A 53836-nucleotide genomic window follows, 5' to 3' on the forward strand; every position below is an offset into this window, starting at 1 on the left:
TAGGGAAAAGCGCGCTTCGCGAGCGGCCTCTGCCGCGCCCAGACTGGCCTGCTTTTACTCCGCCTCCGTGGCTTGGTTTTGCTCCGCCGTTGACAGCGCGAGCAAGCCGGTCTATGCGCCGTACCTCGAGCACATGCCGCCCGATCCTCGCGCCGGAGAGTTTTGGCTGACGAACCGCGCGCCGGATCGCTGGAAGCACAAGCAGAAGATCGAGCACAACGAGGCTACCGACAGTCCGCTTCGATTGCTCGCCGAGCAAATTTCCGGGCACGCCATTCGCCCGCGCCTTCCAGAGCCCAAGGTTATTGATCAGACCGAGTCGAGCACGATCTGTCCGCAGCAGCCGCAGAGCGTAACCAGCGTAATCACTGCCGAGCCGGTTACGCGCGCCGCGGTGGTTACGCACCCCGTCCAGGACGATGACGATCGCCCGCGCGCACCGCGCATCCACACGATTTCGCGTGAGTCTTTCGAAGACTATGATGTTGAAGAGTAAAGCTCAACGTCACTAGGCCAACCACAAGAACCAGTTGCGTTGCTTGGGCAGCCGCGCCGTTCCAGCCTGGAAGCCATGCCCGTCAGATATGCTTCTGATCGCTTCTACATTTCGGAAGTAAATTTAAAAGGTCCAATAATCGTAACGCGCTGTGATCGCAAAAAACCGTCGAGCAAGAGAAACAAGGTGCCCTGAAAAAAGAATACGCGCGTTGTCAATTTTGGGCACACAAAAGTTTCTCGTTTATGACGAAAACGCCTGAAGTGCGCTTCCCTACGCCTGTCGTCACGTGTCTTCGGACCGGAAACATCGCGGCGTTTATCTCAAATTTTTCGGACCTATAGACACCGAGTATTCAACCGGGGATCCGTTAGGGCTGCTGTCCGACAGAACCAGAAATTTCAGGTTCGACTTATCGTGACTGATATAAAGTATCGCTTCGGGCTTTCCCAAAGAGCCGTCGATCGCGGCAACCGGATTCGGAATTTCTTCGGGCTTTTCCGGATCAAATAGAAAAACTTGCGACCCGATTGCCTGGTCAAGTGTCGGTCCGCTCAGAATAAGAAGCCGTCCATCCGGAAGAGCCGCCAGATCCCTTATCCCTGCATGTGATCCGAGTGACACCAGCATCGGTTCCGTAAAGGGTCCTGCGAGCCGCTCCTTTCCGTCCTTGAAAAGGTTGTCCACGTTCGCGACGACGATCACAGCTTTGCCACCGATGAGCGGAGCCCGCAAGCCGACATACATGCGCGAACCATGCACTGCGATGCCTTCGATGTTCAGGCCCGAAGCGTCGCTGTCGCCGTTCTGCTCCTTCAGAGCGTGAGCGAAGAAGGGCGCGAGATCACCGCGATTCAACGCATCGGACGTCGATGCCATCGGCCTCGGTGCCAGCGAGCCGAACAGAACGAATTAGCCCGGGGACGGCGCTGTATTTGTTGGTCGGAAACTGACCCGGCAGGGTCGTCGAGGAGACAGCTAGCGGAGCTTCCAGCTTAAAAAGCTCGTGCAACTCGGCCAACGGCGTGCCGTCCGTGGCAGGTAAACCTAGCCACTCTCGAAGCATCGCCGCTGTGAGGGGTGGTTCACCGGGATCAGGATAGCGCACTGCCGGATGATCGAGAAGATCCGCAAACGTAAATCCTGTTTCATTGCCGGGCTTCTTGAGCCCTGCATGAAGTTGTCTACGGAGTGCGACGTGAAGCGGCCCATAGATGAAGTCGTTGGTTTCCTTTACGCCAATCTGCCGGCTGGCTTTGGCGAAATAGCCCCCAGCCGGATTAGCCGGAGGTGCAGGGCGTAGCGCTTCGCGGACCGACTGTGGCCAGGTGGTCCACTCCGCGTCGAGCAATTCCGGCGACCAACCGCCCCACGTCAATGATCGCCCGCCAATTGCATATACCAATCCGCCGTACGTGAGCGATGAGTGATTCACCCACGGCACACGGAAGTTCGGCGCGCCCCCCTGAAATGGCATGTTCTGGACGTGCTCGGGCAGCACGAAAGGTCCCGCCTCGAGCACGAGGATTCGGCGGCTGCGCGTTGTATCGTTGACGAAAAGATGCTCTGCTACGACGGAGCCGAACGTGCCGCCGCCGATGATGATTACGTCGAAGTCGCGCTTTCGTCCGGCGATGACCTGGCCCGTGCTGGCAAAAGCCTCTTGCAAGGTATTGCAGAGGAAACGGCTTTGATGATCCAGGCTGAAGCTCGTTGTCTGGGCGAGCGTGTCTTTCACACCTTCGAACAGCTCTTTGATCATGATGGACTCCCTCCGTGTATGTCAGCCTTGTTGCGCGTCAAGAGGAAATAGCAGGTCTACGACGGCTCTAAAGCGAAGCCGGCATCTATGAGAGCCAAGGCCACGCTCTAAACGCTGATCGCGATACTAGTTTGCCCTCCTCGCAGTTTTATCGATAGCGGATCGAAGACCTTGCGCGAGCTTGATCGCGTCGTCGTGCGCCCAGAAATGCAGAAAGTAGAGTCGCGGTTGTTCTTCCAGCATGTGGCTGTGGATGGCCGTCACCTCGATGCCACCCGAGCGCAATGCCTTGACCACCGGATTCACCTCGTCGCCTGTCAGCACGAAATCGCCGGTGGTTGCTGCCTTGCCGCCGCCGGTTGGCTGGAAGTTGACCCCAGTGGCCAAGCCCATTGGCCCCGCGGGGGCGATCGCCATCCCGTCCATCGTAATTTCGTCACGGCGGGCGACGCCGATCTGATAGACGCCAGCATTGGCATGTCCCTTCGCACCGATGATCTGGTCGATCTGAGCAGTGTCGAGGTCGAGGGGAGGCGTTGCAGCCGCAGCGGTCGGTGCTGCAAGTGGGGTTTTGCTCTCGGCGAGAGCGTCGTGGAGGACGGAGGCCATCTTCACCGCGTCTCCATGTCCCCCGACATGCAGATAGAAGGTCGCGGGGGTTGCCCGAAGCAGGTGATTATGAATCGCTGTGACTTCGAGGCCACCCTCGATGAGCTTCGACATCACTGGATTAATCTCGGTGTCGAGAAGGACGAGATCGCCCATGACCATGGTGCCACCGTGATCGGGTTTGAACGCAAGCCAGCCACCGAGTGCAAGGGCGGGTGCGATCGAAACCCCATCAAGGGTCACTTTGAGATCGCTTCTCGGAAAACCGTAACGATGAACGTCGCCGGATATGGCTGCCTTGCGGCCGAGCGTCGAATCCACCGTTTGCCAGTCAATGTCTTGGGCATTGGCTAATGTGGTTGAGGCAAGGATAAGGCCACCAAGAAAAGCCGAAAATAGTGCTCGCATGTTCATCTCCATTTGAAAGGGAAATCCTGTTTTCAGACCCTGATCCGTATTGCGCCTCTTTGATTTGGTCATCACCTCAACACCCCAGCGAGATGGAGACCGATGCCGACGGCACAACAGGCGCCAAGCGTCGGTATCATGCCGATCTTGAATCGGAAGATCGCAATCGCGGCCGCGGCTGATAGTCCGAGCGCCCATGGATCGACGCTCGCCAGTTTCGGCGCGTCGAAATTCACCAGCAATCCGTGAACCGGAATGGTCTCCCGAAAGATGGTGTGGATCGCGAACCAGACGGCAAGATTGAGAACCACCCCCACAACTGCAGCTATGATGGCGGAGAGTGCGGACGCCAGGGTCTTGTTTCCCCGAATGACTTCGATGAATGGCGCGCCGAGGAAGATCCAAAGGAAGCATGGGGTGAACGTGACCCACGTGGCAAGCAATCCGCCTAGTGTCCCCGCCAGCATCGGCGATAGCGTGCCGGGATCACGATAGGCCGCCATGAATCCTACGAATTGCAGGACCATGATGAGGGGACCAGGAGTGGTTTCCGCCATGCCGAGGCCGTCCAGCATTTCGCCTGGCTTCAACCAGCCATAGCGATCGACGGCCTGCTGGGCGACATAAGCAAGCACGGCATAGGCGCCGCCGAACGTAACCATTGCCATCTTGCTGAAGAACACGGCGATCTGGCTGAAGACATTCTCGGATCCAAGCCATGCGAGCAGCACAATCACGGGAATGAGCCAAAGCACCAAACAGATTGCGGCTACGCGCAGAAAGCGGGGGAGGGCTGGTCGGGTATGTTCCGGCTGACTCTCGCCGAGCAGGCTGTCAACGAGGGCGGTGTTGCCTGTGTCGTTGTTTGATCCGTGGTCAGCCGTAACCTCGAATGCTTTGATTTCCAAGTCAGCGCCGAGAAACCCAATCAATGCTGCGCCAAAAACGATAATAGGAAATGGCACGTTGAAGAAGAAGATGCTGACGAACGCCACTGCCGCGAGCGCCTTCATGACGCGGTTCTTCAGGGACCGCTTGCCGATCCGCATCATGGCTTCGAGGACGATCGCCAGAACGGCGGCTTTCAATCCTAAGAACAGTGCTACGATGATTGGAACGTTGCCGAACGCAGCGTAGACGTAACTCAGTGCCATGATCGAGATGATGCCGGGGACGACGAAAAGGCCGCCTGCCAGCAAGCCTCCCACAGTTTGGTGCATCAGCCAGCCGACATAGGTCGCAAGTTGTTGTGCTTCCGGGCCCGGCAGCAACATGCAGTAGCTCAACGCATGGAGAAATCGATCCTCGGAAATCCATCGCTTATCTTCGACGAGGACGCGATGCATGACGGCGATTTGCCCGGCGGGCCCACCGAAACTAAGTAGAGCTATGCGGACCCAGACAGGAATCGCCTCAGTAAGAGACACGCCATGCTTCGGCAGAGGACGAGGTTTTTCAATGGTCGTTAACGCCGTCATGGACATTCTCCACCGTGATGTCCAAACCCAGGGTGCTGTTTCTGGCCCTCGAGACGACACCATTTGTACAGCGCGCGGTAGATGACGAGGTCGCGTCTCGACACGTCGTGCTCGCCGGGGGTGTTGGCTCCAAGGCACGGGAACGCGAGAAGCCCATCACATTGGGGTGCGTTAACGCCCATGACACGCAGGGTTGCAACTCCCTGCCTATCGCCATGAAGCAACGGGTGAATATTTGGCGGCCGTCCGGAAATTCGTCTCGCCATTGCTCGACGCTTTCCGAAGATCGGCGAAGAGCAAAACTTCGTAGCCCGCGCGAACTTGCAAAATCGAAACCGCCCAAAGCCAACAACAATTGGCTCGGCATCCGAACAGAGCAATACGTAAAGGGAAATGAAGAGCTTGATTCCGTCCACGCGCAACCCCCTCGATAAATCGAGCGCCGCGCAGAGCTTGGACGGAAACCGTCTGATCGGGGAGTCTGCCTATCCCCTGTAACGAGACTAGATCATAGACGCGCTTGGATTCAAGACCGCGTCATACGATCGGAAGAATATTTCAGTGCTTTCCGTCTGAGTATTTTGGCCTAGCTAGCGGCGGACCTTATTGAAGATGTACCCGTAGGCAAGACAAAAAACTGCTCCGTATGTGAAGCTTGAATAGCCCGTGAGGAGAACTTGCCCTGCCCGCCCCGTAGGGCGTGATTTGTGAGGGTATCGAAAGCCAATAGGCTGAGTGCCACGGTCATCATACCCATGACGATCAAGGCGATGACTTGCGTCGCAAAAAGATGCCGATAGATGCGATCGGCCAGTATCGACAGAATTTTGTCGGCTCCCAGTGAGGTTATTCCGAGATGTCGTTTCTCTCGTCGGGGGTTAAACGATCCATTTGAGCGTGGAACAAGCGACAGCCCCGTTGGCCTTGACGGCTGTCCATCGGCTCAATTGGCAATCGTTCGCACGAGTTTATCTGGCCGTCGAGACTGAGCCCCAACAGATCGCCGACATTGCGCCGAGGTATCGAACTTTTGCATAGAAGACTCTCGTGACGCACAAATCCCAAAACTGCCTCAAACTGCCCATGAATCTGCCCCGGCTATCGGTGTATTCGCCGTTGCGACCAAATGAGGCGAATTCGCCTGATGCGACGAACGACGGCAAGCTGTCTCGCCCTTCTATTACTGTGCCTTGAACCTTTTTTAGGTTCCGAGCGGGTCGTGAGGACTTCAAACATTCAGAGGCTGGATCTTCTGACATACCCCTGGTCACCGCAGCCGTTGCCGACGGTTTTCCTTGGAAAGCTCGTATTGGAATCGTCCGCGTCGAACGGTGGCGAGCTTGATGCTGGTCTCGCTGACATCACCCCAGCGGCGCCTCGGCCAGGAATCATAATACCAGAAATCACAAGAGATGAATCATCCGGACCCCAACTGTCGATTGAGGAGTTCTGTCTGACGTTGGCGGCTGCTGCCGAAGCCAGCGATATTCCAATCGCGTTCTTTGCCCGGTTGATCTGGCAAGAGAGCGAATTCAGGCTTAACGAAACCAGCCCTGCGGGGGCCCAGGGGGTCGCGCAATTTATGCCGCGTACAGCGAGCGAGGTTGGTCTCGATAATCCCTTCGATCCGCTAAAGGCGCTGCCGGCATCGGCGCGCTTTTTGCGTCGGCTCCGCGACGAGTTTGGCAATCTCGGGCTGGCCGCTGCAGCCTATAATGCGGGTAGCGGCCGCGTTCGAGGTTGGCTTGCGCGCAAAGAAGCGTTGCCGGCTGAGACCCAAACCTATGTCCGGAAAATCACCGGCAGCTCCGCAGCGAATTGGGCAGTGGAATCGAAAACCTTAAAGATGGCACAACAGCTTCCTGCTCGGGCATCGTGCGAAGGCACCGAGGGATTGTCTCGGAATCAGTCGGACGTTGCCGTTTCCGTATCGCTTGCGCCGGCGATCAGCGGTATCGTCAAAAAGGCCAAGCGGGAAGCGGACGCAGCACGCGCCTCAGCAAAAGCAGCTGCTGCCGCGAACAAGAAATCGCGCTCGACGTCGATAAAACTAAAAATGCGCAATATTGCCCCCATAAAATCTTCTGGCTCGGCCGCGAGAATGGCAAATGCAAAAAGGCGCCGCGCTACCAAGATGGCATCGGCTTCGTCGCGATAAGTAGCATAATGAGTGGTGATGCTTACCAACCTCTACCGCCGACGCCCGCCAACCGCGGGTGCAAGTTCCTACCGCCAAGAAACTATGGTTAAGTGATCGGACTGTGGGCGCTACGGGTGAGGACGCACGTCTGTCGCCTGCTGGTGCTTAGCAGCAGGCCCGCCTTGTTCTGGATGACCCGAGACCAATCCCTAAGAACCGCTGCCTAGGCAACGATCAAAGCCGATAGGCTCGGTATCTTTCGGATCGAGAGCCGCGTCCCACATGAGGATGTTGCCGCGACGAACCCGCGCACGTTACAATCTCGTCATAGAGGGAGGTCCATCGTGCGCCCCGACCTCCATCTTTTGGACGGTTACCAAACCGCGCGGAGAGCGGCGACATACTCGGTCTCAAGATCGGTGGTCGGACGGTGGTGTGCTTCACCATAATCTGCGGTCAGATCAAGGTCGGCCCTGTCTATAAAGGCCAACGTGTTTTTCTTCTTCTCGAACCGACTGGGCTGTCTCGGATCGGCGCTAATTTCGACGGCAGTCACGGTGGCGCTGCTTTTCATGTTCGGAATATTACGGTTCTGACCGAGTCAGAATGCATCTGGTAGGATTGCTTCTACTCTTCGCGATATCGCCACATCCGCTCGAGGACAAAAATTCTGTCAAACGACGCAAAGCTCCTTCGATTGACACTAAGCATCAAGATGATTCGAATTTTGTGATCTTGCCCGGAAGGCACTGATGGACGCTACAAAAAAGTGGGCGGATAAACTTCGAGCAAAGGGAAAGATAGTTGATTTCAAGCAGTTGCTGGGTCTGGAGCCGGACAGCGGGACCCCGAACATCAGATACGTTTCAGCGTCCATTGGACGCGGTGGCTCGGCAATACAATCTCGGTGCCGACGCCGAGGTCGCAAAGCAGTATCTGCTTTAGGCGCTCGAATTGATCGAAAGAGCCTAAGAACCCAAGCGACTGACCTCGGCACCACTAGCGCCGAACAGCACGCCAGATCGTGCAGCCTCTCCTCTAATCCGGCGGACCGTTGTTAATGCTTGGAACGCCCGCGAGTGAATAATCCCAGCCTTCGACCCAATAGGAGGAGTTTGATGCGAAAAATCACCCTGATGTCAGCCTGTATCGCACTGTCGCTTTTTACAGGCGAAGCGTCAGCGACAAAAATAACTGCAAGACAGGTCATTGCGATCTGTGGTGTCCAGCTTCAAAGCGGAGGCGTCGGAGATACCCACGCATCTGGATGCGAACAAAAGTGCGGCGGAAAGGTTTGCACCTTCAATTGCTGCAGCGGACCAAAGTGCGGCGAGGAGGGCTGCCACGGATATATTGTTGAAAAGCGGCCGCTCCCCTCGTCGCTTGTTAACCAGTTAAAGGGCACGTCGCATGCTCGGAAACATCATTAGTCTTCCTGCTGTGGCGTGGCTCACCCATCGCAGAGGCTGCCAGTCGTCTCCAGGCGGCATCGCTACTGAGCGATCATGGTGCTGGCCCTGCGCGTGAGCTGAGCTGACGGGCGTCTTGGAAGCGAAGCACGGTGGTAGATTGACATGCTCGTTCTGTGAGGCAGATAGAACAAACGTAAGTCGCGTACAAAGTATCTGTCCTCAGGCGCGGGGTATGTCCCCGGGCGTTGGTTTTGTGGCGATTTGCTCGAACGATGCGGCGAGCCATCCCGAAGATTCATTTGGGAATATGAAGAACTTCGCCAAAACTCATAATTTCCCGTTTCCTTATCTGCACGACGAGACCCAAGCAGCCGCGCGAGCATATGGGGCGGTGTGACCGGACTTCTTCGGCTACAGCGCCGACCGCAAGCTCCAGTATCGCGGGCGGCTCGACGAGGGTCGTAAAACTCCACCCCGCGCGGAGGCGCCCCGAGAGCTCCTCAAAGGCCATGTGCGCGATTGCGGGGGCAGGTGTGGCACCGGCTGATCAAACCCGTCTCTTGGTTGCTCGATCAAATGGAAGGATGCATAAAACCGAGGAGCTGCACCACCTTACCGATAGCGCGCCCCTATGCGTCGTAAAGCGCAACGATGAAGTTCGACCGCAGCCTGCTAAAAGCGCCGCAGGCGGCTATTTCAGCGCCTGGCTGCAAATCAGAAGTCAGGATCTGCAGCTCCCAAGGGTTTTGAGCTAATCAGTCGGCCAATCGCCGGACAACGGCGGACGCGCGGTCGGACTTAGATGATGATCCGCGTTAGTGACGGATGTTTTCGAATCCCCTATCGATAAAGCTCGCAAGTCCGCTCTCGCCGCCGAGGCGGCAGATAATGAAAGCTGGCTGCATTGGGTGCAGCTCAACATCCGTCAAGAGGACGAACTCGCGATAATCGAGCCGCATCCGCTCTCCTGGACCGGTTATGGATCTCGTGCAGCGGTTGGGGGTGAAGGAGATACAAGCTTGACTCTCATACACGACAATCTGCCTTCCATCTTGGTCTAACCGACGAGACACTGCTGACTGAGACCATCATGACCACCGCGACCGCCGCCGAACCGACCCGGCCTCGGGCATGGGCGAATGAAGCGGTCAACAAAAGGCCGGCCGCTGCCCAGCGCACGGACCGCCGAAGCTCACCCCGCGAGATCACGAAAAAGAGGGAGCCTCACAACAGCGCCCGTCACTAGGAAGACAAGCACGCCATCAGCGAGAAACCCTCACGGAAGCCGGATGCGATTGAGGCACTAAAATTTATCTCGGGGTCCGCTTGAAATCTGCACCCATTTTTCTAAGTCGATTTTTGCCGCTGAAGAAGCGGTCTCGAGCGCTAGAAGGGCTCGAGGATTGAGACGGGCGCCGGCCGGTGTCCGACGTCCGCTCGTATCCATCTTGCTCCAAGGAGGATTTGGCTATGAGAGCTTATAATTTTACACCCCTGTGGCGATCCACTATCGGATACGACCACCTTCTCGACCTCGTTGATGCAGCGCAACGCAACAAAGGCGAGGATCACTATCCACCATACGACATCGAGCGGCAGTCTGAAGACCGCTATCAGCTCTCACTGGCGCTGGCCGGTTTCTCGCCGGATGAAATTGCGGTGACGGCCGAACACAACGTGCTCTCCATTGAAGGACGCAAGGCGACAGCGGCCAACAAGAATTACCTGTATCAGGGTATTTCGGCGCGCCAGTTCAAGCGGACCTTCAATCTCGCAGACTACGTCAAGGTCGAAGGCGCGACATTCGAGAATGGTCTCCTACAGATCAAGCTTGTAAGGGAAATTCCAGAGGCCATGAAGCCTCGGCGCATTCCCATCGGCGGTGGTCCGCAGATCCAAGAGATGCGCGCCGCCTAGCTGATTTTCAACTTAAGGCGGCAATCAGTTGCCGACAATACCTGCAAGTTAATCCCCAATGAAAGGAGAAGGAGGGGAAGATGAAGTGTGTCGTTCATGATCAAGTTGCATCGATGCAGTTCGCCCCGATGCGCATCACCGCTCCGTTCCAGCGGTTCTCAAAGATCCGAAGCTCTGTTCCGACGAAAAGCGGGCCATTCTATCGGCTTGGGCATCCGATATGTATGCAGTCGAATCCTCGCCCATGCTGAGAATGATTCCAGGGCACACGACGCCACTCCAATTGAGCGAAATTCTCAGCGCGCTGCGCGGCCTGGATGATGACGATCCGCCACCCCGAGGCGGAGCGGCGAAACGAATGACGGCCGGAAATGGAGAGGCCGATAGCCATGCCGCCATCGCTCCGGCGGTAACCCACCTGGCGCGTCTGCGGCGAGAGGCGGACCTGCGAGCTGCGTCCATAAAGACGCATCGAGACAGTATCCGCCGCTACAAGCGGATTCTGCAGACCAATCTCACGGATCTGGAACGTCAGTTCGTTGTCCGGCGATTAGCTGAAGAACAGTCTGCTATCCGTAACTTGTCGCAAGCACGTACTTGGGAAGGTACAGATGACGACCTCTCACATGCGGTGCTGGCAAGGCCCCCGAATCGTGCTTCGCCAAAAGCGCAAGAAGGACTTGAAGTGGCCGCTCACGGTCCTGCTTGACCTCTAGCCGGACAGCGGTTTGGCGAAGCGTAAGCTCAGAAAGGGAACAAAGCCGCCCACCTTTGCGGAGTATAGGAAAGGAAAATGACATGAGAAAGCTTGCTCTTGGAATCGTCGCGGCAGCAACGCTCCTCATCGGGACGATTGCGCCGGCATCGGCTCATTGGCGTCATCACTACTGGGGCGGTCCCGGGATAGGCCCGGGGGTTGCTCTCGGGCTTGTTGCGGGAACACTTGCCGCTGCGGCGGGGCCTCCGATCTACTATGGACCGGTCTATCGCCCGCCTCCTTATTACTTTGGTCCGCGCAGCGAACTTCGCATCGTCGGGATTCCGTATGGCTTCTCGATGAGCGGCAAACCATTATCGGGATGAGCTGTCGGACCGCGTCCGAATACCCGGCGGTCAGAAGGACGGGAGTCGCGGGCCTTAGCGCCTTTCATCTTCATGACCTCCGCAACCGGCCATCACTATTAAGGCAACAACGCCGACCGACCGAACCCGTTAAATTGCCCAACCGCTCCGTGAGCTTTGCACATGAGCGGGCAGCTCATAAGACGGGACGCATTTTGAATGCGCACTGGACCGATCCAGCGTTTAGACGCTCGACCTGTTCAAAATTGAAAGCGGAAGTGTCAGCCTATTGCTGACGGTCCAAGCGTCCGAAAACGCACAGTGTTGCCCGTCAGCCATCACATTGTTCGACTAAACACCTAAGTACGATTTTTTAAATGTGCTGCTGTGGATCTTGGAACATTGACAGTAACCAACTGGACGTGCGCTCATTGGCAGAATTACCCGAGCAAGAGCGCACGCGCTCTGGAACTCTTCTGCTGATCCGCATTGTTGCAGCGCGGAATGGGAAGCGCTGGTGCCACCATGATGCAACAAGACAATACGACGACATCCGATCGCCTGCTCTGGTCAGAAGCCGACCGTTTAGCGGCGTTGGAAAGTTTCGCCATCCTAGATACGCCACGCGAGGAGGACTTCGACGATATTGTCCGCCTTGCGACCGAAATATTCGGTGCCCCCGTCGCTCTTGTGAATTTGATCGCCCCAGACCGTCAATGGTTCAAGGCCGAGTGTGGGATAGGCACGCGCGAACTTCCTTTGGATGTCTCGAGCGCCTATGCCATTTTGCAGAATGACCTTCTAGTAGTGCCCGATACGCGCTGCGATCCCCGGTTCGCCCGTAATCCCCTCATGGCCGTCCAGGATGGATTGCGTTTTTACGCCGGGGCCCTGCTCCGCACCACCCAGGCACTTCCCATCGGGACGGTCTGCGTTCTCGACCGAAACCCTAGACCGGATGGGATTACGCGCCGTCAACGGCTCGTGCTCGAATTGCTCGCGCGGCAGGTGATGACCCAGCTCGAACTACGCAAGACGTCGGCAGAGCAGAAAGCGCGCGCCCAAGATTTGAGGATCGAGGCCCAGCAGCGGTTGGATGCTGAGATCGCGTTGCGCGATGTCGAGGAACGCCTGCGTCTCTCCAACCGCGCGACGAACGATGCGATCTGGGATTGGGATATTTCCACCGACCACGTGGTTTGGAATGAGGCTCTCGAAACAGCTTACGGGCACGCCCCGGACAACGTGACGCCCACCGGGGAGTGGTGGATCACACATATCCATCCCGCTGACCGCGAACGCATCGTTCAGAGCATCCATACCGCGATGGACGGCTCGGCAAACAGCTGGGAGGATGAATATCGTTTTCTCCGCGCCGATGCCGGTTATGCTAGCGTCCTGGATCGCGGGCATATCATCCGTAATGAACATGGCATTGCCATACGCATGATCGGGGCAATGTTGGATCTCACTGAGCGCCAGCGCACCCGGGCAGAGCTTACCCTCCATGAGGAACGCCTTCGATTAGCGACTCAGGCAGCCGAGGTTGGCTTCTGGGAAGTTGACCTTATCCATGACATCCTCATCTGGCCGCCCATTGTTAAACAGATGTTCGGCATCTCGCCTGAGACGCCGGCCTCCATGGCCGATTTCTACGCCGTGCTTCACCCCGACGACCGCGCCCGGATATCCGAAGCCTTTGCCGGCGCCTGCGATCCCGTGAGGCGCGCGTTATATGATGTCGAGTATCGGACTATAGGCAAAGAGGACGGTCTAATTCGGTGGGTTGCAGCCAAGGGCCGTGGCATTTTCGATTCAAATGGCGCGTGTTGCCGCGTCGTTGGCACGGCAATAGATGTAACCGAGAGAAGGCGTGCCGAAGCCGAATTGCGTGCACTCAACGAAAATCTCGAACAACGCGTGGCGAAAGTAATCGCGGAGCGCGAGCAAACCGAAGATGCCTTGCGGCAAGCTCAGAAGATGGAGGCGGTTGGACAACTCACTGGGGGCATAGCGCACGACTTTAATAATATGCTCGCCGTCGTCATGGGCTCTCTGGAAATACTACGCAGGCAAGTGGGGACGTCCGATACGCGCGCAGCCCGTTATATTGAATTGGCGAAAGAGGGCGCGCAGCGTGCAACGACGCTTACGCAACGGTTATTGGCCTTTTCGCGCCAGCAGCCCCTCAATCCTGAAGTTCTGGACTTAAACAAGCTTGTGCCAGGTATGTCCGAACTTCTAAGCCATTCTTTGGGAGCAGACATTCAATACGAAACCGTACTCGCCGACGGGCTCTGGCGCGCGCATGTCGATCGCAATCAGCTTGAAAGCGCAATTCTCAACCTGGCCGTCAACGCGCGCGATGCTATGGTTGAAGCGGGAAGGCTCACCATCGAGACTCAAAATACGCATATCGATGAGCTTCTCCCCGCCGCGGACTATGGAGTTCCCGCCGGGCAATATGTGACCATCGCTATGTCCGACACGGGAGGCGGCATGCCTCCCGAGGTCATTGCCAAAGCCTTCGATCCGTTCTTCACAACTAAGGCTGTCGGTAAAGGGACTGGGCTGGGGCTGAGCCAGGTTTATGGGTTCGTGAAGCAGTCCGGCGGACACGTAAAAATTTATTCCGAACTTGGCAAGGGCACGACGATCAAGCTCTACCTGCCTCGTTTCTTCGGCGCGGCAGACAACCATAGCGATAAACTGTCGGCCGTTCTACCTCTTGGAAAAACCCATGAGGTCATTCTCGTTGTTGAGGACGAGGCCGCCGTGCGCCAACTTAGCGTCGATGCATTGATGGAAATAGGGTATGACGTGCTGGAGGCCGACGGCGGTGTAGCGGCGTTGCGCGTCCTTGACGCCCACCCCGAAATTGCGCTGCTTTTCACTGATATCGTGATGCCGGACATGAATGGTCGAAGGCTGGCCGATGAAGTGCGTAAGCGTCGCCCTGACATCAAGGTTCTTTATACGACCGGCTACACCCGCAACTCCGTTATGCATAATGGTGTAGTCGATCCTGATGTTGAGCTGATCGGCAAGCCGTTCACCTTCGACCAGTTGGCGGCAAAGGTTCGGGAGGTTTTGCAGTGCGAGACGAAGTGAAGCTTAGCGCCAATAGGCTAGGGCACAGCATTGTGTTCCACCGCCCATGCGCTGCCGCTCATCTTCTGATCTCCTGGTTCTTCTGCTAGCAGCTCACACCCACAGCATTTGTCACGCCGGCAGCGGTTGACGTGTACCGTATTTCGGCGTGGTTCTTCTGCTAGCAGCCTTACGCTTCCGTCGCCATGGACTTGTGGGCTCCTCCCGTTGGTGCATGGCGGCGGACGGTTAGCGGGTGTTGGTGACCGATGGTCAGGGTAGTACGCTGTGAGAAAGCTTTTGCGTCATTTGCCGGTGAAATTGCGATGGTTACTATAGACGGATGCCGTCGTGATGCTGATTCCAGTTGGCTGGTTACGAGTAATCACTCGCGTATCAAGGACTCTTCGGACAGCTGGCACATCGGACGGCTCGCGCCACCCGCGCTAAGGAGCACGCGAAACGGGCGAAAGCGGTAGCCAAGGCCGAGGTAACAACCGGCCAATATCCGGCGATATCATGTGACGCTACTACTTCAATTCCGCTGCAACCTGCTCGGCGTGCTGCTCGTGACCTTTAAAGATCATGAGCCCCCTCTGTAGCAAATTCTTCAATTCCGCGTTGCTAGCTGACGGAATAAGCGTGGTTTGAAGCGAGTTGTTGACAGTCCTGTGGTACGCGACTTCGTCATTGGTGTAGGCTTGGTCGAAATCGGCTCCCTTGAGCTTCGAGCGCGCCTTGCTCTTCGCTGCTGCGTCCCTAGCCAAAGCCCGGCTTGTTTCATTGTCCTTGGGTGTGACTTTGAGTTTCTTAAGTAGCGCGAGAGCCTGCTTGTTCACGGCTTCATGATCCCGCACCATATCGGTGGCGAATGCTTTCACGTCCTTGTTCTTCGACCTTTCCAGCGCCTGCTTTGCCGCGGCGATATCGATCTTTCCTGCGGTGTAAACAATATGAGCGATCTGCGGGTCTGTAGGTTGCTGTCCTTGCGCAAAGGCACTACTGCTGTTCATCAGCGCCGCAATCGCGATTGCCGTGTTCAATCGAACGAACATTCAGATACTCCTATGAAGCAATTGCAATTACTGCAGGCTCAGCTCTAGCGACTAAGATGTGGTTGCCCAGGCTCATTTTTGTCCTCCGGCTCAGAGTTGAACCCTGATGGCGAATCGCGTCTTCAGCCGGGATGCCACGGGATTTCACACGCTTCGCCACTAGCGCCGCTCAAAAAACACCCGCCGCTCCCAAGTAAGCGGCGGGGCAAGTCAGGTCATGCTCATCGCAGGATGCAACGCTCAGGGTGCGGAGCGGTTCCGGCTATTTGATGCGCCTCTAGGAAGGTCAATTAATCTTTGCTTCCATGCACGAAGAATTGCATCTCCTCCAGCGTCAGGCCCCCATCTTTGTTGGAGTCCATCGCTTTGAACATTCGCTCGTGCGCCGCTTGGAATTCCTGCAGTGAAAGCTTCCCGTCACCATTGGTGTCCGCAAGAATAAATACCATTTGCATCATCGGTGAGTGACCCATGTGACCATGGGGCGAGCCGTAGCCCATGGAGCGGTGCCACGCCGCCATGTCTGTCGAGTCCCCGTGGCCCGTCATCCCACTTTGAGTCGTGCTTTCCGGCGTCGTCAGGGTGCCGCTACCTTTACCTTGCTGAGCGGATGCAGCGCCGCTAGCGAGGACGAAAGCAGATGCAGTAAGGACAAGAAGATGGTTGCGCATTGTGGTCTCCATTGAAGCTTACACGTCAATATCGGAGAAGTGAAAACGTTCCACTACGCACACAGCGGTTGAGTATGACGTTATAGCCACTGCTCTCGATCCGTGCTCTACGAATTTGGTCTTCCGCTTCCACCCAGAAGTAATCTGCAAGGCGATGTCGGAAAGAATCACCCCAATTCGTCTTGAATCGAGTCGCTGCAGTGTCGGGAGTATCGCATGGCCGCCCGCGCCAACTGGAAAGGCTTCCTGCGCCTTTCGCTCGTTACTGTCCCGTAGCCCTTTACCCTGCCACGTCGGAATCCGAGAAGGTCAGCTTCAACCAGATCAACCTGCACACGGGGCACCGCATCAAGTACGTGAAGGTGGACGCGGACACGGGCGACGAGGTCGCCAACGACGACATCATCAAAGGCTACAAGGTGGACACTGACACCTACATCGAGGTGTCAAGGAGGAGCTCGAGAACGTCGCGCTGGAGTCAACCCGCACGATCGACATCAACGAGTTCCTGCCGAAGGCCGACATCGATCCCCGCTATCTCATCAGGCCCTACTACATAGTCCCCGATGGGAAGGTGGGGCACGACGCCTTCGCAGTCATACGCGAGACGATCCGCGGCATGGACATGGTCGCAATCGGCCGCGTGGTGCTCACCAGCCGCGAGCACATCATAGCGCTCGAGCCGCTGTCCAACGGCCTCATGGGCACGCTGCTGCGCTATCCCTACGAGGTGCGCGACGAGAAGGAGTACTTCGACGGGATACAGGACGTGAAGGTCACCAAGGACATGCTCGACCTGGCCAAGCATATCGTCACGTCGAAGGCGGCCGACTTCGAGCCGGAGAAGTTCGAGGACCGCTACGAGGACGCGCTGACGAGCTCATCAACGCCAAGCGCAGCGGCAAGACGATCGGGACCAAGCCGCGGCCCAAGGGCGAGAACGTCGTGGACCTCATGGATGCGCTGAAGAAGAGCCTCGGAGGCGCTAAGTCCGAAGCTGTCGAGATCCCGGCGCCGAAGGCCAAGAAGCGCCGCAAGGCGGCGCCGGGCCAGAAGGAAATGATCATGGCGATCGAGGGCAAGAAGCCCGCCGCGAAGAAAGCGGCTAAGCCTGAGCGCGCCGCGCGCCGCAAGGCGGGATAAGAAAGCGGCCCCGAAAATGCGCGGCCGCTCTCCCGGTTCGATGCGCGCCGAAGTGGTTACGCGCTCCGTCGATGATGACGATGACGAACCGCGCGCACCGCGCATCCACACCATTTCCAAGGACTACCTGGATGACGGCGATGGCGTCTGAATATCTGAAGGAAGTCCCGGCACGATCTGCGACTTGTTCGAGCGGTTGGCGCTCTAAGTGTATTCAGCCAACGCCGTTCTGCATCGGCTGCGCTGGCACTACCAGTCTAGAAGGGCGACCGTAGCTTAAGTGCAACGAGACCGCACCGCTGGCCTGCTGGTTCCTTGGCTGACATCGCGAACTATCGCTACGAGAGCGCACAGGCTCCGCGGCGCAATGGGAGATTGATGAGTTCTTCGATCCCTTTTCAGGTTCGGCATTCCGCTCTCTTCCCGCCGGAGATGGCCCTGATGCCGCCCGTTCCGTCAAGAGGAGGACGGCGCCGTCCCTACCGCAATGGGCGCAAATTCTACACGCCGAAGGCAAGCCCGAGGGGGCGCGACGCTTTCGTCAGATGAAAGCCGACCAACCGCGCGTGTCGCAATAGCGCAAAACCAGCCCGAACAAGGCGAAGGCGACGCAGCAATGCCAGGCGGCGCAATGCTGGACCAGCCAGGGCCCGGCATTGGTCTCGGTGACAGCAATGTGTCCCACAAGACGGTGCGCATACCACCGCCACCGAGGCCGATGAGGCTCACCGCCAAGTCGCCGAAGCTCGGGGCTCAGAGACCCCAAAGGAGCGGAAGTACGATGAACGCCAACCACATCGTCTGGGGGTCTATCCGTTGAAGTGCGGCTATCGCGTGCGCCGCGCCGGATGGAACGCAAAGGCATGTGGCTTTCGCTAAGAGCGTCGGTGGGAAGCTCGCGACGTGCCGGCAGAAGGCTTCTGGTCGGACAAGAACAGTCGGTATGCGCTCGATCAAGGCGAATTCACTAAGTGCTGCCGTGCTTAACCATGAAGACCACCGCCGGCAACGACCTGATTGCGGGAAAGGTGAGCAGTTCGTGCCTGTAGAGTATGAGCCCGCGGTCTTCGGACATGAGGCAATGTAGCTGTTGAAGCGCAGCCGCAGCGTGATTAGCCTCTTTCTCGTGCGGGACGGATGGCGCCCGTTTTCACGCGGAGATCGGATGTGAGACCTCGTTTTGCGCAGCTCGCTTTGTCCTTAGCTGTGGTGCTGCTAGCCATCATCGCAGCCCGGCCGTACATCGAGCGCGCGTTTGTCACCGCTCCGCCTCGCAGCGTCCAGCCCCGAGGTTCGCTGTCGGACATTGAATTCTCGACCATAACAATTTTTGAGCGGGTTTCTCCGTCGGTGGTGCAGGTCGCTGGTCGAACGGCGACGCCCGGTCCATTTGCCGAAGGTGGCGGTAACGGCGCGGCCTCTGGCACTGGCTTTATCTGGGATGGCGCCGGCCACGTCGTAACCAACGATCACGTGGTGCAGGGTACAAACCAGCTAGCAGTCCGCTTGGCGACGGGAGAGGTTCTGGAAGCAGAATTGGTAGGTGCAGCTCCCAACTATGATCTCGCTGTGATTCGCATTAGGAACGCGATACGATTGCCGGCAGCAGTCGCTTTGGGTTCTTCGGCTGATCTGAAAGTGGGGCAATCCGCATTCGCGATCGGAAACCCGTTCGGCCTCGATCAGTCGCTGTCCAGCGGTATCATTAGCGCGCTTAAACGTAGGCTGCCGACAAGCAGCGGTCGCGAGATCTCGAACGTGATCCAGACTGATGCCGCGATTAATCCTGGCAATTCCGGCGGACCCCTCCTGGATTCGGCTGGCCGGGTAATCGGGGTCACGACTGCCATCATTTCGCCGTCCGGAGCCAATGCAGGCATCGGCTTTGCCATCCCAGTTGACGTCGTCAACCAAGTCATACCACAGCTCATCCAGAAAGGGCGCATACCGAATCCAGGCATCGGCATCATCGCAGCAAATGAGGCGGTCGCTACGCGGCTCGGACTAGAGGGCGTGGTCGTATTTCAGGTCGCGCCGGGCTCTCCTGCAGCGCGCGCGGGACTGGAAGGGGTAAGTCGTTCAACCGGCGCAATAGGTGACGTCATTATCGAAGCAGATGGAAAGCAAGTTCGGAGACTTTTGGATCTTATTGAAGTGATAGAGAAAGTAGGTGTCGGGCGATCGATTGAAGTTACTGCCTTGCATGATGGGGGAACGAAAAAAGTCCGAATTGAAATAGTCGATATCGGAGGTTCTTGACGGTAGCGATTTTGGCTGACGCTCGGCGTCTCGCCTCACCCTCTCGCTCTTGACCTGCAGCGCAGCTTCACGCGCGTCGTTCTTGTTTCGGAATCGTTGGCTGACCCGATCTGCGCGAACGCTTTGCTCGCCCGCTAGGCGCATCGTGTTAAACGGGGCCGGCGCAGTGTCTTTAATGGGGGGCGGTGATGGATACTATCATTTTGTTGATCGGCGCCTCTCTCCTGATGGCGCTCGTCGTCATAATTGATATCTGGCTGACTGGTGTCGATTCATAAAAAGTAGTCATATGGATAGTCTGATGGTCCCTTAGGCCGCCAGAACTGCCTCAATCGTTTCGAGTCTCCGAGGAACGATGCGTTGCCCAGTCAGTTCTCGGCGCCGGGCAGGCGAAATTTGAGTAATTGGACCATGCTGATGGCTTCGCCAGTTTGGTTTGAACGAGTGTTCACTGACATCTCTCGGCAGCTACGCTGGTCATTTGTTCCGCCGCTTATGATCTATTTCGCGGGCGGGTTCTCCGGATTAACCGGCATTGTGGGAACGTTCTTCGTCAAGGAGTATCTCGGACTTTCGGCCGCGTTCCTGGCCGCGCTCGCGTTCTGGGCCGGGTTGCCGTGGACGTTGAAAATGCCACTGGGCCACTTGGTCGATCTCGTTTGGCGATGGAAGGCACTTTTGGTCTACCTTGGCGCTGCGTTGATCGCCGCCAGCCTTTGCATCATGTACGCGCTTATCACGCAGACTGAGGCCATGCGTGAATGGATGAGTGTGGATGCTTGGTTCGTGCTCAGCAGCCTGCTCGCGCCAGCCGGTTATGTCGTGCAGGACACAGTTGCGGATGCCATGTCGGTCGAAGCGGTGCCGCGCGTCCGCTCGGATGGCGAAGCGCTGTCTGAAGCGGAGAGCAAGGTGCTCCATACCACGATGCAGACCTTAGGCCGCATCGCGTTCATAACCGGGCTGATCGTCGTCGCATTGCTTAACATCGTGATGTTTGCTGGTGTGGAGGGGCTCGAGCAAGGTCAGAAGGCAGCTGTATACGCTAGTATCTACGCGATGGCGCTCGCCATTCCTGTTGTGTCAGTCAGCGGCGTGATTCTCTCTCAGGTCATGTTGGCTGCACGCGCGAGACGCTTGCGAGCGCATGGCGTTAACGCGGACGAGGCCGAACGACTCATCTATTCGCAGAGCCAAACAACAAACCCTGACTATAGGATATTCAGCGGGGGCGCCGCCTTCGTGGCTTTAACGCTGGTTATCGGGATCAGCGATATCCCCCTAGCACAAGAGATCGTGTTCTGTGGATCGATGGCAATCATTACGACCCTCATCTACCAGCTCATTCAGAAACTGCCACGGGCCAAGGCGCAAGCGCTGATCGGTACAGCGATCATAATCTTCGTGTTTCGCGCGGTCCCGTTGCCAGGGGCCGGAGCAACATGGTTCCTTATCGATCGGCTCGGTTTCGACCAACAATTCCTGTCCGTTCTTTCGTTGATTGGATCCTGTTTCGCGCTCATCGGCATGGTGCTTCTGAGGCCATTGATGGCAAAGTGGTCGATCGCCTACATCGTAGTCCTGCTGACGCTGGCCTCGGGCGTTCTGGCTTTGCCCAACATCGGGCTTTACTACGGAGTACAGGAATGGACGGGGCGCCTAACAGGCGGCGTAGTCGATGCGCGTTTTATCGCGATCATCGATACCACACTGGAATCTCCCTTGGGCCAAATCGCGATGATCCCTATGTTAGCGTGGATCGCGCGCAATGCTCCGGCCGAACTCAAGGCAACGTTCTTTGCTGTGATGGCGTCGTTCACTAACATGGCGCTGACTGCCAGCAGTCTCCTTACGAAATATCTGAATCAGATATTTATCGTAACTCGCGAGGTTAAAGACCAAGCGACCGGATTAGTCCAGGTGCCCGCCGATTACAGCCAGCTCGGCTGGCTGTTGATCACGGTGGCAGTGGTAGGAGTAACGGCGCCGCTATTGACCGTGCTTTTGGTCCAAAATTCACGGCTTAAGGCTAAGGATTGACGGCTAGCTGCTTGCAAAAGGATATACTTCATTGGAAATGCTCGCCCCCACCCGCTCCGCGATGCTCGCATCAGCCTCGCATATATAGCGGGCCGTTTATGGCCTTGGCTCTGCGATCTGACCGTAGGATCCAGAAGACTCGGTCCGAGTCGCCGACGTGTCGGTTGCCAAGCATCAAATAACGCGGCTTTGGCGGGGCAATGACCCGTGTAACCGCTATAAGCCAAGTACGAGCCGCCGGCGAGCGCGAGGACGTTCAGGAGCGGATTAGGGCGGGGCTGCGCGCCCGCCGCGGTGAGGCCAAGCCCTCCAATCACGTAGACCACGCGCTTTCCCCACGATAAGTTGGACTTCCCCTCAAACAATGAGGTGAGGTTTTCCATTGTTCGCTCCTTCCGTTGTGCGACAGGAACGCGAGCTGAAGCCTCGTTGTTCCTGGCAGGTCGGTTCTTAATCAGAGCCCTGTCACGTTTGTGTCATACACCCTCCGGAGGTCCGCTTTGCTTTGGTCAATCCCAGTCGCACGCATCGCTGGCACCGTCGTGCGCGTGCACGTGACGTTCGTACTCTTTCTCCTGTGGATCGGCGGTGCGCAATGGCGCGTAGGCGGGCGCGACGCAGCTTTTGACGGGGTGCTGTTCATGCTGCTGCTGTTCGGATGCGTGCTCGCGCACGAGTTCGGCCACGTCCTGGCGGCCCGTCGTTATGGCATCCGCACACCTGAGGTAACGCTTTGGCCCATCGGCGGCATCGCGAGCCTAGAGCGCATCCCAGAGAAGCCAGGCGAGGAACTTATCGTTGCGCTCGCCGGACCAGCCGTCAATGTCGTGATTGCGACCGTGCTTGTCGTCGTGCTTGGGGTAGGGCTTGAGGGTGGGAGCATGGCGGAGTTGGAGAACGCGCGGGCCGGCATACTTGCCAGAGTTGCATCTGCAAACATCTTTCTCGTGCTCTTTAATCTTATCCCGGCATTCCCCATGGACGGAGGGCGTGTGCTGCGAGCCGTACTTGCCATGCGAGTAAGTCACGTCGAGGCGACGCGCATCGCCGCGCGCATTGGGCAAGGAGCAGCATTCCTGTTCGCGCTCGTCGGATTGTTCGCGAACCCGATGCTGATTGTGATTGGGCTTTTCATTTACCTCTCCGCCAGCGCCGAAGCGCAGCACGTCGCTTTCCAGGACGGGGCAAAGGGCCTGCCCGTGAGCGACGTGATGTTGAACCCGGTCGAAACCCTTTTGCCGGGCTCGACCCTGGACGATGCCGTGGATCTCCTCCTGCGTACGGCGCAGAAAGAGTTCCCGGTGGTGGACGGCGCTGGCCGCCCACGCGGTGTTCTCACGAGGGACGGGATCATCGTCGCGCTTCGGCAGGGGGGAGCGGCGACGCCGATTCTTGAAGTGATGGCGCGCGATTTGCCGACGGTGCGGGACTGCGAGCCGTTAGAGTCGGCCTTGAGGCTAATGAACGCCTCGAGGTCTCCGGCCGTTCTCGTGCTCGGCGGAGACGGTAGACTGGCCGGCCTTCTCACTCCTGAGAACATCGGAGAGATGATGATGGTCCGCAGTGTGCGTCCCGATTGGCGTTTCCGTGCCCGCCGGACGGAAAGGTCGCATCTGTCCGGGACAAGGACGTGATGGATCCTCATTCACTGCGGCTGCTTCTCATATCAAGGTCGCTTCGGCTTAATTTAGCGTCAATCCTGGGATCGCGCAGAGCTTTCATGCGCGATCAAGTGCGCGCCTGAAAGAGGCGCCGTGCGTCGAGGGCGCAATAGCCGCACCGCCTGCCAGCAATCTCTCAGAGTAACCAAGCGTGATCCGGACAAGCCGGAGCAGGCCCTAACCACAACGACCGGCGGTTTCAGCAATGTCAATGATCGAGGCGCTTCACATCGATCATTACCGTAGTGATGGGATCCCCCCTGACATTGCGCCGACGAGCCGTTCAAGAACGGCCCTCAGCACTCCGCGTTGCAGACGTTTGACCCTCTTACCGCTGGCAGGGGCCGGCAGGCCAGTCGCGGAGCACAACGCAGTTTAGCTCCAGTAGCCGGTGCCGCCCTACGCAGGGCTTTGTCTCAAAAGGTGGGCATCCAATAGCGACGTTCCAAAATGAAGGAACGGAGGCCCTTTGATTTGGTTTTGTGCATTAACTTCGGCGAACAGGTCATGATGCCCGATAGTCCGCTCACATGTCTCGTCTTATCTGGAGGTCTTGGTCTTGGCGCATACCACGGCGGGGCCTTCGAGCAATTGCACAGGCAAGCGATACCGCTAGACTGGGTCGCGGGCTCGTCCGCCGGAGCCATTAGCGCCGCCCTGATCGCGGGCAGCCCGCCTGAATTGCGGGTGTCGAATTTGCGTAGCTTCTGGCAGGCTGACGCGACTTTCGGCGCCGAAAACTCCGATTCGTCCCGCCACGGTTTTGCTTGGATGAACTCGATCAGCACGCACCTGTTTGGAAGAGCGGGTTTTTTCTATCCGCGTCTGCCCCTACCAACGCCACGATTTGACGGCTTGTATGATCTGGCGCCCGCGCGTGATCGCCTGCGTGAGTTAATCGACTTTGGCAGGCTTAACAACGGCTCCCTCCGTGTCACGATTGTCGCCACGGATCTTCAGAGCGGTGATCCGGTCTTCTTCCACTCCCAATTGGAAACGATCCGTATGGACCACCTCCTTGCAAGTGCCGGCTTCTTACCTGAATTCGGTCCGGTACTTATTGAAGACAAATGGCTCGGAGATGGCGGTTTTTCCCTCAATGCGCCCTTTGATCCCATTCTCGAAGTACAAAGACCTGTTCACCTCTACATCGTCGATCTTTTCGCGAGAGACGGCCCCGTGCCTGATGGGCTGGAAGCGGCGGCAGAGCGAAAGAATGATCTACTGTTTGGAAATCAGACTTATCAACGTCTGCGATATGCTGTGGAAGCTCGCCGGCTGCGGGCACAACTCGAGGGCGCAGCCGGCGAGGACTCGATCTACCTCATTAGCTATCGACCAGGTCTGGAAGAGGCCGGACCGGATAAATCCTTCGACCTTTCGAGAACGGCAATGACGCAGCGCTGGCGGGCAGGCTTTCTGGACTTGGAGCACATTGATCCAACCTGCGCCCGCAAAGATGGTATCCACGTCGTCCGCCGTGCAGCCTCAAAGTAGTCAACGACCAACATTCGAATCGCAACGATCAAGGGCGTCGGCCCAAAAGGGCGCCTGCGGTTGTCGCCGCGGCCGGCGATTCCGAGGTCAAGAATGCCGTCACCTGACTGCCTGGGTCGGCCTCGTTTCGCGACAATTCTGCAGCGGAGATCGAACCGTGCTGGGACATCTTGAAGCGGCGCAACCAGCATCTTGGGAGGACGAAGCAGCTCCGAGAACGGGATGTTAAACTAACAAAGACGGCATCCCTAGGCGCGACATTCTAAAGGGAGGCGAAGGCTTACGTTTTGAACTTCAACGGAGTTCTTACGACGCCGATATTCCATTTCTGTCAAAGGAGAAGCAACATGGCGGTGACAGCCAACCAAGTTAATTTCGACATGCCGGCCGCGGAATTTCGGCTTCGGGCGACTGACGGCAAGACTTACAGTCTGGACGACCTCGCGGGCGAAAAGGGCACCGTCGTTGTCTTCATTTGCAACCATTGTCCCTACGTCAAAGCGGTGATCGACCGCATGGTTGCGGACGCGCGGGTACTTATGTCGGAGGGCATTGGTTTTGTGGCGATTTGCTCGAACGACGCGGCGAGCCATCCCGAAGATTCATTTGAAAATATGAAGCATTTCGCACAGGCGCACAGCTTCCCGTTTCCTTATCTGCACGACGAGACCCAAGCAGTCGCGCGAGCATATGGGGCGGTGTGTACGCCGGACTTCTTCGGTTACAGCGCCGACCGCAAGCTCAAGTACCGCGGTCGGCTCGACGAAGGCCGCAAGACTCCGCCCCCCGCTGGGGCGCCGCGAGAGCTCGTCGAAGCCATGCGGGCGATTGCGAAAACCGGTGTGGCGCCGGCTGATCAAAGCCCTTCACTGGGTTGCTCGATCAAATGGAAGGAGGCATAAAACCGAGGAGCTGCACCACCTTACGCGGTTCGAGTCAGACATAGCGAACGGGTTACTCGCATCGGTCCCGAGTTAAAGGGGCTTATGCGGATCGCTCTTCCTACATCTCGCGAAGGCCGGTAGATGTCCCAATCTAGTTTTTAGAGCGCCAAGTTTTCAATTCCTCTTACGCCGTTTTTGCCGCGGCATAATCAAATCGAGGTTATCACTGTTCGGTCCTCTCCTCCGTGTAGGCGATTAGCGCAGTACGGGCCCGAGCCAAGTCCTCTCGCGCGACCGTGAGGATCTGCTCAGCAGCATCGAGAGCGGCGAAAGCTCCCACCGAAGGGCTTGGACGTTCAGCAGTAACTATTACCCAGGCGGCGTCAACTTTAGCGAGCGCCGCGTGTAAATTCGCGATAGCGCGGCCGATCGCGTCGTAAAGCGCAATCTCTTGTTCGGGTATAACCTTCTTCGACATTATCCACCCTTTCCAATCTTCAACAAGCCGTCTGCCGTACCGAGGGGGGCTGCAAGCATCTGCCCACCTCAAAGATCATTGCAGTTCGCGAACGCAAGAAGCGGTTAAGCAGGGAGGTGAAAGCCGCAGAGACTGCTCAGGATGAAGTTCAACCTCAGCCTGCTTTAAGCGCCGCAGGCGGCTAGTTTTAACAGCTGGCCACAAACCAGAAGTCAGCATCTGCACTTACCAAGGCTTTGTGCGCTAACCAGTCAGCCAATCGCCGGACAACGACCGACGCCCCCGATCCGCGCGGTCGGACTGGAGGATCCGCTTGTAGTGGCGGATGTTGTTTCGAATGCACCCCTATCGATAAAGCTCGCAAGTCTGCTCTCGCTGTAGAGGGGCAGATGATGAAAGCTGGCTGCATTGCCATCGAGTCCGCTCATTCGGTTCGCTGCTCGCCGCGCGGGCGACCATTGCAAGCCAACTCCCTCATCTGCATCAGAGGAGAACCGGCGGCGCCTAAGCCGCCGGCCCGGCTGTTCCTCAGCCCTTGATCGCAATGCGCTTCACCTGTGACTGAGCCTTCGGGCTCTTGGGAAGCACGACGTTCAGCACACCGTTCTTGAAGTTGGCCTCGATCTTGTCTTCCTCAACCTCGACCCCGAGGGGGATGCGCCGCTCGAAGTGGCCATAGAAGCGCTCGGAGAATTGCTTGTCCTGGTCCTGGACCTCAGAACGTTTCTCGCCCTTCAACGTCAGCACGCCGTCGTCGAGCAACACCTCAAGATCCTTTTCTTCGAGACCGGGGATTTCGGCCGTTACCTTGACCTCCTTGTCAGTATTGGAAATCTCGACGTTCGGCCAAGCCGCGCTGAATGACGATAGCGAGCCGAACGTCGGCACGCGACTATCAAACCCGCGGAAGACGTCATCAAATAGCCGGTTCATCTCCCGATGCAGCGAGAGGAACGGATTGCGATCGTCGTCGCGAAACACCGTAGGAACCTGATTGTTGGAGCGGCCCCACGGAATCAGGTCACGTACACTCATGATTATCTCCTTTCTGTAGCTGTCAGTTGCAAAGCTCTCCCATTGGCGTCGGGCACACGGTCCGACGCCTTTTGGAGCCCCGCTGACGAGAGCCTTAGGCGGCCTGCTTCTCGGCCTCGATCTGCTTACCGGCCCCTGCCAGCCCCTCGCTCCCGGCGATGGTGATGCGGCGAGGCTTCATCTCTTCCGGAAGCTCGCGCTTCAGGTCGATAGTCAGCAAACCGTTCTCGAGGTTCGCGCTCACAACCTTTACGTGGTCGGCAAGTTCAAAGCGGCGCCGGAAGGCCCGTGCGGCAATACCGCGATGCAGATACTGCCCGCTCGCTTCATCCTGGCCCGACTTCTGGCCGGCGACCAGCAGCATGTTCTTCTCCTGCGTGATCGTCAGATCATCCTCGGACAAGCCGGCCACCGCCATGGTGATGCGGTAGTCGTCCTCACTCTTCCTGACGATGTCGTAAGGTGGCCAGGGATCGATCGACGTCACGCGGCTCGCGGACTCCAGCGTATCGAGCATTCGATCGAAACCGATCGTCGATCGGAACAGAGGTGCAAAATCGAAGGTGTTTCTCATAGCCATATCCTCCTTGGAAGCAACATGGATATAAGGGCGCCAAAGGGGCTGACGCCCTTCGGAAAACCATCCCTTCTTCAGCAGATGGCGATTTGGATTTGGGTGCAGCTCAACATCCGTCAAGGGGACGAACTCGCGGAAATCGAGCTGCATCAGCGCCCCCCGAACGCTTATAGAACTCGCGATGAGCGGTGGGTAAGGGAACGGTGACACAACGCATGGCTCTTATACGCGACCATGTTCTTTCCATGCTTGGTCTAGCCAACGAGACTTTGCTAACTGAGACCATCGCGAGCGCTGCCGAACTGACCCGGGCTCGGGCATGGGCGAATGAAGCGGTCAACGAAGGCCGGCCGCTGCCCAGCGGACGGACCGCCGAACTCTCACCCCGCGAGATCACGAAAAAGAGGAAGAGACTCACCACGGCGCCCGTCACTAGGATGACAAGCCGCCATACCGCGAACAACCTCGCGGAAGTCAGACGCGATTGAGGCGCTAAAAATTTTCACCGTGCCCTCTTGAAATCTACAGCCGTTTTTCTAATTCGATTTTTGCCGCTGAAGAAGCGGTCTCGAGCGCTAGAAGGGCTCGAGGATTGAGACGGGCGCCGGCCGGTGTCCGACGTCCGCTCGTATCCATCTTGCTCCAAGGAGGATTTGGCTATGAGAGCTTATGATTTTGCACCCCTGTCGCGGTCCACCATCGGATACGACCATCTTTTCGACCTCTTTGATGCGGCGCAACGCACCGAGGGTGAGGATCATTATCCGCCCTACAACATCGAGCGGCAGTCTGAAGACCGCTACCGGATATCGCTGGCGCTGGCCGGTTTCTCGCCGGATGAAATTGCGGTGACGGCCGAACAGAACGTGCTCTCCATTGAAGGACGCAAGACGGAAGCGGCCAACAAGGATTACCTGTACCGGGGGATCTCGGCGCGCCCGTTCAAGCGGACCTTTAATCTCGCCGACTACGTCAAGGTCGAAGGCGCGACATTCGAGAATGGTCTGCTCCAGATCAAGCTCGTGAGGGAAATCCCCGAGGCGATGAAACCTCGGCGCATTCCCATCGGTGTTGCTCCTGGTCCGCAGATCCAAGAGATGCGCGCCGCTTAACCGCACCTGCACATCGGGCTGGGCGGCATCGATCGCCGCCCAATACCCATCAGTTGATCCCCAATGAAAGGAGAAGGAGGGGAAGATGAAGTGTGTCGTTCATGATCAAGTTGCATCGATGCAGTTTCGCCCCGATGCGCATCACCGCTCCGTTCCAGCGGTTCTCAAAGATCCGAAGCTCTGTTCCGACGAAAAGCGGGCCATTCTATCGGCCTGGGCATCCGATATGTATGCGGTCGAATCCTCGCCCACGCTGAGAATGATTCCAGGGCATACGGCGCCGCTCCAATTGAGCGAAATTCTCAGCGCGCTACGGGTCTTGAATGATGACGATCCGCCACCACGGGGCGCAGCGGCGAAACGAATGACGGCCGGAAATGGAGAGGCCGATAGCCATGCCGCCATCGCTCCGGCGGTAACCCACCTGGCGCGTCTGCGGCGAGAGGCGGACCTGCGAGCTGCGTCCATAAAGACGCATCGAGACAGTATCCGCCGCTACAAGCGGATTCTGCAGACCAATCTCACGGATCTGGAACGTCAGTTCGTTGTGCGGCGATTAGCTGAAGAACAGTCTGCTATCCGTAACTTGTCGCAAGCACGTACTTGGGAAGGTACAGATGACGACCTCTCACATGCGGTGCTGGCAAGGCCCCCGAATCGTGCTTCGCCAAAAGCGCAAGAAGGACTTGAAGTGGCCGCTCACGGTCTTGCTTGACCTCTAGCCGGACAGCGGTTTGGCGAAGCGTAAGCTCAGAAAGGGAACAAAGCCGCCCACCTTTGCGGAGTATAGGAAAGGAAAATGACATGAGAAAGCTTGCTCTTGGAATCGTCGCGGCAGCAACGCTCCTCATCGGGACGATTGCGCCGGCATCGGCTCATTGGCGTCATCACTACTGGGGCGGTCCCGGGATAGGCCCGGGGGTTGCTCTCGGGCTTGTTGCGGGAACACTTGCCGCTGCGGCGGCGCCTCCGATCTACTATGGACCGGTCTATCGCCCGCCTCCTTATTACTTTGGTCCGCCCTATCGCGTCGTCCGCACCTATCCGCCCGTTTACCCATATTGGTATGGCTGGTGATGACAGAAAAGGCTCGGCTCTCGCCGAGCCTTTTCTCCATGCGTAACCAGCATCTAAGGTTGATCCTCACGTTTACAGGCACCGCGTATCCATGCCGCTTTTGGCTGATGGTTATGAGGGCCGCTAATCTAGCGCCGTTACCTGACTGGGCTCATCCTATCCCGACGGAAGGCTTCGTCTCGTGGTCAAAGTCGGAAAATCGCGCAGCGAACTTCGCATCGTCGAGATTCCTTATGGCTTCTCGATGAGCGGCAAACCGTCATCGGGATGAGCTATCGGACCGCGTCCGAATACCCGGCGGAAGGACAAGAGTCGAGGGCGTAGGCGCCTTAGCTCGCGAGCCAACTCGACTCCGTTCACACACATTACGCTTCTGAGAAGCCGAGATGCACGTCCCGGCCGTCCCCGCTAGAAATGCAACTACGCTAAAGCCATGGTTTTTGGATCCGACGCGGCACGTTCGGCCAGCTTCTCTCACTCAACGGCTACGGACGCATTTGCTCCTCCGGCCGCGAAGCGAATAAAGATATGGGAGGGCCGCGCGGTGCGCTCTTGTCGAGGATCTTTGGTCGCGGCGGAGCGATGCCACTTCTTGGTCGTTTAAGGATGCTTGATAATCTCAGGCGCTCGCTGCTTGCGCCGACCACGCTTGATGGGCGGCTGCTGGTTTTTGCCGATGCCAGCGGCCATGATCGGGCTCCGCTCGTCCTCGCCACCGTTGCCACCCGGCGCTCCTCCCGAGTGTCTTATCCTGCCACGTCGCGCCGGGCTTCGCGTGCGCCAATGATCTCGGCGCGCTTGGAGTCTCCGCCTCGGGGCTGCCCGCGACATGCCGTTGAGAAGCTCAGGACTTGGGGGAGGCGTTGTCAGCCATGGCAACCGGCACGGTAGAAACTATTTGTCGCTTCCCGCGTTACAGCGGTGATGAAGACGGATCCTCCAAATGACACGGCCGACTGACGTGGCCAAACATCCGGGTACACTCCTGCGCGAGCAAGTGCTGCCGGGGCTGCGTTTATCAGTCAGTCAGGCGGCGCGAGACCTTGGCATTGCTCGTCAGACTCTCCACCGCATTCTTGCCGGAGAAGCTGCCATCACCCCGGAGATGGCGGCGCGCTTGGAACATCTTTGCGGCGTATCTTCTGTCTTTTGGCTGCGCTGCCAGAATCGTCACGATCTGCAACGCGCGAGGAAGGAACTTGACGCTGTCTTAAGGCGCATCCCGCTGCATCCTCTCTCCGAGACAATCGTCAAGAAGATCGGAGCCTATGATGGACGTTAGGACAAAACTGGTCGATCGGGCCCGGACGGGTGTACCTGGACTTGATGATGTCTTAGGGGGCGGCCTCACCACCGGGCACGTATTTTTGCTCGAGGGAAATCCCGGGACCGGCAAAACGACTATTGCGCTCCGCTTTCTTCTGGAAGGCGCGGCGGCGGGCGAGCAGTGCCTCTACATCACTCTTTCGGAGACCGAGCAGGAGCTGCGAAACGGTGCCGCCTCGCATGGCTGGACCGTCGATGGCAATATCGAGGTGTTCGAACTCGCCCCCGCCGAAAGCTTGCTGGATGCGGATCAGCAGCAGACCCTGCTTTATTCCTCCGACCTCGAACTGGGCGAGACCACGACGTCTCTTTTTAGAGAGTTTGAGCGCGTAAAACCATGCCGCGTCGTCTTGGATAGTCTCTCAGAAATTCGATTGTTAGCCCAAAGCTCTCTGCGTTATCGACGGCAGATTCTGGCCCTTAAGCATTACTTCTCGCGGCATGGCACGACCGTCCTGTTGCTCGATGATCGAACCACCGAAGCGTCAGACAAAACGACGCACAGCCTGGTACATGGCGTCATCATGCTTGAGGAACTAACGCCGAACTACGGTGCCGAGCGACGCCGCCTTCGAGTTTCCAAATACCGTGGACAGACGTTCCGTGGCGGTTACCATGATTTTGTGATCAGGAAGGGTGGCGTCACTGTCTTCCCCAGGTTAGTGGCGTCCGAACATCGGACGGGCTTCGTGCGGCGCCAGATCAAGAGCGGCGTTCCGGAGCTCGATGCCCTTCTTGGCGGGGGCATCGAACAAGGATCGAGCACCTTGATATTGGGCCCCGCCGGCACGGGAAAGAGCACTTTTGCGCTCCAATTTCTCACGGCCGCATGCCAGCGCGGTGAAAAAGCAGCGATGTTCATCTTTGACGAAGAGCTTGGTCTGCTGTTCGAGCGCGCGAAGGTCATGGGATTCGCGCTGGAGGAATTACGCGACGCGGGCCTACTTCATATTGAGCAGCTCGATGCCGCGGAATTATCGCCGGGCGAGTTCGCTCAGCGGGTCCGCGACCGGGTTGATCAGGCGCAAGCAAAAACAGTCTTAATAGATAGCCTCAACGGTTATCGGGCGGCGATGCCGGAGGAGAATTCGCTCGTCCTGCATATCCATGAATTGATCCAGTACCTGAACCGGCAAGGGGCGAACACGTTTCTGACCGTGGCGCAACATGGGCTCGTCGGCGACATGAAGACCCCGGTCGATGTCACCTACCTTGCGGACACCGTCATCCTGCTGCGCTATTTCGAGGCATCGGGAAAGGTGCGCCGCGCAGTCTCGATCATAAAAAAGAGGACCGGGAGACACGAGGAGACGATCAGAGAATTCCGTATCAACGAGAGCGGCCTCAGATTGGGCGAGCCTCTTGATCAATTTCAAGGAATTCTCCGGGGTGTCCCGACATTCGTCGGAGGTGGACCGCTTCTAGCCAAGCAAGCTGCGGGGGATGGTCATTCCTAATTCGGCCACCACCAGAGCGGTGATCTTTGCCCCGCAGGGCCGCGACGCTACGATCGCGCGTACTCTCCTGGAAGAGGCTGGAATCCGTTCGATTGTCTGCGCAAATCCGCTTGAGTTCGAAAGCAGACTGGATGACGACGCCTGCTTCGCCCTTGTCACGGAGGAAGCTTTGCGGCTCGTCGATCTGCACGGAATCCGGACGCACCTATCAGCGCAGCCGGCCTGGTCGGACTTGCCGTTCATCATTTTGACCCAGCGCAATCCCGCATCAGAACCTAGCCCCGATGCCACGGTGCTCTATGAGATTGCCACCAATGTCACGCTCCTGGAGCGGCCATTCCGGCCCGCGACATTTGTCAGCGTCGCCCGGACGGCATTCAAAGGCCGCCGGCGGCAGTTCGAGGCGCGTAATCTCATCGAAGAACTCCACGAGGGCGAGGAACGTCTGCGCACGGCCCTCCTCGCAGGCCATCTCGGCACGTGGGAACTGGATGCGACCGATTTGAGGTTGACCGCGTCGGCAGCCTTTAAGGCACTTTTCGGCTGCGTTTCCGACGATCCTTTCTCCTATGAAGACCTGCTCAACAGCATCCCCGGTGACGATCGGGAGCGTTTACGGGAGACCGTGCGTATCACGGTCAAGACGGGCGCCGATTGTGCCGTTGAGTTCCAAAATGTATGGCCGGACGGCAGCATTCATTGGGCTGACATCAGGGCACGCCTGGTATGCGACAGGGCGGGCCGCCATCCGCGTCTGGTCGGGGTGGCGTCAGATATCACCGATCGAAAGACGAGCCAGGAAGGCTTGACGACGCTCAACGAGATGCTTGAGGAACGTGTCGCGGCGAGGACCGCCGAATTGAGGGAGGCGCACGCCACCGTGCTTGCTGAAATCGCCCAAAGAGAGCGGGCGGAAGAGCAACTGCGCCAGGCCCAAAAGATGGAGATGATCGGCCAACTGACTGGGGGCGTTGCCCACGACTTCAACAATCTTCTGATGGCGGTGCTGGGCAACCTTGATCTGCTGCGCAAGCATATACCAGATGACCCAAGGACCACGCGTCTCATAAACGGGGCATTGCAGGGTGCACAACGGGGAGCGGCACTCACTCAACGTCTGCTCGCCTTCGCCCGACGGCAGGACCTAAAGGTAGAACCCAAGAATTTGGCAGATCTCGTCCGCGGGGCCGCCGATTTGATAGAGCGCTCAGCCGGCACTCACATCGAACTGCGTCAGAACCTTCCCCCGGATCTTCCGCTGGCTTTGGTGGACGCCAATCAGATCGAACTCGCCGTACTCAATCTGGTCGTCAACGCCCGCGATGCCATGCCCGACGGTGGGGTCCTATCAATCACGATTGATCATGTAAAAATTCCGAAAACCTCCGACCTCCCAGCAGGGCATTACGTGCGGTTGGTCGTGAGCGACACTGGACACGGGATGGATGCCGATACAATAGAGAAGGCGACGGAGCCGTTTTTCTCGACGAAAGGGATTGGGAAAGGCACAGGTCTAGGGCTCTCGATGGTCCATGGATTGGCAGTACAGCTCAATGGCGCGTTACGGCTGACGAGTGAGGTCGGCGTCGGCACCAAAGCGGAGTTGTGGCTGCCGGTCACCACCATGATCGCTGCTAAAGAGAAAGCGACAGAGCCCTGCTCGAGCGGTGAGGCGGCGGAGAAGATAACCATTCTTGTCGTTGACGACGACGCTCTCATCGCCATGAGCACCGTCGATATGCTTGAAGATCTTGGTCACGAAGTCATTGAAGCTAATTCAGGCGACCGCGCGCTTGAAATCCTCCGCCAAGACCGAGCCATTGACCTCCTTGTAACCGACTATTCGATGCCGCGGATGAATGGCGCGCAGCTCGCGGCCGCAGCTCGGCAAATTCGGCCTGAGCTTCCCGTGCTATTAGCGACCGGATACGCGGAGTTGCCGAAAGGGTCAGGTAACGGCTTACCGAAGATCGGTAAACCCTATCGGCAGGATCAACTGGCAACGGAAATCAAGCGGGTGCTGAAACAGAGCGCTGGGTCGCAGACCCTCCGGTTCACGAGCTGACTGTCACCCGCTGCAGTTTCTTTCGGCACGAATATCTGCACTGGCGGCGAGTAGCCCGAATTCATGAGAACATTGGTGAGATGATGATTGTCCGCAATGTCCGCCCCGATTGGCGCTTCCGGCGCGCCGGACGGAGTTTTGCATCGGTCCGGGACGATGATGTGATCGAGAGAGCCCGCGAAGCCAGTGACGAATAGATCAGCGACTTCCGGAGGCACTATGGGAATTTTGCCGTTGCCCAGGCGGCGGTGCTGGAGCGTCTGCATCTTGCAACTAAATGGCCCCGCGCCAACGAGGGCGGGATCGCCGCCATTAGGGAGTGGATTGATAATCAACCACACGCCCGCCTGGTGATCGTGGATGTGTTGGCAATGTTCAAGGCAATCACCAAGGGAAAGTATCAGACGCTTTACGAGGCGGATTATCTTGCCATCAAGGAACTGAAGCGCCTGCGCCCTAGGATTGGCGCGAGAAACAGACCATCGAGCACAACGAGGCGATCGACAGCCAACTGCGATTGATCGCCGAGCAAATCTTCCGCCACGCGATCCGCCCGCGCCTTCCTGACTCTAAGGTCATCGAGCACGACAAAGCCGCGATCAGACCGCGGCAGCCACAGAGCGTAATCCACGCAACCACTGCCGAGCGTTGAAAATATGGCCCTTTCTTCACATTCCGCTCGAGAAGCAACGCCGCTAACCGCATAGTGCATGGCGAGCTCAGAAACTAGAGCATGTACTAACTCTCTGGCAGCGCCGGCGAACCACGACTGCGGTGGCAGGGCGCGTTTCGTCGTCTATATGGCGGGCAACGCATCTATCGGCAAGAAGTTCGGCAAAGAAGCCTGATCTCGACAATATCGCGAAAACGTTGAGCGACGCATTTGACGGTGCCGTTTTCCGGGATGACGCGCTGATCACGCGGGCTGTCCTCGAAAAGACCTACGAGCCACAACCGCCCGTGTTGTTTACGGTGAGGGCAGCGCGATGATCGACTTCGGCAAGGTCAATGCCGCAGCGATAAGCGTTCTGCCATCTCTGCTCGACCGCTGGTTACCCGGTGGACGAAGGGGGGCGCGAATATGTCGCGCGCAACCCGCGCCGTGCCGACCGCACAGCGGGAAGTTTCCGCATCAACATGACCACGGGCCGCAGGGCCGACTTCGCCACGGACGCCGCCGGTGGCGATCCGGTCAGCCTTGCCGCCTACCTCTTCGATCTGTCGCAGCTCGATGCCGCGCGCCGGCTCGCCGCGATGCTTGGAACGCACGAGAGATGAATATGCTTACTCGAGATGAGGCGTTCGCGCCATTGAACGAAGCCAGTGCTACGTGACTGGCGCCTGATGACGATTGGCATCCGGTGCTGCCGGTGCCGAGGGATGCTCCAGAACTCTCTATGGGCATCATCAATCGCGTTTGTCCTGAGGGGTACGCTTTCACCACCCAATGGCGCTAGCCGCAGCCAAACAGGTGAAGCCCTTCACCTTCTGCGAGAGCTCAACGGCAAGCGGGGAATGGCAATGCCAAGCTTTCCACGAACCCAGCCCGCTTTACGATCTGGATCGCCTTGCTGCTCGCCCTGATGTCCGGTGCTGGTAGTGGAAGGCGAGAAGACCGCCGATGCCGCGACTATTCGTTTCAAGAACCACGTGGTAGTTACGTCGCCCGGTGGTTCGAATGCTGCCCGAGAGGCTGACTGGTCCCCGCTCAAAGGCCGCCGTGTCGTGATCTGGCTCGATGCCGATGAGCCTGGATCGAAATTCGCCGACGCTGTGGCCGATCTGTTGCAGGCCATCGCCATATCGACCCACGTTGTGGCTATCCTATCGGCCATGCCTCGAGGGTGGGATTTGGCGGACAATGTGCCGCCAGGCTAAACGATGAGGATAGATACAGCTTTCGTTGCTAAATGATCTCAGGTGCGCCTTCTCGAGCAGGAAGAATCGCAGCATCCCGTCTTTATCGTCCTGCTCCTCCGGCCATAATCGCGAATCGGACATCGCTTCTCGATAAGCGGCCATAAAGGTCTGCGTCGCCTCGTCACGCCATGCCGACAGGGCCTCCGTCAATCGTCCATCGTCGTCCGCTCCGGTTATCTATTGTTTCCCCTCCACGCCGAGGAACTCATAACGGCCATCTTATCGCTGCCGCTCGGTCAGCAACCATCACCAACGGCTGGCCAGCCGTCATGTCGATCACCTCGACGTTGCCGCGAGTTGAGCGATTCATCCCCGAACTGCTGCCCGTCGCCATCCGGGATTACGTTATGGACATCGCTGACCGCCAGCAATCCCCGCCAGATTTTGTCGCCGTCTCCGCAATCTGTGCCATCGCTGCTGTCGTCGGAACCGTGTACGTGTCCGACCGAAACAGAATGACGATTGGGAAATCGTGCCAAACCTGGGGGGAGCGATTATAGGCCGCCCGAGCGCCATGAAGTCTCTCGCAATGCAGGCTGCACTTGGCCCATATGCCATCATCGACGATCTGCGCAAAAAGTGGGAGAAAGAAATCAAGAGCGCTGAGATCGACGACGCGCTATTTAATCTCAACGCTAAGGATGCGAAAAAAAAGGCAGAAAAGGCGTTTCAGAACGCGACCGTGACTCTGCGCGTGAAATTCTTGAAGGCTTGGCCGGTGCTAATGAAAATAAGCGGCCGTGCCCTCGCATTGTGGTGAACGATGCCACGGTCGAAAAGCTGGGCGAGCTTTTGAATGAGAACCCGCGCGGTCTCCTGCTGATCCGCGACGAGTTGCCTGGCTTCCTCGCCAATATGGAACGCGAAGATCGTCAGAGCGAGCGCGCCTTTTACCTTGAGGCGTTCAACGGTGACGGTCGTTTTACTTATGACCGCATCGGACGCGGAACCGTTCATATTGAATACTGCACGGTCGGCATCATTGGCGGCGTTCAGCCATCCCGCATCGCTCCTATCGTTCGTGGTGCCATAGCCGGCACCAGCAATGATGGGCTGATCCAGCGCTTTCAAATGGTCGTCTGGCCGGACGACAGGGGTTCGTGGCAGTGGGTGGACCGAAAGCCAGATGCGTCCGCGCGCCTCGCCTACGAACAGGTGTTCCGTGACCTGTACGATTTGCCGATGGGCACCCCGGAGAGCCCGGCTGTGCTTCGGCTCTCAAACGATAGCCAGGCGTTGTTCCAGGAATGGATGACCGAAATCCAGTCCGAGGCCCGGTCGGGGACGATGGCACCGACGCTCGAAAGCCACATCCTGAAGATGCCAAAGACAGTGGTGTCACTCGCATTGTTGTTCGAATTGATCGACGGTGGCCGGTCTGAGGTGAACGAGAGGGCTATGCGCATGGCGCTCGCTTGGGCTGAATACCTGCGCAGCCATGCCAACCGGCTCTATTCGTCCGGCAGCACGGTGGTTGAAGATAGAGCCCGGCTGATATTGGAGCGCTGTAACCAGCTTCCCGATGAATTCACGGCGCGTGCAGTCCACCAGAAGGATTGGGCGGGTTTATCCGACCGTGACGTGGTCCAAGCTGCAATTGAATTGCTAGTGTCTACACACCATTGCCCGGTAGTCGAAAAGCCCACCACCGCAGCCGGTGGCAGGCCGTCAGTCACCTATCGCTGGAATCCGATTCTCCGGAGGGCGTGACGTGGGCAAGTGGCTTGCGGCTCTGAAACAAACGAAAATACTAAAATCGCGGACCTTCAGAACCTTCAAAACCCACCCAGCGAGGGTTTTGAAGGTTTTGAGAGGCTGTGTTTAGGTGACACTGGTAATTTTCCGGCGCCCAAGGCTACCGCCTGGGATGGCGTTTTGAAGATGCCGGTTTCGCGAGAATGCAAAAATTCTTTGCCCGACTCGGACTACCTGCATGATCTGTACGAAGAACGTGCGGCCATCATGGAGTATGACGCCGGCATGTCCCGTGGCGACGCTGAGGCGGCAGCCTGGGCCGATGTTTTTGGCACCCGGCCCCGCCCATCTGGGCAGAGCGGGTGGCCGAGCTGAAAATCAATGATCAGCGGAGGCGGTGGGGCTGTGGTGGTAAAGGCTAGTTGCCAAACAACTGTGGCGGTAATGGCTGGCATGTTGTGGCAGCGGTGACCCGGTTGTCGGGGTGCGATGGGTTCGATGGACACCATCGTGGCGCATCTCAATGGTACGTTTCATTCCGGTGGCGCGTGGCGGAGACGGTTGAGTGGGTTCCGGAGGCGGTCACGGTTAAGCTGTGAGGGCGCTTTTCCGAAACTCTAATAAATAGTCCCACTCCGCGCGTTCAGGGATGACAATTTTGCCCGTTCGATCAGGTGCCTACGCCGAAAGGACGGTCGTTTTCACGGGCCTAGTTTTCGAGTCCTCTTACGCTGCTTTTCCTCACCATTCGCCGGTGGGGTAGTGGCGATGGTTACGGTAGACGGAAGCCATTGTGATGCTGCCTCCAACGTAACCAGGCACGCGGACTTTTCGGACTCTGTGAAGCGGTTACGATTCAAGCCATCGCCTGAATTTCCTGACCAGAACACCGCCTATGTAACCAGAGGTCGAACGGCTGAGAACGTTGAACATGATCGACGGCATAGAGTGCTTTTCTCCCCATCGTATAGGCTTTATGCTCTGAATCGTCATCGAGGGCGATGCCCCGGGGCTGACCGGGGAAGCGCTCTCAAATATGGCCTACCAATCCTCATCCCCATTATGAGGCCGCCGCCGCCTCCTTGGTCCTTCTCCTGCTCAATCAATCAAATCCCAGCGGTAACCAATTTCCGAGTCCTGACAGTTCGGAAAAAGAGGCTGCTAGATCGTCGCATACAGAGTCTTGCAACGCATTGGCATATCCGAGCGCCGCCAAGTCCGCACCGGGCCTGAAAGCACTCAAGAGCAAACAGCACACCGCCTGGTCGTCCGGCGATTACGCCCGCATTGTCGTCTCTCTTCAGCGTCGGCGAGCAACTGGCCGAAAGGATTGATCTGCGCGCTGGACAGAAGGTGCTCGATATCGCCGGCGGGCAACGGCAATACCACGCTGGCCGCGGCGCGCGGTGTTGTGACGTATCATCCAGGGACTACGTGGAATCACTGCTCGCACACGGCCGTCCACGTGCAGAGGCGGAAGGCTTGCGCATCGATTTCGCATTGCCGACGCTGAGCATCTACCGTTCGAGAATGGATCGTTCGGTGCCATCGTCTCGACCTTTGGCGCCATGCTTCGGACGCACTCAAGCCTTTAGAATCCGTACTTGCGATGCCGAACGACAAAAGCGTCCTTCCCGCCCTCGAGGATTTCCTCTGCGAGCACCGCGACGCTTTTCTTGTCGATCGACCCCAGCGCCTCCGGCGCGATCTCGGCAACGCCCTCTCCAGCTTCGCCAACCGCGCGCATACCGACAATCAGTTCCGCATCGCCAAGGACGGGAATATTCGCGTTATGAGTCGCGAAGATAAACTGGCGGCGGCGCTTCTCGCTCCGGATACGCGGCAAAGGGTTGCTTGTTTCCGTCTAACAAGTTGAAGTTGTGCGCAAAGGAGGGCCTCAATAGACTGAGCTAATGCGGCAATCAGAACTGATTTAGGTGCTATCGGAGGCGGTGAACCAATTCTTTTGGTTCTTAGGGGCTGGCACGTCTCAAAGTGCCGGTCTGCCGGCCGCATGGGATGTGATGTGGGATCTGAAGCGTCGGCACTGCTGCAAGGAAGAGAACCAGGAGATCGCCGCGAACGACGTCGAGAACGCCGCCGTTCGCGAGAAGATCACGGCATATATGGACGCGCACAACTTCCCACCTCCCGGCGATCCGGGCGAGTATTCCGCGTGCTTCCGATTGTACCATATGCCCTACGACTAGGCAGGATTGCCTCTTTGGAGGAAATGGGCGATTAGGCCCTATACGCCCGCCAGACGCACGAGTGGCCCCAAACGGGGCCACTATCGTTTCAGACTTTTGCGTTCGCCCTGGCGCGTGATACGGCGTTTTGGGGCACAACAGGCTCGGCGCCTCAGATGGCAAGGACGAGCCTGTAGGTTAGCGCGGCAAAGAAGACTCGGCTGCCAACGGCGGCGACGCCGAGAAAGCAGCGCTCTACGAAATCGGGTTGGTGCACGGACATGTTTCCGGAGCGCTCTCCGGCGCTCTCATCACCGACAAATGCCTCGAGCCGCTCGGTGATGCGGGGAACTATGCGCCTGTCGCGCCAGCGACGCTACAGATAAATCTTCTTCCCGATTGAGAACCTTTCTCGAGCGCGCGCTAGTTACTCATTACCCGCCATTGGCTCATCCCTCCCATGACGCGCTTTTTCCTCCTCATCCTTACGGTCGGTTTCGTCGTGCTGGCGAGCGCGTTGGCGGTTTTCGCATTCAGCCTTTAGTCAGGGCTTGCGGAAAAGAACGTTTCGTGAACATACTCGCAGGCCCCTACCCGCGAGCCTGCCATGCCCGACCTCCCCTACCTCAGAAGCGAGATCGAGCGCATGCGCTACCAGATCGGGCGCCAGCGCAAGGAGATACGAGCGCTCCAGCGCGCCGGCATCCCTACGAAGGCCGCCGAAGAGCTGCTGGAGCGGATGCTGGTGAAGGTCGACGGGGCTGTGCGCCGAGCGCGACCGCCAGCGCAAGGAGCAGCTGGTCAAGTATCCGGGCACCAACAAGCCCATCAGGGGAGCCGCCGAGCGGCGCATCCGGTGAGCGTCTACCGCCGCATCCTCCGGGGCGCGGACATCTCCACCCCTATTGGGTCGCGCTTCAGGAAGAGAAGTGCGTGGGCGCGCAATACGAGAATCTGAGAGCCTTCAGCGAGGAGCGCGGGCTGTCGCTGTCCCCGCACGGGCATTCCGTGGCGCGCGAGCACGAATGGTACCAGGTCTTCATGTTCGCCGTGGAGGAGCACGCCGAGATATTCCGCGCGGCGTTCGGCGGCGAGCGCATGCATCCTTCGGAGAGGGGCAAGGGAGCGCGCTGGGCGCAGTGGAAAAAGGCGACGAATGAGCGAAAGTCTAAAAGACAGCATTAGGCGTATCAAAGGCTTGTGACCGGCTGCGTCCACTAGTGCACTGAACTACGGGCGGTGCGTGGCGTTATCAGCCGACACCGCGCGGCCCCCCTCTGGCATTTATCGGTGATGAGAACGCACGATAGCGCTCCCGCCTTCCTCTCACGCAAAGGAGCGCGCCATGCCTCTCACGCAAAGGAGCGCGCCATGCCTCTCACGCAAAGGAGCGCGCCATGCGGCGACGTTTCAGACAGATTACATCGCTCCAGGACCGCCTCGCGGAATTCGCCGAGGGCGAGCGCGCCAAGTCGGAAAGCATGCCGGACAGCGCGGAGCGGTACGAACACCTCAAGAAGATACGGCAGGCCGAAACCGCGGCGAACATAGAGGCGTGGGCGAACGCGCCCGAGCTACAGCCGCCGAAGTGATAGGAACGGGTTGGGCTCCCAGCGCATTAGGCCGCGAAGCAGCTTTCAGGAGGCATCCAGGGCGAAGATGGAAAATTATCGCGCATACCTCATAGGCGACGACGGCCGCGTTGCCGGGTTCGACAAAATCAGCTGCCGCGACGACGCCGAAGCGCTGCGGAAGGCCGGCCGTTTCGCCGAAGGCAGGAAGGTTGAGGTCTGGACCGGCGCCAGGCTCGTCACGGTTCTTCAGAACGGCGGCGGCCGCGAGGCCTGAAGTTACCGGCAGCCCGCAGTCGATCATAGGAGAGTGCCATGGCGACCGAAGCGAGAGAGACAAGCACCCTGATCGGCAGCGATAAGGTCCAGGGTACCGCCGTTTACGGCACGAACGACGAGAGGATCGGATCGATCGAGCGCATCATGATCGAGAAGACGAGCGGCAAGGTATCGTACGCCGTCCTCAGCTTCGGCGGATTCCTCGGCGCGGGCAGCGACCACTACCCGATTCCATGGGACAACCTGAAATACGACACCGAGCTCGGCGGCTATAAAATCGGCATCACGCTGGAGGGCGACCTAGGGTAGCTAAAGCGAATTTAATCCTGCGGACGGGAACGCCCCGGGGGAGCCGATCGGTTAAGCGGCAAATCATCGATCAGTGTTCAGGCAGGCCGGTCACGGGGAGCCGCGCGCTCCCGCCTGACGGAGCGAAGAATGTGCCGCAAGTGCGATAATCTGCGCCGCGAAATCGCGGCCAGCCGCGAGCTTTCAACGGGACTGACGGCCCCCGGCAGCGTTCTCCTGATGAAGGACGATTTGAAAGCGCTCGAAGAGCGGATGAACAGGATGGTGGCGGAGCTCCATCCCGCCGCGAAGCAGGCCTAGTTCGGAACGACGTGGCAGCGCCGAAATTATCAATGGCCTCGGTGTTCGTCCGCCGGCGGCGGCACGGGGCCGCAGGCCCTCCGCTGGGAAATGCGGGACCGTGCGCACCTTCCAAGCGCAGGAGCTTTCATGAAGGACAATTGCCCTACCTGCTGCGGCCTCGGCTGGGTATGCGAACGCCATCCCGACAAAGCGTACGATCACGAGCTGGGATGCGTCTGCGGCTACGGCGCGCCGTGCGAGTGCAACGACAGCGATCCGCCTGATACGCGGCACGTGACCGTCGTTATCGAAACGATGCTCCACTAGCCTTCAGATCACATCATCTGAGGCATCGCTGCGGCAAATCGCTCGAAGGCCTTACATGGGTAGAACTGGCTTACATATACTCGTCACGGGCCCCTTTCCCCCAAGAGGCCCCCGCACGGTCCCGCAGCTTTTGCCCCAAAGCCCTACGCGGGACCGTGCACCCCAACGCGAATGTACAGGAAGAACCAATTACGTCAGAACGATGAAGCCGCGCACGCCTGAGAGCTTAGGTGTGAATAGCGGAAGTTGCGCCGCTGAACATCGTGTTATCCTTCAAGTACCCTTTTGCGCCTAAGGCTCGCACTCACTCGCAAAAGGGGGTGCGAGCTTTAGGTTTAAGGGACTGAGGGGCCGGTTGGCGAAGCATCGCGCCGCCCTTGGACGCCAAATTAAAGCGATGCAGGGGGCTGGCTCCGTGTACGGATGAACCCCAACCCTCGCTCAGCCGTTTACATGCAAAGTGTCCTTGACGGCTGAGGAGTACCCACCAGGGAATATCGAACGGCAGAGCATCAGTAGCTCGCGGAGAGAAGGACAATCGTCGCCGCCCGGAGACAAGGGATGAAGGCACGAGCATCGACCTAACCCACCACGGCCAGGGGGCTTCACCGTACCGGATGTTGAACTTACCAAGTAAGCAAAAACTCCATGGCGCTATCAAGCAACGGCGTATGCAAGAAGAACAAGGCGGGGTTCAGGGTCCATGCAATGATAAAGGCGAAGGACGGCGACGGCCGCGATTTCGTTTCGTGCTTCAGATGCGGCGCGATGTTCGTAGATTCGGCGGCGCGCGCTTGAAAAAGGAAGCCCGCAAGAATAGGAACGAGGGCGCCGCGCCTTGATTGTTTGAGCGGCTGCGCCTTTGCACGCGGCCTTCCAGCGCGGCTCTGCGGGGCGTCTCCTCCCTGCGGGGCCGTGCACCCTTTATCTTCGGGCTGCCCGCAATAAAGAGAACCTCATCAGGGACGCCGCAGCCGGTGCTATTTGGAAATTGGAACTAAGCTCCTGCGCCCGAATTTAGTTATCGGGCTCCGCTTTGAACACGAGGCCCCGCACGGTCCGACAGCATTGCCGCACAAGCCTAGCGGGACCGTGCATCTCTCTTACAGCCGTGCGGACCAATCCACCAGCAGATCGAACGCCGCGCGTACGAGCGGTGGGACCGCATGGCGGAGCTGTAAGTGGGCCATCAGAAATTGCCGATCCATTGAGAGGACCGCGCATGGAAACCGAATACTTCGAAGAGAACACGCCCCGCACTCCGGCAGGGGGCACGCGGAAGCAGAACGAGAAGCCCAACTTCAAGGAAACGGGCGAGCGCTGGAAGAAGCCCGCCAAAGGCAGCCTCGACAGGACCAAGCCAGGCCTCGACAAGCGGCAGGAGCTGAAGACGGGACATTGGCGGCATCCGCTCCGCTGAAAGCGGCGCAACCCAACGCGGGGATAACCGGCAGAGGCGCGGGGGTCTTCCGCGCGGGGACGAATATTATTTGTGGGTCAGCGACGTTCTACGCAGCCTTGCTGCGCGGTCAGGCAACTGCTTCCGCTCCTGCGGGACGGGCAGATGCTTGCGCTCCAGGGGGATTTGCAGCCGATCGCCGGGCTTCACCCCGTCCAGCCGCTTGAGCTCGAAGCCGGCATAACCTCCCGGCGCGATTGAAAGGGCGCGTTGCTTCTCGTCTGCCATCCAGAGCGTCCCGTCGGGACTGATCGTCAGCGTATGCCCGTCAAAGGGCTCGTATGGCGTCGTATCCTCGCTATCGTTGGCCTTCTTCACCCTGACAGTGAACCAGTTCTTCCTGCTCATGTAGCCTCTACTCTTTCACGCTGCCGCAAGCGGCCACCGCTAAGATAGGGCATCCTCTCGGAGGCTAGTCCAGCACGCACACGTTGAATTGCGCACAGCAAAAAGCCGCCCGTGCAGGCGGCCTTCTGTGTCATTCGGCATGCAAAATTGACCCCGTAAGCCGGGGGATCGGCGTCCAAAATTGACCCCCTACAGGTTGGCTGTTGCGCTGCCTGCTTTGTCATGAAGCAGGTGGTCGGGGATGCTGATCGTGGAGACGATTGCGCGGATACGGCGCGAACACTTCATCAAGGGCAAGACGATCAAGGAGATCGCCCGTGACCTGAAGGTGTCGCGGAACACGGTCCGGAAGGTGCTGAGGTGACCTGCAGTCGCGGCATCTACGACAACATGAAGACGGCGGTGGAGACGATCTTCGTCGGCAAGGATCGCCGATACAACCGCCGCTTCATGCAGATGTGCAGCCATTACCTTGTCCTGCCAACTCGAACGCTTACAAGACACCTCATCGTGCAAAGGAATTTCTCGTCAAAGCGAAAAAAGGCATCGGCCAGACTCGGGTCGATGCCGTGCGCGCCGGCGCGTCGGCGCTGCGGCAGACGGTCGAAGAGATCATCATCCGGGATCTGTTCAAGGGCATCGTGAAGCGTTGGGATGAACAGGTGAAAATTGGAAATTTGAAGGACGTTGAATGGTCGAATGAAGTTGCTGACGAAATCTGCCTGTTGCAGGACGACATTTCGCGGATAATCGACGCTCATTCCACATCCGACGAGTTTTGCGGCGGCGTGCCGGACCCGGATGATTTGGAAAAACTCATTGCGCGAGTGGATGTTGTGCAAGCGAACGCGAAAAGGCGGCGTAAGTAAGTTGCTGGCTAAGCACCTGAGCAAGCGTATAACCATTTAAGGATGCCCGATAAGCGGCTTAGGTTGGGACCTGTTTGGTCCTTCAGGCGGGGTGTTCTGCTTTACAATTAGCATCATTGTCCCAGAGTTGACACATGCAGAAAGCGAAAACGAGGTCGGAGCCGTGGACATCGGTCTGTAGCCAAGGAGCTATGCCGTGAACGAGCCTCAAATCATTTGTCCAAACTGCAGCCATGAAATCAGGCTAACGGAATCGCTTGCCGCGCCCTTGATAGAGGCGACCCGTAAGAAGTTTAGCGAGCAGCTGGCTGCCAAGGATGCCGAGGTTGCGAAGAAAGAATACGCAGTTCGCCGGCAACAGGAGGAGCTCGCGCTGGCGCGCGAGTCCATTGAAGAGCAGGTGAAGCAGCAGGTGGGGGCCGAGCTCAGCCAGATCGTCGCGGCCGAAACCAAAAAGGCCCGGGAAGCTGTGACGTCCGAGATCGAGACTAAGAACAACGAGCTCGCCCAGCTGCAGCAGGCCCTGACTATCAACACTCAGAAACTCGCCGAAGCCCAGCAGGCGCAAGCCGAGGTGCTGCGTCAGCAGCGCGCCCTGGCCGATGAGCGGCGCGAACTAGAGTTGACGATCGAGAAGCGCGTCCAGGCCACCCAGTCCGACATTCTGGCCAAAGCCAGGTCTGAGGCAGAAGATTCATTAAAGCTGAAGCTGTCCGAGAAGGACCAGCAACTGGTCGCCATGGCCAGGCAGATCGACGAACTCAAGCGCCGTGCCGAGCAGGGATCGCAGCAAAGCCAGGGCGAAGCGCTCGAGCTCGAGCTTGAGACCCTCCTTAGAAGCAAGTTTCCGGCTGATATCATTGAACCCGTCGGAAAGGGCGAGTTTGGTGGTGACATCATACAGCGGGTCAACGCCGCTCTTGGTGACGCCGCTGGAGTCATCCTCTGGGAGTTCAAGCGAACCAAAAACTGGAGCGATGGCTGGCTTGCCAAATTGCGCGACGACCAGCGCGCCGCGAAGGCGGATGTCGCGCTAATCGTATCGCAGGCTCTTCCCCGGGAAGTGGATACTTTCAACCTGGTAGACGGAGTTTGGGTTGCGCACACCCGCTGCGCGATTCCGGTTGCGGTCTCCTTGCGTCAGACGCTCATTGCAGTTGCCGGCTCACGCGCGGCTCAGCAGGGCCAGCAGACCAAGATGGAGCAGATCTACCAATATCTGATGGGGCCGCGATTTCGGCAGCGTATCGATGCGGCCATCGAAAAGTTTGGCGACATGCGGGAGGATCTGGAGCGTGAGCGCAAGTTCATGACCAAGCAATGGGCTAAGCGCGAAGTGCAGATCATCAACGTGATAGAAACCACGGCAGGCATGTACGGTGACATGCAAGGTATTGCCGGCAGGGCTCTTCCGGAAATTGAGAGTCTGGCCATCCCCATGCTCGGGGGCCCCGGCGATTGATGAGGCTAGCGTCAACCCGTCAGGTGGTTGGCATATTAGTCTAGCAGGCGAGCTGACTAGCCCTCAACGCAACGATCATTCGCGGTATTCTTTAGCTCGCGTGATGGATCGATGGAGTAAACCGCTCGCTAATGAGAATCAGCGCTGCAGAGTGATGGAGAGGCAACAGACCACAAATCGAACCGGAGCCTGTCTCCTTACGAGCTGCGACGTCATTCCACGTGTTCTGTGAGCGCGATTGCTTCCAACCCTTTGGGAACGAACTGATCGACAAACCTTATCCCAGGCTGCGCGGGCCGCGACTGGGTATTGTCATAGGGAGACCATCGGGCAGCACCTCAAGAAGGAGCGCGCTCAAGGGCAAGGGCTTCAAAACGCTCTCGCGATCGCTGCCATTAGGGCCGAAATTAGGGCCTAAAACATAATTACATGAAAATATATAGAAATAACAATATAGTATGAAAATAACTTGGCGGAGAGGGAGTCCGCCTCCGCCTAACTCAAGAGAAGCCGGAGAGAGCCGTTAGTGGATAAAAAGCGTTAAGGTTACTGTAGGATACGACCTTACTGAGCGCCAGCGACTACCGATATAAACCGGTGAGAACCGGCTGCTCGGCCGGGGGTCAATTCGGGGGCCGAACGGTGGCCTTAAATGCGCGGCAGGTTGATACGCTAAGAGCGCCGGGACGCTACGGCGACGGTCAAGGCCTCTGCCTCCAAATAACGCCCAGCGGAGCGAAATCCTGGCTCCTGCGCTTTGAGCGAAACGGCCGCGAGCGCTGGATGGGGCTTGGTGCACTTCATACCGTGAGCCTTAAGGACGCACGTGAACGCGCCCGAAAAGCCAGACAACAACTTCTCGATGGCGTCGATCCGATCGAAGCGCGCAAGGCTGAGCGTACGAAAGCGGCTCTAGAAATATCAAAGGCGGTCACTTTCCAAGAAGCTGCCACGGCGTATTTCGATGCCCATCAAGCGAAATGGAGAAATGCAAAACACCGCAACCAGTTCATCTCCACCCTAAGGGAGTATGTCTTTCCCAAAATTGGCAAGCTCGCTGTGGCGGACATTGACATAGGGTCGGTTCTATTGGTCCTTGAGCCAATTTGGCCTATCAAAACTGAGACGGCCAGTCGGGTGCGCAGCCGGATCGAAGCCATCCTCGATTGGGCGACTGTTCGAAAACTACGGGACGGCGATAACCCGGCGCGTTGGAAAGGCAACCTGCAGCATGTTTTGCCTGCCCGCGCGCGGCTCGCCAAACCGGAGCACCATGCGGCTCTTCCTTATGCCGAAATTCCGGCTTTCACGGCATTGCTCAGAAAAAGGGAGGGCGTGGCAGCGCGCGCGCTTGAATTTGTAATTCTAACAGCTGCCCGAACAGGCGAGGTGGTGGGCGCTCAATGGGACGAGATCGATTTCGCGGCTCGGACATGGACCGTACCGGGTAACAGGATGAAAGCAGGCCGCGAACACCGCGTTGCGCTCAGCAACGAAGCGGTCGAAATTTTAAAAGGCCTGCCACGTGAAAAGGACAATTCGTACGTTTTCATCGGGCCAAGAGCCGGTGGTCTGAGCAACATGGCCATGGCAGCTGTCTTACGGCGGATGGACCGCGTGGACATCACCGTCCACGGCTTTCGGAGCACATTCCGCGATTGGGCCGCGGAGAGCACCGCGTTTCCCAATCATGTTGTGGAAATGGCGCTCGCTCATACCGTGGGCAACAAGGTTGAGGCCGCATATCGACGCGGCGATCTCTTAGCGAAGCGTCGGCAGCTGGCTGCTGATTGGGCAAAATTTTGCACTCGGATAGGCATCGGGAAAACGGAGTCGCTCGTAATACCAATTCGGTCGAATACTTAAGCGCGAAGCTCATTGCTTGTGTGCTTGTGCGAGAAATTTTTACTACCTGGCTCGCGCGTGACCAAGATACATAATGCTCTCGAACGGATGGGGCCCGAACGTAAAGTCGAGGTGCCGGTCAATTCCACGTGGGCCGAAGCCACACATAGGTCCGACTTGAAAACCTGCCTGTAGTAAGACTTCGAGAAGCTCGGTTGGCTTAATGAAGAGGTCACTGTCGTGCGCGCCCTGCGGCAGCAATCGAAGAACGCGCTCGCCCAGAGTGATGATTACGAATTTGGCAAGCCAAGTGCGGTTGATGGTATCGAATATGAACAGCCCCCCATGTCGCAACACGCGCCGGACATCGGCAATCACCCTGGGAAGATCGGCGACATGCTCCAGAACGTCCACACAGACGACCACGTCACAGGACGCGTCGGGCAATGGAATACTCTCGCCGGCGCCCACGATGTAGTCGATCTCGAGCCCGGACAGACGGGCATGGTCCACGCCAGCGGCAATCGCACCGTGCGATGGGTCGACGCCGACAACTTTGGCGCCTCGACGTGACAACTCTTCCGCAAGGAAGCCGCCGCCACAGCCCAAATCCAACACGCGTTTGTTGACCCAATCGCCGACCAGCGGGTCAATCATCATCATGCGCGCAGGCGCCATTTTATGTAGTGTGCGCAGCCATCGAGTCTCACCGCTCCACCATGTGTCAGCGTGCTTCTCGTAGATGGAGAGGTCGTTTTTCATACGTCGTCCGGCTTGGCAGGCGGCATTCGCCTTCGGTACAAGGGAAGCCAATAGGGCACCCGCTTCTGATAGGCCCGAAACTGTTCGCCAAAACGACGGGAGAAACGACGCTCCTTCAACAGTGGCCCGGTCACGCAATAAAGTGTCAGGACGAGCGCCACTTCGAGCTGGTCTGGGGTCCATGTTGGGACCGTCCAGAGTGTCATCGCAAAGGCGACGTAGATTGGTTGCCGGCAGAAACGGAAAAGACCACGTTGGGGCATGGGCGCGTAGCATGGCGGGACCATGCGATAGACGGCCCACCAGCCCAGAAAGCCTATTTGCTGCGCGAAGCCCGCGTCACGAATTGCTTTGAGAAGCAAGAGCCAACTCACGAGATAAAGAGTGCAGAGAGTTGCCAGTGCAAAGCCTTGGGCTTGCCACCAAATGATTCCGCTCGGAGACTAGCCCAGAAAGAACAGAGCTACCTGCACGGAGGCAATAGTGGCGTAAGTTGTCGTTGCAAGGTCTTGGCCAATCGGCCTGGGTGCTGCGCGCGCCAGCAGCTTGGCGCCGCGTCGTCCCAGCAGAGCTGAGTGCACAAGCGGAAACTGAAGAAGCAGGGCAAGGTTTGCAGCGACGCTCCATGGCGCGTCAAGACCGCCCAGCGATCGGCTCATGCCGAAGAACATCATCACGATCATAGCGCCGACCCCGACGATGAATGACGCATGGCATACGACGCCATACCGCGCCCGACCGCTAGTCGGGCAATTCTGAATCTAAACCCTATGAGGTCCTACCATGGTCAAACGATCTGTCATTCGAAACCACCAAGCGCGGCGACGGTGCCCCGCTTACAAAACTCAGCAAGTCAATTCACCACGTAATACGCAAGGACCTCACAGAATGGCAAAGTCAATAAGACGCCGACACGTTGGAGACTTATTCGCTGCAAACAAGTCAATCGCTTTTGGCCGTGGATACTGTGACTCGATCGAACAGTTTTGGAGGATAAAGCGGCCTCCGATCGAACTCAAAAACGCTTTGCGAAGCGCAGGCGTTTCAAAACTTTGGGATGAAGAAGTTTTGGTAGGGGAAAACTTCATGGGCTGGCGTCTTAGTGCTGAGGCGATTCAGATTCTCGACGAATATTTCGGGAATGGTGTTTCTCTTAGCGCCGTCCATATCGCCTATGAGTTCGATGTGCGCGATGACGTCGATCGCGATGCATTCGTCGAACTATTAGATCGGTACACGGCGCAAAAATATCAACGGTCAACCGACGAGACTTTTCGCTTTCAAGCCACGCACTATTCGATTGATACGAAAATTCGCCAACTCAATGGCCAGCGAAGGCCATCGAAGATCGTCGTTAAGTATCACGACAAGCCGGGCAAGCTCGATGGAGAACTAGAAAAGCCGCGTATTGAGATACGTCTTGAAACGCCAGCAGGCGTGAAAGCCACAGGCATCAGCAGACCGATCGATTTGCTCGATATTAAGCCGGATGAGATTTTCTGGAAATCAGTGATAATCCGTGATTATGCCGAACGCGCGATTAGAGCTACTCGAAGAGGAACGACACCATCACCTTTTATCAACATAGACAGGCGTGTGAGGGCTGTTTTAAGAAAAACCGGAAGAGGCTGTCTTTTGGAATATCGAAGGTTGTATCCTCGACGTTTTAAGAAACTGCGTGACAGGCGTGATCTACTAGAAATTGATTCGACACTGTATTATTTGAAATCAAGGAATAGAAAATCTGAGGGGGTCCTAGGTGTTTGATCCCGGGGTTTGATGGTGCAATCTTTTCCACGGATTGGAAGGGTGCGCTATGGGACAGATTCTTCACGGAAGCGCCACGACGACAGAGGCGGTCCGTCGAGCAATACAAAATAGTCAAGAGAGCCTGAGAGCGCTTGCTGCACGCTATAACGTCAACCCCAAGACCATTTTGAAGTGGAAGAAGCGTTCTACGGTCGCCGACCTTCCAACCGGACCCAGGACGCCAAAATCCTCGGTTCTTTCGGTAGAGGAAGAAGCGATCGTCGTTGCCTTTCGCCGACACACGCTGTTGCCGTTGGACGATTGTCTTTATGCTCTTCAGGCCACGATCAAGCATTTGACACGCTCGTCCCTGCATCGCTGCCTGCAACGTCATGGCGTCAGTCGGCTGCCGGAGATCGAAAGCGACACGGCCACGAAGAAAAAGTTCAAGTCCTACCCGATCGGCTTCTTCCACATCGACATTGCCGAAGTCAGGACGAAGGAAGGCAAACTCTATATATTCGTTGGAATCGACAGAACCTCGAAGTTCGCCTTCGTCCAATTGCATGAACAAGCCGATCGTCCCACAGCGGTCATCTTCCTTGAAGCCTTGATCGCAGCCGTGCCCTATCGGCTGCATACAATCCTTACCGACAATGGCATCCAGTTCGCGGATCTGCCTCGCAACCGCAATGGTTGGACGGCGCGCTACCGGGTTCATCGCTTCGACCAGATTTGCAATGAGCACGGCATTGAGCACCGACTAACCAAACCCAACCACCCGTGGACCAATGGACAGGTGGAACGAATGAACAGGACTATCAAGGAGGCTACGGTCAAACGCTATCATTACGATAGCCATGACGAACTACGCGTTCATCTGGCCAACTTCGTTGACGCCTATAATTTTGCTCGACGGCTTAAAACGCTCAAAGGCCTCACGCCATATGAGTCCGTCTGCAAATCCTGGACCTCAAAGGCGGCGGCAGAGTCACCGGACATCTATCGAGATCTTAAGGATATCGACGCGTTGATTATGGCCCGTGATCTGTATCGCGCGCTTAAAAAGCTGCGCGTTCTGATCCGCGCGAACGAGCATCTCAGGGTTGAAAATTCCGGAATCATCCAGGCTGATGATCCCGTTTGTTTGGTTGGAAGAAACGAGGCTGAAAACAGCAACCCTCTAAACTCACGGGATTAAATCCTTGAGCGAGGCTGTATATGTGCTGTGTTGATTTCGTCGCCGAGAGGACGATTTCCACGAGTAAGGCGGACGGGATTGAATCCGCGATCCTCCATTTATAACGCTAGCGAGATTCTGCTTCTTTCCGCACCGGTTGCTTCTAGCACGTCGCGACGGGGAACATTTGTCGCCGTCATCGCGTGGCCTTGGTTCTGGTTTTCATAATGGAGCAGTGATGGCACAGGAAACCTGCAAGTGCGGAGCGGTGTACGATGTGACCTATCACGACACGCCAATCCCAGATACCGATAGCGAGGACTGCGTTCATTGCGTGCGGCGGCTGGCGTCATGGCGCAATCAGACGATTTGGTCGGAATACACGCTGGTAAGTGCTCCGGGCTAGATCAGTCTGTCGGGGGCTATCCGCCGAACAATCGCGACCAAAAACCGCGAGGCCGGTTTCGTTCTATCTATTGCAGTATCAATCGATTGTATTCGTCGCTGACTGCCTTCATCGAAATATGACCCTTGCTGCCCTCGGCTTGTTTGAGAAGCACATGATCTGTCGGCTCGGATATCAGCGCCGCATTCCTAGCTATACTGTTCTGCAAATCCTTGAAGGGGTCACTCGTTGATCTCCTCCCCGCTTGGAAGTCTATCGTTCGTTGAAGAAGTTGTTCGTGCTGGTTATCTGCGCGGGCGCTGCCCGCAGCCTGTCAAGCATCGCGTTGCAGTACTGCCTATATGCATTATATGGAGCGCCTTCACCGGCTTTCATTTGCTGTGCGTGGCGGTGACAAAGTAGGCCACGGAGCGCCGGCGTGATGTCGGTGCGGGCGGAGTAAAAACCGTCCAGTGGCTAGGTTGATCCCTTTG

At 57.7% G+C, this 53836-nt stretch carries 48 protein-coding genes and 9 pseudogenes; 41 read left to right on the forward strand and 16 right to left on the reverse strand.

The genetic code is table 11. From position 1 onward, the window contains the following. Nucleotides 1-496 (forward strand): annotated as a pseudogene (locus GGQ85_RS15455) (hypothetical protein); the annotation flags it as partial. A gap of 318 nt (nt 497-814) precedes the next feature. Here GGQ85_RS15455 and GGQ85_RS15460 read toward each other — a convergent pair. From GGQ85_RS15460 to chrA, 4 genes are all read right to left on the reverse strand, one after another. Then, nucleotides 815-1375 (reverse strand): DUF6910 family protein, encoded by a 561-nt coding sequence (locus GGQ85_RS15460; protein ID WP_309775250.1) that lies wholly within the window; start codon nt 1373-1375, stop codon nt 815-817. Then, nucleotides 1341-2258: a hypothetical protein gene (locus GGQ85_RS15465; protein WP_309775251.1), complete on the reverse strand. Its 918-nt coding sequence runs from the start codon at nt 2256-2258 to the stop codon at nt 1341-1343. Before GGQ85_RS15465 ends, GGQ85_RS15460 begins: the two co-directional genes overlap by 35 nt. Before the next feature lie 126 nt (nt 2259-2384). Then, the gene (locus tag GGQ85_RS15470) at nt 2385-3275 is read right to left on the reverse strand and encodes a DUF1259 domain-containing protein (RefSeq protein WP_309775252.1); all 891 of its coding nucleotides are present in this window, start codon (nt 3273-3275) and stop codon (nt 2385-2387) included. Between the two features lie 71 nt (nt 3276-3346). After that, complete coding sequence (chrA, locus tag GGQ85_RS15475; RefSeq protein WP_309775253.1) at nt 3347-4753, reverse strand: chromate efflux transporter; 1407 nt, start codon at nt 4751-4753, stop codon at nt 3347-3349. Nucleotides 4754-5897: 1144 nt separating this feature from the next. On the opposite strand from chrA, the pseudogene GGQ85_RS15480 reads away from it, so the two are divergent. After that, nucleotides 5898-6512 (forward strand): annotated as a pseudogene (locus GGQ85_RS15480) (lytic transglycosylase domain-containing protein); the annotation flags it as partial. 146 nt (nt 6513-6658) lie between these two features. On the opposite strand, the gene GGQ85_RS15485 reads toward GGQ85_RS15480, so the two are convergent. Next, nucleotides 6659-6940, reverse strand: coding sequence for a hypothetical protein (locus tag GGQ85_RS15485; RefSeq protein WP_309775295.1), 282 nt, complete (start codon nt 6938-6940; stop codon nt 6659-6661). A 326-nt stretch (nt 6941-7266) separates the two neighbouring features. Then, nucleotides 7267-7449, reverse strand: a complete 183-nt coding sequence (locus GGQ85_RS15490; RefSeq protein ID WP_309775254.1) for a hypothetical protein — start codon at nt 7447-7449, stop codon at nt 7267-7269. 187 nt (nt 7450-7636) lie between these two features. Here GGQ85_RS15490 and GGQ85_RS15495 point away from each other — a divergent pair. From GGQ85_RS15495 to GGQ85_RS15520, 6 genes and pseudogenes are all read left to right on the forward strand, one after another. Next, nucleotides 7637-7788 (forward strand): annotated as a pseudogene (locus GGQ85_RS15495) (SOS response-associated peptidase); the annotation flags it as partial. A gap of 749 nt (nt 7789-8537) precedes the next feature. Next, the gene (locus GGQ85_RS15500; protein WP_374708903.1) at nt 8538-8702 is read left to right on the forward strand and encodes a redoxin domain-containing protein; all 165 of its coding nucleotides are present in this window, start codon (nt 8538-8540) and stop codon (nt 8700-8702) included. A gap of 1073 nt (nt 8703-9775) precedes the next feature. Further along, on the forward strand, nt 9776-10222 hold the full coding sequence (locus tag GGQ85_RS15505) for an Hsp20 family protein (protein WP_309775255.1): 447 nt from the start codon (nt 9776-9778) through the stop codon (nt 10220-10222). A 358-nt stretch (nt 10223-10580) separates the two neighbouring features. Beyond that, a complete protein-coding gene (locus GGQ85_RS15510; protein WP_309775256.1) occupies nt 10581-10931 on the forward strand; it encodes a hypothetical protein in 351 nt (116 codons plus the stop codon). A gap of 89 nt (nt 10932-11020) precedes the next feature. Beyond that, complete coding sequence (locus tag GGQ85_RS15515) at nt 11021-11305, forward strand: hypothetical protein (RefSeq protein ID WP_309775257.1); 285 nt, start codon at nt 11021-11023, stop codon at nt 11303-11305. 504 nt (nt 11306-11809) lie between these two features. Beyond that, a complete protein-coding gene (locus GGQ85_RS15520) occupies nt 11810-14395 on the forward strand; it encodes a PAS domain-containing protein (protein WP_309775258.1) in 2586 nt (861 codons plus the stop codon). A gap of 509 nt (nt 14396-14904) precedes the next feature. On the opposite strand, the gene GGQ85_RS15525 is transcribed toward GGQ85_RS15520, so the two are convergent. Next, complete coding sequence (locus tag GGQ85_RS15525) at nt 14905-15429, reverse strand: DUF4142 domain-containing protein (protein ID WP_309775260.1); 525 nt, start codon at nt 15427-15429, stop codon at nt 14905-14907. Nucleotides 15430-15719: 290 nt separating this feature from the next. Continuing rightward, the gene (locus GGQ85_RS15530) at nt 15720-16100 is read right to left on the reverse strand and encodes an EF-hand domain-containing protein (RefSeq protein WP_309775261.1); all 381 of its coding nucleotides are present in this window, start codon (nt 16098-16100) and stop codon (nt 15720-15722) included. Nucleotides 16101-16316: 216 nt separating this feature from the next. Here GGQ85_RS15530 and ku point away from each other — a divergent pair. From ku to GGQ85_RS15565, 7 genes and pseudogenes are all read left to right on the forward strand, one after another. Then, nucleotides 16317-17243 (forward strand): annotated as a pseudogene (ku, locus tag GGQ85_RS15535) (non-homologous end joining protein Ku). A 16-nt stretch (nt 17244-17259) separates the two neighbouring features. Further along, nucleotides 17260-17394 carry a hypothetical protein gene (locus GGQ85_RS15540; protein WP_309775262.1) on the forward strand — a complete coding sequence of 45 codons (135 nt, stop codon included), beginning with the start codon at nt 17260-17262 and terminating at the stop codon, nt 17392-17394. A gap of 1016 nt (nt 17395-18410) precedes the next feature. Then, complete coding sequence (locus GGQ85_RS15545) at nt 18411-19502, forward strand: S1C family serine protease (RefSeq protein ID WP_374708904.1); 1092 nt, start codon at nt 18411-18413, stop codon at nt 19500-19502. A 417-nt stretch (nt 19503-19919) separates the two neighbouring features. Further along, nucleotides 19920-21542, forward strand: a complete 1623-nt coding sequence (locus GGQ85_RS15550; protein WP_309775264.1) for an MFS transporter — start codon at nt 19920-19922, stop codon at nt 21540-21542. A gap of 500 nt (nt 21543-22042) precedes the next feature. Then, nucleotides 22043-23176, forward strand: a complete 1134-nt coding sequence (locus GGQ85_RS15555; RefSeq protein WP_309775266.1) for a site-2 protease family protein — start codon at nt 22043-22045, stop codon at nt 23174-23176. A gap of 477 nt (nt 23177-23653) precedes the next feature. After that, the gene (locus GGQ85_RS15560; RefSeq protein ID WP_309775267.1) at nt 23654-24700 is read left to right on the forward strand and encodes a patatin-like phospholipase family protein; all 1047 of its coding nucleotides are present in this window, start codon (nt 23654-23656) and stop codon (nt 24698-24700) included. Nucleotides 24701-25047: 347 nt separating this feature from the next. Next, complete coding sequence (locus GGQ85_RS15565; protein ID WP_309775268.1) at nt 25048-25602, forward strand: thioredoxin family protein; 555 nt, start codon at nt 25048-25050, stop codon at nt 25600-25602. Nucleotides 25603-25807: 205 nt separating this feature from the next. On the opposite strand, the gene GGQ85_RS15570 is transcribed toward GGQ85_RS15565, so the two are convergent. The 3 genes from GGQ85_RS15570 to GGQ85_RS15580 form a co-directional block, all read right to left on the reverse strand. Next, nucleotides 25808-26062, reverse strand: coding sequence for a hypothetical protein (locus GGQ85_RS15570; RefSeq protein ID WP_309775269.1), 255 nt, complete (start codon nt 26060-26062; stop codon nt 25808-25810). A 528-nt stretch (nt 26063-26590) separates the two neighbouring features. After that, nucleotides 26591-27097: an Hsp20/alpha crystallin family protein gene (locus GGQ85_RS15575; RefSeq protein ID WP_309775271.1), complete on the reverse strand. Its 507-nt coding sequence runs from the start codon at nt 27095-27097 to the stop codon at nt 26591-26593. Between the two features lie 94 nt (nt 27098-27191). Further along, nucleotides 27192-27671 carry an Hsp20 family protein gene (locus GGQ85_RS15580; protein WP_309775272.1) on the reverse strand — a complete coding sequence of 160 codons (480 nt, stop codon included), beginning with the start codon at nt 27669-27671 and terminating at the stop codon, nt 27192-27194. 662 nt (nt 27672-28333) lie between these two features. Here GGQ85_RS15580 and GGQ85_RS15585 point away from each other — a divergent pair. The 12 genes and pseudogenes from GGQ85_RS15585 to GGQ85_RS20905 form a co-directional block, all read left to right on the forward strand. Continuing rightward, nucleotides 28334-28786, forward strand: coding sequence for an Hsp20 family protein (locus GGQ85_RS15585; protein WP_309775273.1), 453 nt, complete (start codon nt 28334-28336; stop codon nt 28784-28786). Between the two features lie 85 nt (nt 28787-28871). After that, nucleotides 28872-29501: a hypothetical protein gene (locus tag GGQ85_RS15590; RefSeq protein ID WP_309775274.1), complete on the forward strand. Its 630-nt coding sequence runs from the start codon at nt 28872-28874 to the stop codon at nt 29499-29501. A gap of 89 nt (nt 29502-29590) precedes the next feature. Beyond that, nucleotides 29591-29863: a hypothetical protein gene (locus GGQ85_RS15595; protein ID WP_309775275.1), complete on the forward strand. Its 273-nt coding sequence runs from the start codon at nt 29591-29593 to the stop codon at nt 29861-29863. Between the two features lie 943 nt (nt 29864-30806). Further along, entirely contained in the window at nt 30807-31145 is a 339-nt protein-coding gene (locus GGQ85_RS15600; RefSeq protein WP_309775276.1) for a HigA family addiction module antitoxin, read from the forward strand. Next, nucleotides 31132-32646, forward strand: coding sequence for a DUF7125 family protein (locus GGQ85_RS15605; RefSeq protein ID WP_309775277.1), 1515 nt, complete (start codon nt 31132-31134; stop codon nt 32644-32646). The genes GGQ85_RS15600 and GGQ85_RS15605 overlap by 14 nt, the downstream gene beginning before the upstream one ends. After that, complete coding sequence (locus tag GGQ85_RS15610; protein ID WP_309775278.1) at nt 32633-34711, forward strand: ATP-binding protein; 2079 nt, start codon at nt 32633-32635, stop codon at nt 34709-34711. Before GGQ85_RS15605 ends, GGQ85_RS15610 begins: the two co-directional genes overlap by 14 nt. Nucleotides 34712-34959: 248 nt before the next feature. Next, nucleotides 34960-35232 carry an AAA family ATPase gene (locus GGQ85_RS15615; protein ID WP_309775280.1) on the forward strand — a complete coding sequence of 91 codons (273 nt, stop codon included), beginning with the start codon at nt 34960-34962 and terminating at the stop codon, nt 35230-35232. Between the two features lie 253 nt (nt 35233-35485). Beyond that, nucleotides 35486-35701: a RusA family crossover junction endodeoxyribonuclease gene (locus GGQ85_RS20900; RefSeq protein ID WP_374708905.1), complete on the forward strand. Its 216-nt coding sequence runs from the start codon at nt 35486-35488 to the stop codon at nt 35699-35701. Nucleotides 35702-35770: 69 nt separating this feature from the next. Beyond that, complete coding sequence (locus GGQ85_RS15620) at nt 35771-35989, forward strand: hypothetical protein (protein ID WP_309775281.1); 219 nt, start codon at nt 35771-35773, stop codon at nt 35987-35989. A 312-nt stretch (nt 35990-36301) separates the two neighbouring features. Then, nucleotides 36302-36589: a toprim domain-containing protein gene (locus GGQ85_RS15625; RefSeq protein WP_309775282.1), complete on the forward strand. Its 288-nt coding sequence runs from the start codon at nt 36302-36304 to the stop codon at nt 36587-36589. Nucleotides 36590-36852: 263 nt separating this feature from the next. After that, nucleotides 36853-38341: pseudogene (locus GGQ85_RS15630) on the forward strand (YfjI family protein). A 1178-nt stretch (nt 38342-39519) separates the two neighbouring features. Further along, a pseudogene (locus tag GGQ85_RS20905) lies at nt 39520-39897 on the forward strand (class I SAM-dependent methyltransferase); the annotation flags it as partial. Between the two features lie 20 nt (nt 39898-39917). Here GGQ85_RS20905 and GGQ85_RS15635 read toward each other — a convergent pair. Then, on the reverse strand, nt 39918-40172 hold the full coding sequence (locus tag GGQ85_RS15635) for a hypothetical protein (protein WP_309775283.1): 255 nt from the start codon (nt 40170-40172) through the stop codon (nt 39918-39920). Nucleotides 40173-40278: 106 nt separating this feature from the next. Between GGQ85_RS15635 and GGQ85_RS15640 the strand changes: the two genes are divergently transcribed. The 7 genes and pseudogenes from GGQ85_RS15640 to GGQ85_RS15670 all read left to right on the forward strand — a co-directional run bounded on the left by GGQ85_RS15640 (nt 40279) and on the right by GGQ85_RS15670 (nt 44703). After that, nucleotides 40279-40536: a hypothetical protein gene (locus GGQ85_RS15640; protein WP_309775284.1), complete on the forward strand. Its 258-nt coding sequence runs from the start codon at nt 40279-40281 to the stop codon at nt 40534-40536. A 912-nt stretch (nt 40537-41448) separates the two neighbouring features. Beyond that, entirely contained in the window at nt 41449-41700 is a 252-nt protein-coding gene (locus GGQ85_RS15645; protein ID WP_309775285.1) for a hypothetical protein, read from the forward strand. A gap of 212 nt (nt 41701-41912) precedes the next feature. Beyond that, the gene (locus GGQ85_RS15650) at nt 41913-42107 is read left to right on the forward strand and encodes a hypothetical protein (protein ID WP_309775286.1); all 195 of its coding nucleotides are present in this window, start codon (nt 41913-41915) and stop codon (nt 42105-42107) included. 67 nt (nt 42108-42174) lie between these two features. Further along, nucleotides 42175-42363, forward strand: coding sequence for a hypothetical protein (locus GGQ85_RS15655; RefSeq protein WP_309775287.1), 189 nt, complete (start codon nt 42175-42177; stop codon nt 42361-42363). Nucleotides 42364-42401: 38 nt separating this feature from the next. Further along, nucleotides 42402-42659: pseudogene (locus GGQ85_RS15660) on the forward strand (PRC-barrel domain-containing protein); the annotation flags it as partial. A 144-nt stretch (nt 42660-42803) separates the two neighbouring features. Then, nucleotides 42804-42974 carry a hypothetical protein gene (locus GGQ85_RS15665; RefSeq protein WP_309775288.1) on the forward strand — a complete coding sequence of 57 codons (171 nt, stop codon included), beginning with the start codon at nt 42804-42806 and terminating at the stop codon, nt 42972-42974. Between the two features lie 1531 nt (nt 42975-44505). Continuing rightward, a complete protein-coding gene (locus GGQ85_RS15670) occupies nt 44506-44703 on the forward strand; it encodes a hypothetical protein (protein ID WP_309775289.1) in 198 nt (65 codons plus the stop codon). A 66-nt stretch (nt 44704-44769) separates the two neighbouring features. Here the strand turns inward: GGQ85_RS15670 and GGQ85_RS15675 are convergent, their stop codons facing one another. Then, entirely contained in the window at nt 44770-45090 is a 321-nt protein-coding gene (locus tag GGQ85_RS15675) for a hypothetical protein (RefSeq protein WP_309775290.1), read from the reverse strand. A 241-nt stretch (nt 45091-45331) separates the two neighbouring features. Between GGQ85_RS15675 and GGQ85_RS15680 the strand changes: the two are divergent. The 4 genes and pseudogenes from GGQ85_RS15680 to GGQ85_RS15695 all read left to right on the forward strand — a co-directional run. Next, a pseudogene (locus GGQ85_RS15680) lies at nt 45332-45451 on the forward strand (helix-turn-helix domain-containing protein); the annotation flags it as partial. Between the two features lie 97 nt (nt 45452-45548). Then, complete coding sequence (locus tag GGQ85_RS15685; protein WP_309775296.1) at nt 45549-45959, forward strand: hypothetical protein; 411 nt, start codon at nt 45549-45551, stop codon at nt 45957-45959. A 196-nt stretch (nt 45960-46155) separates the two neighbouring features. Next, entirely contained in the window at nt 46156-47421 is a 1266-nt protein-coding gene (locus GGQ85_RS15690) for a DUF2130 domain-containing protein (RefSeq protein WP_309775291.1), read from the forward strand. Nucleotides 47422-48063: 642 nt separating this feature from the next. Next, a complete protein-coding gene (locus GGQ85_RS15695) occupies nt 48064-49287 on the forward strand; it encodes a tyrosine-type recombinase/integrase (protein ID WP_079445517.1) in 1224 nt (407 codons plus the stop codon). A 42-nt stretch (nt 49288-49329) separates the two neighbouring features. Here the strand turns inward: GGQ85_RS15695 and ubiG are convergent, their stop codons facing one another. The 3 genes from ubiG to GGQ85_RS15710 all read right to left on the reverse strand — a co-directional run bounded on the left by ubiG (nt 49330) and on the right by GGQ85_RS15710 (nt 50711). After that, a complete protein-coding gene (gene ubiG, locus GGQ85_RS15700) occupies nt 49330-50028 on the reverse strand; it encodes a bifunctional 2-polyprenyl-6-hydroxyphenol methylase/3-demethylubiquinol 3-O-methyltransferase UbiG (protein ID WP_079445518.1) in 699 nt (232 codons plus the stop codon). Then, nucleotides 50025-50390: a methyltransferase family protein gene (locus tag GGQ85_RS15705; RefSeq protein ID WP_201789003.1), complete on the reverse strand. Its 366-nt coding sequence runs from the start codon at nt 50388-50390 to the stop codon at nt 50025-50027. Before GGQ85_RS15705 ends, ubiG begins: the two co-directional genes overlap by 4 nt. 81 nt (nt 50391-50471) lie before the next feature. Continuing rightward, complete coding sequence (locus GGQ85_RS15710; protein WP_201789004.1) at nt 50472-50711, reverse strand: hypothetical protein; 240 nt, start codon at nt 50709-50711, stop codon at nt 50472-50474. 205 nt (nt 50712-50916) lie between these two features. Between GGQ85_RS15710 and GGQ85_RS15715 the strand changes: the two genes are divergently transcribed. The 3 genes and pseudogenes from GGQ85_RS15715 to GGQ85_RS15725 all read left to right on the forward strand — a co-directional run bounded on the left by GGQ85_RS15715 (nt 50917) and on the right by GGQ85_RS15725 (nt 53363). Continuing rightward, the gene (locus GGQ85_RS15715) at nt 50917-51795 is read left to right on the forward strand and encodes a hypothetical protein (RefSeq protein ID WP_309775293.1); all 879 of its coding nucleotides are present in this window, start codon (nt 50917-50919) and stop codon (nt 51793-51795) included. Between the two features lie 49 nt (nt 51796-51844). Next, a pseudogene (locus GGQ85_RS15720) lies at nt 51845-52750 on the forward strand (IS481 family transposase); the annotation flags it as partial. Between the two features lie 445 nt (nt 52751-53195). Then, entirely contained in the window at nt 53196-53363 is a 168-nt protein-coding gene (locus GGQ85_RS15725; RefSeq protein ID WP_158081485.1) for a hypothetical protein, read from the forward strand. The last annotated feature ends 473 nt before the right edge of the window (nt 53364-53836 follow it).

This window comes from Nitrobacter vulgaris (genome assembly GCF_031453995.1).
In the GTDB taxonomy this organism is placed as follows: Bacteria; Pseudomonadota; Alphaproteobacteria; order Rhizobiales; family Xanthobacteraceae; genus Nitrobacter; species Nitrobacter vulgaris.

Coding starts and splice junctions, on each gene's coding strand:
- GGQ85_RS15460 (WP_309775250.1), bottom strand. CDS start 1,375: ATGGCATCGACGTCCGATGCGTTGAATCGCGGTGATCTCGCGCCCTTC.
- GGQ85_RS15465 (WP_309775251.1), bottom strand. CDS start 2,258: ATGATCAAAGAGCTGTTCGAAGGTGTGAAAGACACGCTCGCCCAGACA.
- GGQ85_RS15470 (WP_309775252.1), bottom strand. CDS start 3,275: ATGCGAGCACTATTTTCGGCTTTTCTTGGTGGCCTTATCCTTGCCTCA.
- chrA (WP_309775253.1), bottom strand. CDS start 4,753: ATGACGGCGTTAACGACCATTGAAAAACCTCGTCCTCTGCCGAAGCAT.
- GGQ85_RS15500 (WP_374708903.1), top strand. CDS start 8,538: ATGTCCCCGGGCGTTGGTTTTGTGGCGATTTGCTCGAACGATGCGGCG.
- GGQ85_RS15505 (WP_309775255.1), top strand. CDS start 9,776: ATGAGAGCTTATAATTTTACACCCCTGTGGCGATCCACTATCGGATAC.
- GGQ85_RS15510 (WP_309775256.1), top strand. CDS start 10,581: ATGACGGCCGGAAATGGAGAGGCCGATAGCCATGCCGCCATCGCTCCG.
- GGQ85_RS15515 (WP_309775257.1), top strand. CDS start 11,021: ATGAGAAAGCTTGCTCTTGGAATCGTCGCGGCAGCAACGCTCCTCATC.
- GGQ85_RS15520 (WP_309775258.1), top strand. CDS start 11,810: ATGATGCAACAAGACAATACGACGACATCCGATCGCCTGCTCTGGTCA.
- GGQ85_RS15525 (WP_309775260.1), bottom strand. CDS start 15,429: ATGTTCGTTCGATTGAACACGGCAATCGCGATTGCGGCGCTGATGAAC.
- GGQ85_RS15530 (WP_309775261.1), bottom strand. CDS start 16,100: ATGCGCAACCATCTTCTTGTCCTTACTGCATCTGCTTTCGTCCTCGCT.
- GGQ85_RS15540 (WP_309775262.1), top strand. CDS start 17,260: ATGCGCGGCCGCTCTCCCGGTTCGATGCGCGCCGAAGTGGTTACGCGC.
- GGQ85_RS15550 (WP_309775264.1), top strand. CDS start 19,920: ATGGCTTCGCCAGTTTGGTTTGAACGAGTGTTCACTGACATCTCTCGG.
- GGQ85_RS15560 (WP_309775267.1), top strand. CDS start 23,654: ATGAAGGAACGGAGGCCCTTTGATTTGGTTTTGTGCATTAACTTCGGC.
- GGQ85_RS15565 (WP_309775268.1), top strand. CDS start 25,048: ATGGCGGTGACAGCCAACCAAGTTAATTTCGACATGCCGGCCGCGGAA.
- GGQ85_RS15570 (WP_309775269.1), bottom strand. CDS start 26,062: ATGTCGAAGAAGGTTATACCCGAACAAGAGATTGCGCTTTACGACGCG.
- GGQ85_RS15575 (WP_309775271.1), bottom strand. CDS start 27,097: ATGAGTGTACGTGACCTGATTCCGTGGGGCCGCTCCAACAATCAGGTT.
- GGQ85_RS15580 (WP_309775272.1), bottom strand. CDS start 27,671: ATGAGAAACACCTTCGATTTTGCACCTCTGTTCCGATCGACGATCGGT.
- GGQ85_RS15585 (WP_309775273.1), top strand. CDS start 28,334: ATGAGAGCTTATGATTTTGCACCCCTGTCGCGGTCCACCATCGGATAC.
- GGQ85_RS15590 (WP_309775274.1), top strand. CDS start 28,872: ATGAAGTGTGTCGTTCATGATCAAGTTGCATCGATGCAGTTTCGCCCC.
- GGQ85_RS15595 (WP_309775275.1), top strand. CDS start 29,591: ATGAGAAAGCTTGCTCTTGGAATCGTCGCGGCAGCAACGCTCCTCATC.
- GGQ85_RS15600 (WP_309775276.1), top strand. CDS start 30,807: ATGACACGGCCGACTGACGTGGCCAAACATCCGGGTACACTCCTGCGC.
- GGQ85_RS15605 (WP_309775277.1), top strand. CDS start 31,132: ATGATGGACGTTAGGACAAAACTGGTCGATCGGGCCCGGACGGGTGTA.
- GGQ85_RS15610 (WP_309775278.1), top strand. CDS start 32,633: ATGGTCATTCCTAATTCGGCCACCACCAGAGCGGTGATCTTTGCCCCG.
- GGQ85_RS15650 (WP_309775286.1), top strand. CDS start 41,913: ATGCGGCGACGTTTCAGACAGATTACATCGCTCCAGGACCGCCTCGCG.
- GGQ85_RS15655 (WP_309775287.1), top strand. CDS start 42,175: ATGGAAAATTATCGCGCATACCTCATAGGCGACGACGGCCGCGTTGCC.
- GGQ85_RS15665 (WP_309775288.1), top strand. CDS start 42,804: ATGTGCCGCAAGTGCGATAATCTGCGCCGCGAAATCGCGGCCAGCCGC.
- GGQ85_RS15670 (WP_309775289.1), top strand. CDS start 44,506: ATGGAAACCGAATACTTCGAAGAGAACACGCCCCGCACTCCGGCAGGG.
- GGQ85_RS15675 (WP_309775290.1), bottom strand. CDS start 45,090: ATGAGCAGGAAGAACTGGTTCACTGTCAGGGTGAAGAAGGCCAACGAT.
- ubiG (WP_079445518.1), bottom strand. CDS start 50,028: ATGAAAAACGACCTCTCCATCTACGAGAAGCACGCTGACACATGGTGG.
- GGQ85_RS15710 (WP_201789004.1), bottom strand. CDS start 50,711: ATGATCGTGATGATGTTCTTCGGCATGAGCCGATCGCTGGGCGGTCTT.
- GGQ85_RS15715 (WP_309775293.1), top strand. CDS start 50,917: ATGGCAAAGTCAATAAGACGCCGACACGTTGGAGACTTATTCGCTGCA.
- GGQ85_RS15725 (WP_158081485.1), top strand. CDS start 53,196: ATGGCACAGGAAACCTGCAAGTGCGGAGCGGTGTACGATGTGACCTAT.